The organism is Vibrio sp. Vb1337 (assembly GCF_033338715.1).
In the GTDB taxonomy this organism is placed as follows: domain Bacteria; phylum Pseudomonadota; class Gammaproteobacteria; order Enterobacterales; family Vibrionaceae; genus Vibrio; species Vibrio alginolyticus.
Window position 1 is genome coordinate 1 of the sequence record NZ_JAWOTD010000013.1, and the last position, 57,671, is coordinate 57,671.

43 protein-coding genes and 1 other annotated feature (1 of these 44 running past the window's edge) are annotated in these 57,671 nt (G+C 45.5%); of the genes, 28 read left to right on the plus strand and 15 right to left on the minus strand.

What is annotated here, in order from left to right; translation table 11 throughout:
* Positions 1-21: 21 nt before the first annotated feature.
* From rsmH to lpxC, 14 genes are all read left to right on the plus strand, one after another.
* A complete protein-coding gene (gene rsmH / locus R7E42_RS15365) occupies positions 22-972 on the plus strand; it encodes a 16S rRNA (cytosine(1402)-N(4))-methyltransferase RsmH (protein ID WP_017633610.1) in 951 nt (316 codons plus the stop codon).
* Between the two features lie 5 nt (positions 973-977).
* Complete coding sequence (gene ftsL / locus R7E42_RS15370; RefSeq protein ID WP_005372920.1) at positions 978-1,295, plus strand: cell division protein FtsL; 318 nt, start codon at positions 978-980, stop codon at positions 1,293-1,295.
* Positions 1,292-3,085 (plus strand): penicillin-binding transpeptidase domain-containing protein, encoded by a 1,794-nt coding sequence (locus tag R7E42_RS15375; protein ID WP_086046525.1) that lies wholly within the window; start codon positions 1,292-1,294, stop codon positions 3,083-3,085. Before ftsL ends, R7E42_RS15375 begins: the two co-directional genes overlap by 4 nt.
* A gap of 62 nt (positions 3,086-3,147) precedes the next feature.
* Positions 3,148-4,629, plus strand: coding sequence for a UDP-N-acetylmuramoyl-L-alanyl-D-glutamate--2,6-diaminopimelate ligase (gene murE, locus R7E42_RS15380; protein WP_318072800.1), 1,482 nt, complete (start codon positions 3,148-3,150; stop codon positions 4,627-4,629).
* On the plus strand, positions 4,626-5,990 hold the full coding sequence (locus R7E42_RS15385; RefSeq protein WP_213964145.1) for a UDP-N-acetylmuramoyl-tripeptide--D-alanyl-D-alanine ligase: 1,365 nt from the start codon (positions 4,626-4,628) through the stop codon (positions 5,988-5,990). The genes murE and R7E42_RS15385 overlap by 4 nt, the downstream gene beginning before the upstream one ends.
* Positions 5,990-7,072 (plus strand): phospho-N-acetylmuramoyl-pentapeptide-transferase, encoded by a 1,083-nt coding sequence (gene mraY, locus R7E42_RS15390; protein ID WP_005372931.1) that lies wholly within the window; start codon positions 5,990-5,992, stop codon positions 7,070-7,072. Before R7E42_RS15385 ends, mraY begins: the two co-directional genes overlap by 1 nt.
* Before the next feature lie 39 nt (positions 7,073-7,111).
* Positions 7,112-8,425, plus strand: coding sequence for a UDP-N-acetylmuramoyl-L-alanine--D-glutamate ligase (murD, locus tag R7E42_RS15395; protein ID WP_213966852.1), 1,314 nt, complete (start codon positions 7,112-7,114; stop codon positions 8,423-8,425).
* A gap of 18 nt (positions 8,426-8,443) precedes the next feature.
* A complete protein-coding gene (gene ftsW, locus R7E42_RS15400; protein ID WP_005372933.1) occupies positions 8,444-9,640 on the plus strand; it encodes a cell division protein FtsW in 1,197 nt (398 codons plus the stop codon).
* Positions 9,627-10,694, plus strand: a complete 1,068-nt coding sequence (gene murG / locus R7E42_RS15405; protein WP_158159555.1) for an undecaprenyldiphospho-muramoylpentapeptide beta-N-acetylglucosaminyltransferase — start codon at positions 9,627-9,629, stop codon at positions 10,692-10,694. Before ftsW ends, murG begins: the two co-directional genes overlap by 14 nt.
* A gap of 23 nt (positions 10,695-10,717) precedes the next feature.
* Positions 10,718-12,175, plus strand: coding sequence for a UDP-N-acetylmuramate--L-alanine ligase (murC, locus tag R7E42_RS15410; RefSeq protein WP_161441153.1), 1,458 nt, complete (start codon positions 10,718-10,720; stop codon positions 12,173-12,175).
* A gap of 192 nt (positions 12,176-12,367) precedes the next feature.
* Positions 12,368-13,150, plus strand: a complete 783-nt coding sequence (locus R7E42_RS15415; RefSeq protein ID WP_005387393.1) for a cell division protein FtsQ/DivIB — start codon at positions 12,368-12,370, stop codon at positions 13,148-13,150.
* Positions 13,143-14,405 carry a cell division protein FtsA gene (ftsA, locus tag R7E42_RS15420; RefSeq protein ID WP_005372946.1) on the plus strand — a complete coding sequence of 421 codons (1,263 nt, stop codon included), beginning with the start codon at positions 13,143-13,145 and terminating at the stop codon, positions 14,403-14,405. The genes R7E42_RS15415 and ftsA overlap by 8 nt, the downstream gene beginning before the upstream one ends.
* A 30-nt stretch (positions 14,406-14,435) precedes the next feature.
* Positions 14,436-15,674: a cell division protein FtsZ gene (gene ftsZ, locus R7E42_RS15425; protein WP_017633617.1), complete on the plus strand. Its 1,239-nt coding sequence runs from the start codon at positions 14,436-14,438 to the stop codon at positions 15,672-15,674.
* Between the two features lie 101 nt (positions 15,675-15,775).
* Positions 15,776-16,693, plus strand: coding sequence for a UDP-3-O-acyl-N-acetylglucosamine deacetylase (lpxC, locus tag R7E42_RS15430; RefSeq protein ID WP_005381871.1), 918 nt, complete (start codon positions 15,776-15,778; stop codon positions 16,691-16,693).
* 113 nt (positions 16,694-16,806) lie between these two features.
* Here lpxC and R7E42_RS15435 read toward each other — a convergent pair whose 3' ends face one another.
* The gene (locus tag R7E42_RS15435) at positions 16,807-17,265 is read right to left on the minus strand and encodes a DUF721 domain-containing protein (RefSeq protein ID WP_033906094.1); all 459 of its coding nucleotides are present in this window, start codon (positions 17,263-17,265) and stop codon (positions 16,807-16,809) included.
* A 407-nt stretch (positions 17,266-17,672) separates the two neighbouring features.
* On the opposite strand from R7E42_RS15435, the gene secA reads away from it, so the two are divergent.
* The 5 genes from secA to carB all read left to right on the plus strand — a co-directional run bounded on the left by secA (position 17,673) and on the right by carB (position 26,747).
* The gene (gene secA / locus R7E42_RS15440) at positions 17,673-20,402 is read left to right on the plus strand and encodes a preprotein translocase subunit SecA (protein WP_005387389.1); all 2,730 of its coding nucleotides are present in this window, start codon (positions 17,673-17,675) and stop codon (positions 20,400-20,402) included.
* Between the two features lie 155 nt (positions 20,403-20,557).
* Entirely contained in the window at positions 20,558-20,956 is a 399-nt protein-coding gene (gene mutT / locus R7E42_RS15445; RefSeq protein ID WP_005387387.1) for an 8-oxo-dGTP diphosphatase MutT, read from the plus strand.
* Between the two features lie 110 nt (positions 20,957-21,066).
* Entirely contained in the window at positions 21,067-21,876 is an 810-nt protein-coding gene (gene dapB / locus R7E42_RS15450; protein ID WP_005381860.1) for a 4-hydroxy-tetrahydrodipicolinate reductase, read from the plus strand.
* A gap of 481 nt (positions 21,877-22,357) precedes the next feature.
* The gene (gene carA / locus R7E42_RS15455; protein WP_017821483.1) at positions 22,358-23,497 is read left to right on the plus strand and encodes a glutamine-hydrolyzing carbamoyl-phosphate synthase small subunit; all 1,140 of its coding nucleotides are present in this window, start codon (positions 22,358-22,360) and stop codon (positions 23,495-23,497) included.
* 16 nt (positions 23,498-23,513) lie between these two features.
* The gene (gene carB, locus R7E42_RS15460) at positions 23,514-26,747 is read left to right on the plus strand and encodes a carbamoyl-phosphate synthase large subunit (RefSeq protein WP_005381854.1); all 3,234 of its coding nucleotides are present in this window, start codon (positions 23,514-23,516) and stop codon (positions 26,745-26,747) included.
* Between the two features lie 323 nt (positions 26,748-27,070).
* Here carB and R7E42_RS15465 read toward each other — a convergent pair whose 3' ends face one another.
* The gene (locus R7E42_RS15465) at positions 27,071-27,496 is read right to left on the minus strand and encodes a hypothetical protein (protein WP_017633621.1); all 426 of its coding nucleotides are present in this window, start codon (positions 27,494-27,496) and stop codon (positions 27,071-27,073) included.
* On the minus strand, positions 27,493-28,362 hold the full coding sequence (locus R7E42_RS15470) for a hypothetical protein (protein ID WP_017633622.1): 870 nt from the start codon (positions 28,360-28,362) through the stop codon (positions 27,493-27,495). Before R7E42_RS15470 ends, R7E42_RS15465 begins: the two co-directional genes overlap by 4 nt.
* A gap of 304 nt (positions 28,363-28,666) precedes the next feature.
* Here R7E42_RS15470 and R7E42_RS15475 point away from each other — a divergent pair, with 304 nt between their 5' ends.
* Positions 28,667-29,446, plus strand: coding sequence for a TSUP family transporter (locus R7E42_RS15475; RefSeq protein ID WP_138938959.1), 780 nt, complete (start codon positions 28,667-28,669; stop codon positions 29,444-29,446).
* Here R7E42_RS15475 and R7E42_RS15480 read toward each other — a convergent pair.
* From R7E42_RS15480 to gltB (R7E42_RS15525), 10 genes are all read right to left on the minus strand, one after another.
* Entirely contained in the window at positions 29,388-30,242 is an 855-nt protein-coding gene (locus tag R7E42_RS15480) for a LysR family transcriptional regulator (RefSeq protein WP_005387379.1), read from the minus strand. The genes R7E42_RS15475 and R7E42_RS15480 overlap by 59 nt on opposite strands.
* Before the next feature lie 128 nt (positions 30,243-30,370).
* A complete protein-coding gene (locus R7E42_RS15485; protein ID WP_182015950.1) occupies positions 30,371-30,991 on the minus strand; it encodes a TRIC cation channel family protein in 621 nt (206 codons plus the stop codon).
* Positions 30,992-31,060: 69 nt separating this feature from the next.
* Entirely contained in the window at positions 31,061-31,882 is an 822-nt protein-coding gene (btuF, locus tag R7E42_RS15490) for a vitamin B12 ABC transporter substrate-binding protein BtuF (protein ID WP_206959441.1), read from the minus strand.
* Positions 31,882-32,835: a cobalamin biosynthesis family protein gene (locus R7E42_RS15495; RefSeq protein ID WP_206959284.1), complete on the minus strand. Its 954-nt coding sequence runs from the start codon at positions 32,833-32,835 to the stop codon at positions 31,882-31,884. Before R7E42_RS15495 ends, btuF begins: the two co-directional genes overlap by 1 nt.
* 11 nt (positions 32,836-32,846) lie before the next feature.
* Positions 32,847-33,542: a 5'-methylthioadenosine/S-adenosylhomocysteine nucleosidase gene (mtnN, locus tag R7E42_RS15500; RefSeq protein ID WP_005381837.1), complete on the minus strand. Its 696-nt coding sequence runs from the start codon at positions 33,540-33,542 to the stop codon at positions 32,847-32,849.
* Between the two features lie 63 nt (positions 33,543-33,605).
* Positions 33,606-34,034: a DUF1499 domain-containing protein gene (locus R7E42_RS15505; protein ID WP_206959283.1), complete on the minus strand. Its 429-nt coding sequence runs from the start codon at positions 34,032-34,034 to the stop codon at positions 33,606-33,608.
* 91 nt (positions 34,035-34,125) lie between these two features.
* A complete protein-coding gene (locus R7E42_RS15510; protein ID WP_005381833.1) occupies positions 34,126-35,538 on the minus strand; it encodes an FAD-dependent oxidoreductase in 1,413 nt (470 codons plus the stop codon).
* A 20-nt stretch (positions 35,539-35,558) separates the two neighbouring features.
* Positions 35,559-40,022 (minus strand): glutamate synthase large subunit, encoded by a 4,464-nt coding sequence (gene gltB / locus R7E42_RS15515; RefSeq protein WP_318072801.1) that lies wholly within the window; start codon positions 40,020-40,022, stop codon positions 35,559-35,561.
* 448 nt (positions 40,023-40,470) lie between these two features.
* Positions 40,471-41,940 (minus strand): glutamate synthase subunit beta, encoded by a 1,470-nt coding sequence (locus R7E42_RS15520; protein ID WP_213871849.1) that lies wholly within the window; start codon positions 41,938-41,940, stop codon positions 40,471-40,473.
* Positions 41,940-46,490, minus strand: coding sequence for a glutamate synthase large subunit (gltB, locus tag R7E42_RS15525; RefSeq protein ID WP_318072802.1), 4,551 nt, complete (start codon positions 46,488-46,490; stop codon positions 41,940-41,942). Before gltB (R7E42_RS15525) ends, R7E42_RS15520 begins: the two co-directional genes overlap by 1 nt.
* 551 nt (positions 46,491-47,041) lie before the next feature.
* Here gltB (R7E42_RS15525) and R7E42_RS15530 point away from each other — a divergent pair.
* From R7E42_RS15530 to R7E42_RS15545, 4 genes are all read left to right on the plus strand, one after another.
* A complete protein-coding gene (locus tag R7E42_RS15530) occupies positions 47,042-48,001 on the plus strand; it encodes a TIGR01212 family radical SAM protein (RefSeq protein WP_017633631.1) in 960 nt (319 codons plus the stop codon).
* Between the two features lie 35 nt (positions 48,002-48,036).
* Positions 48,037-49,782, plus strand: coding sequence for a GGDEF domain-containing protein (locus R7E42_RS15535; RefSeq protein ID WP_213969655.1), 1,746 nt, complete (start codon positions 48,037-48,039; stop codon positions 49,780-49,782).
* 237 nt (positions 49,783-50,019) lie between these two features.
* Positions 50,020-52,374, plus strand: coding sequence for an aerobic respiration two-component sensor histidine kinase ArcB (gene arcB, locus R7E42_RS15540; RefSeq protein ID WP_203345683.1), 2,355 nt, complete (start codon positions 50,020-50,022; stop codon positions 52,372-52,374).
* A 1-nt stretch (position 52,375) separates the two neighbouring features.
* The gene (locus tag R7E42_RS15545; protein ID WP_005381825.1) at positions 52,376-52,825 is read left to right on the plus strand and encodes a hypothetical protein; all 450 of its coding nucleotides are present in this window, start codon (positions 52,376-52,378) and stop codon (positions 52,823-52,825) included.
* An 85-nt stretch (positions 52,826-52,910) separates the two neighbouring features.
* Here the strand turns inward: R7E42_RS15545 and arcA are convergent, their stop codons facing one another.
* Complete coding sequence (arcA, locus tag R7E42_RS15550; protein ID WP_005381824.1) at positions 52,911-53,627, minus strand: two-component system response regulator ArcA; 717 nt, start codon at positions 53,625-53,627, stop codon at positions 52,911-52,913.
* 361 nt (positions 53,628-53,988) lie between these two features.
* Between arcA and R7E42_RS15555 the strand changes: the two genes are divergently transcribed.
* A complete protein-coding gene (locus R7E42_RS15555) occupies positions 53,989-54,396 on the plus strand; it encodes a DUF3293 domain-containing protein (RefSeq protein ID WP_053306886.1) in 408 nt (135 codons plus the stop codon).
* Between the two features lie 64 nt (positions 54,397-54,460).
* Positions 54,461-54,943, plus strand: a complete 483-nt coding sequence (locus tag R7E42_RS15560; protein ID WP_318072803.1) for a putative 4-hydroxy-4-methyl-2-oxoglutarate aldolase — start codon at positions 54,461-54,463, stop codon at positions 54,941-54,943.
* On the opposite strand, the gene R7E42_RS15565 is transcribed toward R7E42_RS15560, so the two are convergent.
* Positions 54,940-55,410, minus strand: coding sequence for a hypothetical protein (locus R7E42_RS15565; protein ID WP_047102035.1), 471 nt, complete (start codon positions 55,408-55,410; stop codon positions 54,940-54,942). The genes R7E42_RS15560 and R7E42_RS15565 overlap by 4 nt on opposite strands.
* 423 nt (positions 55,411-55,833) lie before the next feature.
* Here R7E42_RS15565 and thrL point away from each other — a divergent pair, with 423 nt between their 5' ends.
* Together thrL and thrA are read left to right on the plus strand one after the other, a co-directional pair.
* Complete coding sequence (gene thrL / locus R7E42_RS15570; protein ID WP_074192076.1) at positions 55,834-55,911, plus strand: thr operon leader peptide; 78 nt, start codon at positions 55,834-55,836, stop codon at positions 55,909-55,911.
* Positions 55,847-55,966, plus strand: a sequence feature (Thr leader region). Its footprint overlaps the gene before it by 65 nt.
* 53 nt (positions 55,967-56,019) lie before the next feature.
* Positions 56,020-57,671, plus strand: the 5' portion of a protein-coding gene (gene thrA, locus R7E42_RS15575) for a bifunctional aspartate kinase/homoserine dehydrogenase I (RefSeq protein WP_053304351.1). The gene runs 808 nt beyond the window's last position; 1,652 of the gene's 2,460 nt are visible here — the first part of the coding sequence; the start codon lies at positions 56,020-56,022; the stop codon falls past the right edge of the window.

The window sequence follows — 57,671 nt, forward strand, 5'->3', positions numbered from 1 at the left end:
AGATCATTCAACGAGAAAGCTATGACCGAAACCTTCCAACATATTTCCGTGTTATTAAATGAATCCATTGATGGCTTAGCTATCAAACCAGACGGCGTCTATATTGATGGAACATTTGGCCGTGGCGGTCACAGCCGGACAATTCTATCTAAACTCGGTGAAAATGGCCGACTGTACAGTATCGACCGTGACCCTCAAGCGATCGCTGAGGCAGGCAAAATCAATGACCCTCGCTTCACCATTATTCATGGTCCATTTTCTGGTATTGCTGAGTATGCTGAAGAGTATGGACTAGTTGGAAAAGTGGATGGTGTTCTGCTGGATTTAGGCGTTTCTTCTCCTCAGTTAGACGACGCAGAGCGTGGCTTTAGCTTTATGAAAGATGGTCCGTTAGATATGCGTATGGACCCGACATCAGGTATTCCAGTATCTCAATGGTTGATGGAAGCAGACCTCGATGATATCACTTGGGTCATTCGCGAGTTCGGGGAAGATAAACATGCGCGCCGTATTGCAAAAGCGATTGTTGCCTACCGTGAAGATGAAGAAAATGAGCCAATGGTTCGCACTGGTCAGCTGGCAAAATTGATTTCAGATGCCGCACCGAAAAGTTTTAAAGAGAAAAAACACCCTGCGACTCGTGCTTTCCAGGCTTTTCGTATTTACATCAACAGTGAGTTAGAAGAAATTGATACGGCACTTAAAGGCGCGGCGAGCATTCTGGCTCCTGAAGGCCGTTTATCTGTGATTAGCTTCCACTCTCTGGAAGACCGTATGGTCAAACGTTTTATCCGTAAAGAGAGCAAAGGGCCTGAAGTGCCACACGGTATTCCAATGACGGAAGAGCAAATTCGTGCTCTTGGTAGTGCGAATATGAAAGCGGTGAGCAAAGCGATTAAGCCAAGCAAACAAGAAATTGAAATGAACCCTCGCTCGCGCAGCTCTGTGTTAAGAATTGCGGAAAAGCTTTAATTATTATGACGAAATCCACTCCTAATCTTGCTAAGTTGATTGCAACAGATCTCCTCACTGTTGGTCGCTGGCCATTACTGTTGTTGCTATTGATCGTGGCATCGGCAATGGGAGTGGTATTTGCTACCCACCATGCGCGTCAAGCGATTACCGAGAAAGACCATACGTTGGTTGAACGAGAACGATTAGATAGCGAATGGCGTAACTTAATGTTGGAAGAAACTGCCCTCGCGGAACACAGTCGTGTTCAAGACCTTGCCAAAAAAGAACTTGAAATGAAACGACCTGATGGCGATAAAGAAGTGGTTGTCACGCTCAAATGATTAGAAAAAAATCCAACACGAAACAAGCCAATAAGCGTAAACCTGTAGCAAAAGAGAAAGCGGCTACGGGGGATAAGAAAACCGATAACAAAGCAGTGAAAGTGGCGGTCGAAGAATCTTTCTTGATTCGTTGGCGCTTCCATCTATTACTGTTTTTTGTTTTTTGTGCATTTGCCCTTTTGGTGGCACGCGTAGCCTACATCCAAATCATTGAGCCAGATAACCTGATTAAACAAGGTGACCTACGTTCGGTTCGTGTTAAATCCATTCCTTCTGCTCGCGGTATTATTTCGGATCGAAATGGTGAGCCGCTTGCTGTCAGTGTACCGGTTGAGGCGGTTTGGGCAGATCCTGCCACGATATTTAAAGAAAACGCGTTAAGCCAGACCAAAAGTTGGCATGCATTAGCGGATGTTCTTGGTATTGACCGACAAGGGTTAATAGACAAAATCAAGCGCAATGAAAAACGCCGCTTTATCTACTTGCAGCGCCAGGTCAGTCCGGCCATGGCGAACTATATTCGTGAGTTAAAGCTGCCAGGTGTTGGCCTTAAGTCGGAATCTCGTCGTTATTATCCTGCAGGTGAGGTTAGTGCTCACTTAGTCGGTGTGACAGGCATTGACGGGCATGGCCTAGAAGGTGTGGAGCGTAGCTACGATGAGTGGCTCACTGGCGCGGCGGGTAAGAAAACTATTCGTAAAGACCGTTATGGTCGTGTTGTGGAAAACATTGCTTGGCAAGACAAGCAAGAAGGTAAATCACTTCAGTTAACTATCGATCAGCGTCTACAGGCGATTGCGTATCGTGCGATTAAGCAAGCCGTTGCGGACCACCGCGCCACTTCAGGTTCTGTTGTCATGTTGGATGTAAAAACGGGCGCCGTATTGGCCATGGTTAATGCTCCTTCTTACAACCCTAACAATCGTAGCGATTGGCAAAGCTATCAAATGCGTAACCGAGTGATCACGGACTCAATGGAGCCCGGTTCGACCATTAAGCCTTTCGTTATTTTAGCCGCCTTAGAAAATGGGATAGCCGATAAAGATACCATCGTAGATACCGGTAATGGTGTCCTACGTTTAGGTGGTAGTCGAGTCAGAGATGTCTCTCGCGTAGGCAAAGCGAGCTTGACCACGATCCTTAAAAAGTCGAGTAATATCGGTGTGACGAAGCTAGCAATGCAAATGCCGGTAGAGGCGCTTCTTGGGCTGTACAGTTCAGTGGGTTTTGGTGAGCTTTCTGGCCTAAACCTAGTTGGGGAAGTGACGGGTATTTTTCCTACACGAACTCGTTGGTCGCCAATTGAGCGCGCCACGATTGCGTTTGGTTACGGTCTATCAATTACACCAATCCAGCTAGCCCATGCTTATGCGACGCTTGGAAACCTTGGCAAATACGAGCCTATTCATATTATTGAAAGCAATGATCATGACATGTCACGTCAAGTGGTGAGTGCGAAGTATGCGCGTCAAGTATTAGACATGTTGGAAACCGTAACTCAAAAAGGGGGCTCGGCTCGCAGAGCGGCAGTTCCTGGTTATCGAGTGGGAGCGAAAACGGGTACATCACGTAAAGCTTCTGCTGGTGGGTACAGCGATGAGTACATCACCTACACGGCTGGGCTTGCTCCGGTTAGCGATCCGCGAATTGCTTTAGTAGTGATCGTAAATGAGCCTCAAGGCGATGACTATTATGGTGGTTCGGTAGCGTCTCCTGTCTTCTCTGAAATCATGAAAGGCGCGCTACAAATACTCAATGTTGCACCTGACGAAAACAAATTCCAACAGTAAGCCCTGTGGTTTACTGAGCAAACAAAATTAAGAAAACCTGAGCCAAAGCTCGGAGAACAAATATGACTAAAGCCATCAGTATGGACGTGCTGCTTTCCCCTTGGGTGGATTGCCCTAGCTTATCGTCCGTTCTTGTTTCTGAATTGGAGCTCGACAGCCGAAGAGTTCAACCTGGAACCACGTTTGTAGCAGTGATTGGCCATGTTGTGGATGGGCGTAAATTCATTGCCTCTGCAATTGAGCAAGGTGCAAATGCAGCCCTGGCGCAAGCCTGCGATGTCAAAACACATGGTACGGTGGAAATCATTGATGATGTTCCTGTCATTTACATTGATAGGTTGGACCGACGTTTATCCGCAATTGCTGGAAAGCTCTATGCTTACCCTGATATGGATTTGATTGGTGTCACCGGCACCAACGGCAAAACCACCATTACCCAGTTAATAGCGCAATGGCTAGAACTGCTTGACCATAAAGCGGCGGTAATGGGAACAACAGGAAATGGCTTCCTCAATAACTTGCAACAAGCTGCGAATACAACGGGGAATGCCGTTGAAATTCAGAAAACGCTCTCCTCTCTCGCAAATCAACAAGCCACATACACCGCGCTAGAAGTATCTTCCCATGGCCTGACGCAAGGTCGTGTCAAAGCACTATCATTTGCGGCGGGCGTGTTTACTAACTTAAGTCGTGACCACTTAGATTATCATGGCACGATGGAAGAGTATGCCAATGCAAAGCTTGGGTTGTTCACGCAACACCAATGTGAACGTGCCATTATCAATGCTGATGATGAAGTAGGTCATCAATGGGCGTCGCAGTTAAGTAATGCGGTCGCTGTTTCGCTCAAGCCGAACACTGAATTTGAAAGCGCAATTTGGGCGACGGAAGTCAGTTACGCGGAGTCAGGGATTACTATTAAGTTCGATGGTAAGTTTGGCTCAGGTAAATTGCACGCGCCATTGATTGGTGAGTTTAATGCAACCAACTTAATGCTCGCTTTTGCGACCTTATTAAGCTTAGGTAAAGAGAAACAAGCGTTACTCGAAACCGCAGGTCAACTGCAACCTGTACTCGGCCGAATGGAGTTATTCCAAACTGAGGATCGTGCCAAAGTCGTGGTCGATTATGCCCATACTCCTGATGCTTTAGAAAAAGCGCTGCAAGCTTTACGAGTTCATTGTGAAGGCCAGCTGTGGGCTATTTTTGGCTGTGGTGGCGATCGCGATGCAGGTAAGCGCCCAATGATGGCGGAAATTGCAGAGCGTCTAGGCGACAGAGTGGTGTTGACTGACGATAACCCACGCAGCGAAGACCCGGTTCAGATTGTGAAAGACATGTTAGCTGGGCTGTCAAAACCTGCTGAAGCGATTGTTCAGCATGACCGCTTCAAAGCACTGTCTTATGCCATTGAAAATGCTTCGCCAAACGACATTATCTTGTTAGCAGGGAAGGGCCATGAAGATTATCAGATTCGTAATGGCGAAACGATTCATTACTCCGACCGCGAGTCCGCAATGCAACTTTTAGGATTGACCTCATGATCAAAGTAACGTTATCTCAAATTGCAGACATCACTCGTGGCGAGCGATTCGGCGACGATCTACTTATCGACGCGGTTTCTACTGATACACGAACGATTGATCGTGGGGCTCTATTTGTCGCGTTAGTAGGGGAGCGCTTTGACGCGCACAACTTTTGCCAACAAGCGGTAGATGCAGGTGCCGGTGCTTTACTCGTAGAAAAACGCTTAGATGTGAATGTGCCGCAAATTGTGGTGTCGGATACCAAACTTGCATTGGGTGAGTTTGCTTCTTGGGTGCATCAAGCATGCAAAACACCTACCGTTGCCATCACCGGAAGTTGCGGTAAAACGACCGTAAAAGAAATGGTTGCGAGTATCCTGCAATTGAAAGGCAAAGTGTTATTCACTGCGGGTAACTTCAATAATGATATTGGTGTTCCGTTGACATTATTGCGCTCACAGCAGGATGATGATTATGCCGTGATTGAGCTTGGTGCTAACCATATAGGTGAAATTGCTTACACGACTCAGTTAGTAAAACCAGATATCGCGTTAGTGAACAATGTAGCCGCCGCTCACCTTGAAGGCTTTGGTTCTATTGATGGCGTGAAACAAGCCAAAGGTGAAATCTACCAAGGCCTTTCAGCTGGTGGTATTGCGATTGTTAACCTAGACAGCAATGGTGAAGCCAAGTGGGATGAAGTGTTAGCAGATAAGAAAGTCATTACTTTTTCACAAAGTAATACTGATGCAGACTTCTTCGCTTCTAACATCGTATTGAACGCCGCAGGTGAAGCAAGCTTTGACTTACATATCGCAGCAAGCTCACAAGAAATTGAACTGTCTCTGGGTATTATAGGTCAACACAACGTTGCGAATGCGATCGCTGCTTCTATTATTGCGTTACAAATGGGCGCCACATTAGAAGAGGTTCGTGCTGGCCTTAAACATTTGAACAAAGTGAAAGGTCGCGTCGAGGTTGAAGCGCTGAGCGAAAAGATAAAATTGATTGACGACAGCTACAACGCGAGCGTGCCAGCCATGAAAGCGGCAGTTGATTTATTGGCCGCTTTCCCAGGTCAACGTTGGCTGATTTTAGGTAATATGGCGGAATTGGGCGAGGAAAGTCTTGCACTTCATCGTCAAGTCGGGGAACATGCTGCCCCACAAAAATTTGAACATGTTCTCACATATGGTGCAGACGCCAAGGTGATCAGTGATCTTTGCCAAGGCATTCATTTTGAGACGCACCAAGAGATGATTGAATACATCAAGCAGCATCTAGACCAAGCCGTTCCTGAAAGCCATACGATGTTGGTGAAAGGAGCGAACGGTGCACGTATGTTTGAAGTCGCTGCTGCTTTGAAGGAGTATTATTAATGATTATTTGGCTTGCCGAGCTGCTACAGCCATACCTGTCTTTTTTCCGATTGTTTGAATACTTGTCTTTTCGAGCAATCCTAAGCGTATTAACCGCTCTAGGTCTGTCATTATGGATGGGACCAATCATGATCAAGCGTTTGCAAATGCTGCAAATTGGTCAGGTAGTGCGTAATGAAGGTCCGGAATCTCACTTTAGTAAGCGTGGTACCCCAACAATGGGCGGTATCATGATCTTAGCGGCCATCTCAATCACGATTTTGCTATGGACAGACTTATCCAACCCTTACGTATGGGCGGTACTGACAGTCTTACTTGGCTACGGTGCGGTCGGATTTGTTGATGATTATCGTAAAGTGGTACGCAAAAATACCGATGGCTTGATCGCGCGTTGGAAGTACTTCTGGCAGTCGTTGATCGCGTTTGTCGTCGCTTTCGCATTGTATGCTTACGGTAAAGACACAGCAGCAACTCAGCTAGTGGTGCCATTCTTTAAAGACATCATGCCGCAGCTTGGTTTGATGTATATCATTTTGACTTACTTTGTCATTGTAGGTACAAGTAACGCGGTTAACCTGACTGATGGTCTAGACGGTTTGGCAATCATGCCAACGGTTCTTGTTGCAGCAGGCTTCGCGGTTATTGCATGGGCGACCGGTAACGTTAACTTCTCTGAATACCTTCATATACCATACTTACCACATGCTTCTGAGTTAGTTGTCGTATGTACAGCAATCGTAGGTGCAGGCCTTGGTTTCTTGTGGTTTAACACTTACCCAGCACAAGTGTTCATGGGCGATGTAGGTTCACTAGCGCTTGGCGGGGCATTGGGCACCATTGCTGTTCTAGTTCGTCAAGAGTTGGTGTTGGTGATCATGGGTGGCGTATTTGTGATGGAAACGCTATCAGTCATCCTACAGGTAGGTTCTTACAAATTACGTGGTCAGCGCATTTTCCGTATGGCACCAATTCACCACCACTACGAATTGAAAGGTTGGCCAGAACCTCGCGTAATCGTGCGCTTCTGGATTATTTCTATGGTTCTTGTTCTGATTGGTCTTGCGACATTGAAAGTGCGTTAATCGCACTTTCCAAGAATAAGATTTACAGTGTGATCAAATATGGAACGTTGGCAAAACATACATAGTGTTGTCGTCGTAGGGCTCGGTATTACCGGGCTCTCTGTCGTTAAACACCTAAGAAAAAATCAGCCACAACTTGTGGTCAAAGTCATTGATACTCGTGTAAACCCTCCAGGTGCAGAGCGCTTGCCGGAAAGTGTTCAACTGCATAGTGGTGGTTGGAATACAGACTGGCTTTCTGACGCGGATCTTATCGTGACCAACCCTGGTATTGCGCTAGCGACACCAGAGATCCAAGCCGTATTAGCAAAAGGTACGGCAGTAGTAGGTGATATCGAGTTATTCGCTTGGGCGGTGCAGAAACCGGTGATTGCGATTACGGGCTCAAACGGTAAGAGCACAGTAACCGACCTCACAGGTGTGATGGCTGAGGCTGCAGGTTTGGATGTTGGCGTTGGTGGTAACATCGGTGTGCCTGCACTGGATTTGTTAGAACAAGACGCAGACCTATATGTACTCGAACTCTCGAGCTTCCAGTTAGAAACGACGTCAAGCTTAAAGCTCAAAGCCGCTGCGTTTCTGAATCTTTCTGAAGATCATATGGATCGTTATCAAGGCATGTTTGACTATCGACAAGCTAAGTTGCGTATTTTTAACCATGCTGCTCTTGCAGTCGTGAACCGTGATGATCAAGAAACCTTCCCAGACGCAGAGATGCCATTGGTGACATTTGGCAGCGACAATCAGGACTTTGGTCTCGAGGTGGATGGCAACCGTACTTGGCTGCTCGATCACGGTCAACGAGTTGTCGCAAGTGATGAGCTTAAGTTGGTTGGTAAGCACAACTTATCTAACGCTCTGGTTGCTTTAGCGCTATTAAAAGCTGCGGACGTAAACTATCACAACGCATTGAATGCACTTAAAAATTACACGGGACTGACACACCGATGCCAGGTGGTTGCGGATAATCAAGGCGTTAAATGGGTGAATGACTCTAAAGCAACTAATATTGCCAGCACTATGGCTGCGCTATCTGGTTTGGAATCGACAGGCAAGCTCTACTTACTCGTTGGTGGTGTTGGCAAAGGCGCTGACTTCTCGCCATTAAAACCGATCTTCGCGACGCTTAACTTGCAACTGTGTTGCTTTGGCGCTGATGGCGATGAATTTATGCCACTGCATGAATCTGCAATACGTTTCGACACTATGGAAGATGTGATTCAACAAGTATCTTCGCAGTTAAAACCAGGTGATATGGTGATGCTGTCTCCTGCATGTGCTAGCTTTGATCAATTCGACAACTTTATGGCAAGAGGTGATGCTTTCGCTGCTCTTGCTCAGAAATATGCATAATTAAAGGTTACACACTTCGTGGGTTTAGGTAACGTTAAACGCAGTATTGGCAATTGGCTCAAGCATCCAGCCCCAGAGGCGATGTTTGATCGTCAGTTAGTGTGGATTGCACTGGGTTTGATGTTGACTGGTTTGGTCATGGTAACCTCTGCATCATTTCCAATCAGCTCTCGATTAACGGAACAGCCGTTCCACTTTATGTTTCGTCATGCGACGTTTCTCGTGCTGGCGTTAGGGACCTCCGCTGTTATTTTGCAAGTGCCTTTGCAAGAGTGGTTTAAGAAGAGCCATTACTTACTTTGGGCTTCTTTCGCACTGTTGATCATCGTGCTTTTGGCGGGTAAGTCGGTTAATGGTGCGTCTCGTTGGATTCCCCTCGGGCTGTTTAACCTTCAGCCAGCGGAGGTCGCGAAGCTATCGCTGTTTATCTTCATGTCTGGTTACTTAGTTCGAAAGCAAGACGAAGTACGACAAACGTTCTTTGGTGGCTTTATGAAGCCAATCATGGTGTTTGCCTTCTTCGCAGTATTACTACTTGGTCAGCCAGACTTGGGGACGGTGGTCGTGATGCTGGTCACGCTGTTTGGCATGCTTTTTATCGCAGGTGCAAAACTAACCCAGTTTCTCGCCTTGATGGTGGCAGGTATCGGTGCTGTCGTTGGTTTGATTCTCGTCGAGCCATACCGTATGCGACGTGTAACCTCCTTCCTTGACCCGTGGGAAGACCCGTTTGGTAGTGGCTATCAGTTGACTCAGTCTTTGATGGCGTTTGGTCGTGGTGAATGGTTCGGACAAGGTCTCGGTAATTCAATTCAAAAACTGGAATATCTACCGGAAGCGCATACCGACTTTGTGTTTGCCGTACTTGCTGAAGAGCTTGGTTTCGTAGGCGTAGTGCTGGTCTTAATGCTGATTTTTAGCTTGGTGCTAAAAGCGGTTTACATCGGCAAGCGTGCATTTGAAGAAGGCGAAATGTTCGGAGGTTATCTGGCTTTCGGAATTGGTATTTGGTTTGCGTTTCAAACCTTGGTTAATGTTGGAGCTGCCGCCGGTATTGTTCCAACTAAAGGTTTAACACTTCCACTCATCAGTTATGGTGGTTCTAGTCTAATAATTATGTCCGTCGCAGTGTCCATACTACTGCGTATCGATTACGAATGCCGCTTGAAACGCGAGCAACAACAATCAGAACAACAAGCTAATGAAACAAAATAAACGTTTGATGGTGATGGCTGGTGGTACTGGCGGTCACGTATTCCCAGGTTTGGCGGTAGCAAAACAGCTTCAAGAACAAGGTTGGGAGATCCGTTGGCTAGGTACGGCGGATCGAATGGAAGCGGATTTGGTGCCAAAACATGGCATTGAAATCGACTTTATCAAAGTGAAAGGGTTACGAGGTCAAGGCGTTAAACGTCTTCTTGCAGCACCATTTCAAATTATCAATGCCATTATGCAGGCTCGTGCTCACATGAAACGCTGGCAGCCAGACGCAGTGCTTGGTATGGGCGGTTATGTTAGCGGCCCGGGTGGTATTGCCGCTTGGATGAGTGGCATTCCTGTTGTTCTGCATGAACAAAATGCAGTAGCAGGTTTAACGAACCAATGGTTATCGAAAATCGCTAAGAAGGTTTTTCAGGCTTTCCCAGGCGCTTTTCCAAATGCCGAAGTGGTTGGGAACCCAGTTCGTGAAGACGTGACTCAATTAGCAGCGCCAACTGAGCGCATGCAAGAGCGCCAAGGTCCAATTCGCATTTTGGTGATGGGTGGCAGCCAAGGCGCACGTATTCTTAACCAAACTCTGCCAGAAGTGATGTCGAAATTGGGCGAAGATTACTGTATTCGTCATCAAGCGGGTAAAGGTGCCGCCGAAGAAGTGAATGCAGCATACCAAGCTAATGGTGTGGTAAATGCAGAAGTAATGGAATTCATTGATGACGTGGCAGAAGCTTACGCATGGGCTGACCTTTTAGTTTGTCGCTCTGGAGCGTTAACCGTATCTGAAGTCTCGGCGGCAGGTGTAGGCGCTATTTTTGTTCCATTCATGCACAAAGACCGCCAGCAAGCACTTAATGCAGACCACTTGGTGGATTGCGGCGCGGCGAAAATGATTGAACAACCAGATTTAACCGTTGAGTCTCTGACTCAGCAGATCCAACAATTGGATCGCCAAGCTTTACTTACAATGGCTGAGCAAGCGCGTGGCGCTGCAAAATTGAATGCTGACCGAGTTGTCGCACAAGCCATTGTCGCTTTGACCGAAAAGCGTTAACCGAATTATTGAGAATAGAATTGATGACAATCCAACATACACAAGACTTAGCTCAGATTCGCGCAATGGTGCCAGAGATGCGCCGCGTGAAATCCATCCACTTCATCGGTATTGGTGGTGCGGGCATGAGCGGCATTGCAGAAGTGCTGTTGAACGAAGGCTACCAAATCACAGGTTCTGATCTATCAGAGAACGCTGTGACAGAGCGTTTGGTATCAAAAGGTGCGACGGTATTTATCGGTCATCAAGCCAGTAATGTAGAAAAAGCCAGTGTGGTTGTTGTGTCAACGGCGATCAACGAAGAAAACCCAGAAGTGATGGCGGCACGTGAATTACGCATCCCTATTGTACGCCGCGCAGAGATGTTGGCTGAATTGATGCGATTCCGTCACGGTATTGCCGTTGCGGGTACACACGGTAAAACCACGACGACCGCTCTTGTTACTCAAATCTATTCTGAAGCCGGTCTTGATCCAACGTTTGTGAATGGCGGTTTGGTGAAAAGCGCAGGTACAAATGCGCGTCTAGGCTCGAGTCGTATTCTAATTGCAGAGGCAGATGAAAGTGACGCGTCATTCCTGCACTTGCAACCAATGGTGAGCATTGTTACCAATATCGAAGCCGATCATATGGATACCTATGGTGGTGACTTTGAAACCTTAAAGCAAACCTTCATCGATTTCCTTCATAATCTACCGTTTTACGGCCAAGCAATTGTTTGCATTGACGATCCTGTGGTTCGAGAGTTAATCCCACGTATTAGTCGTCAAGTGATAACTTACGGTTTTTCTGAAGATGCCGACGTACGTATTGAAGATTATCGTCAAGAGGGGCAGCAAGGCAAATTTACGGTAGTACGTAAAGGGCGAGCTAACTTAGATATCACGCTGAATATTCCAGGTCGTCACAATGCATTGAATGCGTCTGCTGCGATTGCGGTTGCTACTGAAGATGACATTGAAGACGATGCGATCCTAAAGGCAATGGCTGGTACGCAAGGTACGGGAAGACGTTTTGATCACCTTGGCGAGTTTGATACTGGCAACGGCCATGCAATGCTTGTTGATGATTACGGCCATCATCCAACAGAAGTGGATGTAACCATTAATGCAGCACGCAGTGGTTGGCAAGACAAGCGTTTGGTGATGATTTTCCAACCGCACCGTTATAGCCGTACTCGTGATTTGTACGATGATTTCGCGAATGTGCTTGAACAGGTGGATGTATTGATCATGCTGGATGTTTACGCAGCGGGTGAAAAGCCGATTGCAGGTGCTGATGGGCGCGCTTTATGTCGCACAATTCGCAGCCGAGGCAAGGTAGATCCGATTTTTGTTCCAGAAATCGAGCAATTACCTTCAGTTTTAGCTAACGTTATACAAGACGGCGACCTAATCTTAACGCAAGGTGCGGGTGATATTGGTAAAGTGGCGAAACAGCTGGCAAGTCTTAAATTGAATATAAACAAGATGCTTGGCTGACACATATTGTTGACGCGAAGGACAGATAAAGACTCAGATCTCGATTTTGCGTCAATATCATTGTGATTTATTGCTATCAGTGTTTGATAGTTTACAAGAGCTCAGTATAATCCCAAGGTTAAAGTCAAGACTTTTACCTCTGCGTAATTATATGGGTAAAAAGTACACGACAAAAGTCAGGAAACGAAGACGTTGTTGAATATTGCACTGAATGACGAGCGACCAAATACGGGTAACAACCGTGGTCGCCAAGAAAAAATCTTGGGTGCGTTATTTTTCGTTGTGGTTGTGACTTTAATTAGTTCTGTTTTGTACGCGGCGATCAGTTGGATGTGGGATGACCAAAGGTTACCTCTCTCCAAAATAGTACTTCAGGGGAAACTGGAGTATGTCCAAGCTGACGATGTGCAGGCTGCATTTAGTCGAATTGATCACATCGGTACATTTATGTCCCAGGATATTGATGTATTACAGCAAAGTGTCGAAGCTCTGCCATGGGTAGCGCATGCCGCAATCCGAAAGCAGTGGCCGGATACAGTAAAAGTTTTTTTGACGGAGCATCAACCAGAAGCCATTTGGAATGGCAACGAACTGTTAGATAAAAACGGGTTCGTTTTTGATGGAGATGTTGCTCTGTTGCAAGAAGAAAAAGTGAAGCTGTACGGACCCAAAGATAGCGGGCCGGAAGTCTTACAGACTTACCGTGATTTGAGTCCTAAGTTTCAGCAATTGGGTTTAGCGATATCGTCTCTGGTATTAAACGAGCGACGAGCTTGGCAAATCATCCTTGATAACGGTATTCGATTAGAGCTCGGTAAAGAGTCTCTTCTTGAGCGTATAGAGCGCTTTTTTAAGCTCTATAACAAGCTTGGCAGTGACACGCAAAGAATCAGTTATATCGATCTTAGGTACGATACAGGAGCCGCAGTTGGTTGGTTTCCTGAACAAGAGTTAGAAGAGAGTACAGATGACTAAGGCCGCTGATGACAACATTATTGTTGGTCTTGATATAGGCACTGCAACCGTATCGGCTCTAGTGGGTGAGGTTTTACCAGACGGTCAAATTAATATTATTGGCGCAGGTAGTAGCCCCTCACGCGGCATGGATAAAGGTGGCGTGAATGATTTGGAGTCGGTTGTAAAATCAGTACAACGTGCAATTGATCAAGCTGAATTAATGGCAGAGTGCCAGATCAGCCGAGTCTTCATTTCGTTGTCTGGTAAGCATATCGCAAGCCGAATTGAAAAAGGTATGGGCACGATTTCTGATGAAGAGGTGTCTCAAGAAGACATGGATCGCGCTATCCATACCGCAAAATCGATTAAAATCGGTGATGAACAGCGAATTCTTCATGTGATCCCGCAAGAGTTCACCATTGATTACCAAGAGGGAATCAAAAATCCGCTTGGTTTATCTGGGGTAAGAATGGAAGTGAGTGTCCACCTTATCTCATGCCATAATGACATGGCACGCAACATTATTAAGGCGGTAGAACGCTGCGGCCTTAAAGTAGAACAACTCGTATTTTCTGGGCTTGCTGCTAGCAATGCAGTAATCACCGAGGATGAAAGAGAGCTTGGAGTTTGTGTGGTTGATATTGGCGCCGGCACGATGGATGTGGCCATCTGGACTGGCGGTGCGTTACGTCACACAGAAGTATTTTCGTACGCAGGAAATGCTGTAACCAGTGATATTGCTTTTGCTTTTGGCACGCCAGTGAGCGATGCTGAAGAAATAAAAGTCAAATATGGCTGTGCTTTGAGTGAACTGGTCAGTAAGGATGACACGGTTAATGTACCAAGCGTAGGTGGACGACCATCACGTAGCCTGCAACGTCAAACGTTGTCAGAAGTGATTGAGCCACGCTACTCTGAGCTTATGGGACTGGTTAACCAAACTATCGACTCTGTACAAGCAAAATTGCGCGAAGAGGGTATCAAGCACCATCTGGCTGCGGGAGTTGTACTCACTGGCGGTGCTGCGCAAATGGACGGAGTGGTAGAATGTGCGGAACGCGTATTCCGCAATCAAGTAAGGGTCGGCAAACCGCTCGAAGTCAGCGGATTAACTGACTATGTAAAAGAGCCGTACCATTCTACGGCAGTTGGATTACTTCATTACGCAAGAGACATGCAGTCTAGCGACGATAGCGATTATAATGAACCTAAACGCTCATCTGTAACTGGCTTTTTCGATAAATTGCGTAACTGGATACAAAAAGAGTTTTAACCTGAGTTGCAGGATAAACGGAGACAACACATGTTTGAACCGATGATGGAAATGTCTGACGATGCAGTAATCAAGGTCGTTGGGGTTGGTGGCGGCGGTGGTAACGCCGTTGAACACATGGTGCGTGAATCCATCGAAGGTGTGGAATTCATCAGCGTCAACACTGATGCGCAAGCACTTCGTAAGACAAGCGTTGGCAATGTTATTCAGATCGGTGGTGATATCACTAAAGGTCTGGGTGCAGGTGCTAATCCACAGGTTGGCCGTGACGCAGCTCTCGAAGACAGAGATCGAATTAAAGATTCCCTGACTGGCGCCGATATGGTGTTTATCGCAGCTGGTATGGGTGGCGGTACCGGTACTGGTGCAGCGCCTGTTATTGCTGAAGTGGCTAAAGAGCTTGGCATTCTAACAGTAGCGGTAGTAACTAAACCGTTTAGTTTTGAAGGTAAAAAGCGTTTGGCATTTGCTGAGCAAGGTATCGATGAGCTGTCTAAGCATGTTGACTCTTTGATCACGATTCCAAACGAAAAGCTACTTAAAGTACTTGGTCGTGGTGTAACACTACTAGAAGCTTTTGCAAGCGCTAACGATGTTCTTAAGAATGCCGTTCAAGGTATTGCTGAGCTAATTACTCGCCCTGGCATGATCAACGTCGACTTTGCGGACGTAAGAACTGTAATGTCTGAAATGGGTCACGCAATGATGGGTAGCGGCATCGCCAAAGGTGAAGACCGTGCTGAAGAAGCGGCTGAAATGGCAATTTCTAGCCCACTTCTGGAAGACATCGATCTAGCGGGCGCTCGTGGTGTTCTTGTCAATATTACTGCTGGTCTGGATATGCGTCTTGACGAGTTTGAGACGGTTGGTAATACAGTGAAGGCATTCGCTTCTGACAATGCGACTGTTGTTATCGGTACTTCTCTAGACCCTGATATGACTGACGAAATCCGCGTAACAGTTGTAGCGACAGGTATTGGTAATGAGAAAAAGCCAGATATCACGCTAGTTGCGGGTGGTAAAGCTAAAGTGGCACCGACGCCGCAAGCTCAACCACAGCAACAAGCAGCGGCAACGCAAGCTGAAGAAAAACCGGCACAGACCTTGCAAAATAATCAAGTGCAAGAGAAGCCACAGGTAACTCCTCAGCCGACAAACACTGCTCCTTCTTCTCCAGCTTCGTCGAGCCAAAGTTCTGCGGCTCCAAAGCAAGAAAAGGAAAGTGGTTATTTAGATATACCGGCATTTTTGCGTCGTCAGGCTGATTAATCTTTAACCCATAAATTTGACATGGCTCAAAATTATGGTAGCATTCACGGTCGACGTTACAGACGGCCGTGTTTTGTAGCAAATTTTTGAGAGGCAAGCAGATGATCAGACAACGTACTCTGAAAGAAATAGTGAAAACAACTGGTGTGGGTCTCCACTCTGGTCGTAAAGTCACACTTACTCTGCGCCCGGCTGCTGCAAATACAGGTATCATTTACCGTCGTACAGATGTAAATCCACCTGTAGATTTTCCAGCTGATCCAGCTTCGGTTCGTGACACCATGCTTTGTACTGCATTGGTAAACGATGAAGGTGTGCGTATTTCAACTGTTGAGCACTTGAATGCGGCACTTGCTGGTATGGGCATCGATAACATTGTTGTCGAAGTAGACGCACCTGAAATTCCGATCATGGATGGTAGTGCAAGCCCATTTGTATACTTGCTACAACAAGCAGGTATCGAAACGCAAAATGCGCCAAAACGCTTCATCCGCATCAAAAAGCCAGTTCGTTTTGAAGATGGTGATAAATGGGCAGAATTTGTACCATTTAACGGCTTCCGTATGGACTTCGAAATTGAGTTTAATCACCCAGCGATTGAATCAGACGAGCAACGTTTGCTGTTTGATTTCTCGTCAAAAGGCTTTGTTCGTGAGATTTCTCGAGCACGTACGTTTGGCTTTATGCGTGATATCGAATATCTACAATCTCAAAACCTAGTTTTGGGTGGTAGTTTTGACAATGCTATCGTTTTGGATGATTACCGTATTCTTAATGAAGAAGGTCTACGCTTTGAAAATGAGTTTGTGACTCACAAAGTGTTGGATGCGATTGGTGACCTTTACATGTGTGGCCACCCAATCATTGGTGAATTCCGTGCCTTTAAATCTGGCCACGGTTTAAATAACCAACTGTTACGTGCTGTTCTTGCAGATCAGGAAGCGTGGGAGTGGACTACATTCGAAGAAGAAGTCGGCTCACCAGTAGCATTCGCAGAACCAAATATGGTGCTTGCGTAAATACTTGGCATTAGAATTAATAAAAAACCAGGCTTATGCCTGGTTTTTTGCTATTTGGCTTTAATCCTGGATTTATCAATAACATTCAAGCTTTCAGCATATTGAAATAACGTTCACTTACGATCTTCCTTTTCTGCCATATCGGCTAATCGTTTTAAACGCTCTTGAATTTTCGGTGGCGCCATGTCGGCAATCGTCATTAATGACTTTGCTGCAGATTCGGTTAGTGGTGGACGCTTAGGTCTGTCGTCTTGTTGAAAGCGGTTTCGATATAGTGAAGGATTGATCCTCACTTCAACGCTCATCAGCTTGGCAAAGCCTTGAGTACGAAGTTTATTTAGGATCATGAGGCGATCGTAATCGATCTTCATTTTGATCGCGGCACTAGAGACATCGATCAATAGATGGCCGTTACGAACATTCGCTACTCGGCAATGATCGGCCGTCCCCGTGGGTAAGACCTCTTGCAAAGCTTGGTTAAGCTGTAAGATTTCTCCAGCATGTTCTTGAATCTGCTTGAACTGTGACTCAGCAATAACATCTTCAGTCGAGGTTGGACGGTGATCACGCATAGGTAAAATCTAATTTTGTTGAGATATAGCTATTCTAGAGCAGCTTTCTATCAAGGTATAGTTTACATTAACGTCTTTAGATTCAGTTTTACAATGTAGCAAGGTAAAAAGCAAAGTTTGCTCTGGATGGATTACACATATTGCGGTATGCAATATCGGCTAATCAGTCACCACTTTAAGTAAAAACTTCAGAGTGCTTCAAACAAATACGTCTATTTATGGTTGTATCGATTAAAAATCCTTACACTAAGCCACATTGTTTCAAAACTTAGCCTTGAAATATGGATGTTTGAACTCAATATCTTTGATAAATGATTTATCTCAGTATTCTTAGTTCCAAACTGGCAGAGACTGAAGGCATTATGAGTAGATCGGGAACGGTCTGAATAAAGAGAGATTCACGAAAAATGATAACTAAGCTACTGACAAAAGTGATTGGCAGTCGCAACGACCGAACACTGCGCCGCCTTAGAAAAATTGTAAAAGAAATTAATAACTATGAGCCAACATTCGAGGCTCTAAGTGATGAAGAGTTAAAAGCAAAGACGGTTGAATTCCGTGAGCGCCTAGAGAAAGGTGAAACTCTTGATAAACTACTTCCAGAAGCTTTTGCTACGGTTCGTGAAGCATCTAAGCGTGTCTACGGTATGCGCCACTTCGACGTCCAGCTTATCGGCGGTATGGTTCTAAATGCGGGTCAAATCGCTGAAATGCGTACGGGTGAAGGTAAAACGCTGACGGCAACGCTTCCTGCTTACCTAAATGCCCTGGCTGGTAAAGGCGTTCACATTGTAACAGTGAACGATTATCTAGCTAAACGTGATGCAGAGACAAACCGCCCTCTATTTGAATTTTTAGGTATGACTGTTGGCGTAAACGTGCCAAACATGCCTCCTCAAGAGAAAAAAGAAGCGTACCAAGCTGATATCTTGTACGGAACGAACAATGAATTTGGTTTTGATTACCTTCGTGACAATATGGCTTTCCGTAGCGAAGATCGCGTACAACGTGAACGCTTCTTTGCAGTTGTCGATGAGGTGGACTCAATCCTAATTGATGAAGCTCGTACCCCTTTAATCATTTCTGGTCCTGCTGAAGATAGCTCTGAGCTATACACCCGAATCAACCTTTTGATCCCGCATCTTAAAAAGCAAGACAAAGAAGACTCTGAAGAATATCGTGGTGATGGTCACTACACTGTTGATGAGAAATCAAAGCAAGTATACCTCACAGAAACGGGCCAAGAGTACGTTGAAGAACTGTTGGTGAAAAATGGTCTTATGGAAGAGGGTGACACACTTTACTCTCCGACTAACATCAGCATGTTACATCACGTGAATGCCGCTTTGCGTGCTCATGTGTTGTTTGAGCGCAACGTTGATTACATCGTTACTGACGAAGGTGAAGTAGTAATTGTTGATGAACATACTGGTCGTACAATGCCAGGTCGTCGTTGGTCTGAAGGTCTTCACCAAGCAGTAGAAGCGAAAGAAGGCGTTAAGATTCAAAACGAAAACCAAACTTTGGCTTCGATTACCTTCCAGAACTACTTCCGCTTATACGAAAAACTGTCTGGTATGACAGGTACTGCGGATACTGAAGCGTTTGAGTTCCAATCTATTTATGGCTTGGAAACGGTGGTTATCCCAACCAACAAACCAATGATTCGTAACGATATGCCGGATGTGGTGTACCGTACCGAAGCTGAGAAGTTTGCTGCAATCATTGAAGATATCAAAGAGCGCGTTGCGAAAGGTCAGCCAACATTGGTTGGTACAGTATCGATTGAAAAATCAGAACTTCTTTCTAACGCATTGAAGAAAGCGAAGATCAAACACAACGTACTGAATGCGAAATTCCATGAAAAGGAAGCGGAAATTGTTGCTGAAGCGGGTATGCCTGGTGCGGTAACTATCGCGACCAACATGGCCGGTCGTGGTACGGACATTGTGCTTGGCGGTAGTTGGCAATCAAAAGTGGAAGCTTTGGAGAACCCAACTCAAGAACAAATCGATGCGATTAAAGCAGAGTGGAAAGTGGTACATGATCAAGTACTAGATGCTGGTGGTCTACACATCATTGGTACTGAGCGCCACGAATCTCGCCGTATTGATAACCAGCTACGTGGTCGTTCTGGTCGTCAAGGTGATGCGGGTTCATCGCGCTTCTACCTATCTATGGAAGACTCTTTGTTACGTATTTTCACTTCTGATCGTATGGCGAGCCTTATTCAAAGTGGTATGGAAGAAGGTGAAGCTATTGAATCGAAAATGCTTTCTCGCTCAATTGAAAAAGCACAGCGCAAAGTGGAAGGTCGTAACTTTGATATCCGTAAGCAGCTACTAGAATACGATGATGTGGCGAACGATCAGCGTAAGGTTGTCTACGAGCTGCGCGACGAATTGATGAACGTTGAAGACATCAGCGGTATGATCGAGCAAAACCGTGAAGATGTGCTAACAGCGGTTATTGATGAGTACATCCCGCCACAATCACTAGAAGATATGTGGGACGTTGAAGGTCTGCAAGAGCGCTTGAAAGCAGACTTCGATCTTGATGCACCAGTGAAGCAATGGCTTGAAGAAGACGATAAGCTTTACGAAGAGGCGCTACGCGAGAAGATCATCAATCTAGCCGTTGAAGTGTACAAAGAGAAAGAGGAAGTGGTGGGTGCGCAAGTGCTTCGTAACTTCGAGAAATCGGTTATGCTTCAAACTCTGGATACGCTTTGGAAAGAGCACTTGGCAGCAATGGATCACTTGCGTCAGGGTATTCACTTACGCGGCTATGCGCAGAAGAACCCGAAACAGGAATACAAGCGTGAATCGTTTGAACTGTTTGAAGGTCTACTAGAAGCGCTGAAAACTGATGTGATTACTGTTCTATCTCGCGTTCGAGTTCAGCAACAAGAAGAAGTTGAACGTATGGAAGAGCAACGTCGTGCGCAAGCTGAAGAGGCCGCTCGTCGTGCTCAAGCGCAACACGCAGCAGCACAAAACCCTCTTTCTGAAGGTGAAGAATCTGAAGAAGGTTCAAGTCAGCCAATGGTACGTGATGAACGTAAAGTAGGTCGCAATGAGCCTTGCCCTTGTGGTAGTGGTAAGAAGTATAAACAGTGCCACGGCAAGATCGACTAACGTATTAGTCAGATAATTTTTTAAAGAGTCGCCTAGGCGGCTCTTTTTTTAAGCAAATTCTGTGGCTGTCGAATTTCATAAGTTTTGATAGCATCGGATAGTTTTAGAGATGCAAAGACCGTTGAAGTGTAACGGCTTGAGAGTTAGGAACCCCTATGAAAAGAATTCACATAGTCGCGGCTATTATTTTTAACCAAGACAAATCAAAAATTTTTATTACAAAGCGTCCAGACGACAAGCATAAAGGCGGGTTTTGGGAGTTTCCCGGCGGGAAAGTCGAGTCAGGAGAAAGTATTGAACATGCTCTAGCAAGAGAACTTGAAGAAGAAGTAGGAATTGAAGTTACTGAGCAAGCCCTTTTCGAGCATTTGGAATATGACTATCCAGACAAATCACTTAAGTTTGATTTTATTACGGTATCTAAGTTCAGTAATGAGCCTTACGGCCGAGAAGGTCAAGAAGGTCGCTGGGTTGAGATAAGAGAATTGGGTAACTATGCCTTTCCTGAAGCGAACGTGCCTATCTTGGAGCGTGTCGTAAAAGAGTTCGCTTAAGCCTGATGAACTTGCTTGTGGTAACCACGGTATGTTGTTAGTTTAAATAGATTAAGCGAAACGAGAGAACGAGAGCAAACCTCGTTATCCAGAGAAGGAGAGAAAGCGCAATGGTTCGTATTGCAATCGCAGGAGCAGCAGGCCGAATGGGCCGTAATTTGGTTAAAGCTTCACACCTTAACCCAGAGGCGACAGTGAGCGCGGGATCAGAACGACCTGAGTCCTCACTTGTCGGTGTCGATATCGGTGAACTTTGTGGTGAAGGCAAATTCGATGTGTTCTTAACGGATGATCTTGCTAAAGACGTCGATAATTTTGATGTAATCATCGATTTTACTGCCCCAGTAAGTACGTTGGCGAATCTTGAACTGTGTAAGAAGCATGGAAAGAGTATTGTGATTGGGACGACTGGTTTCAGTGATGCAGAGCGTGAACTGATTGACGAAGCCGCTAAGCAAGTGCCTGTTGTTATGGCTCCTAACTACTCTGTTGGTGTGAACCTAGTATTTAAGCTTCTTGAGAAAGCAGCCAAAGTGATGGGCGACTACTGTGATGTTGAGATTGTCGAAGCACATCATCGTCATAAAGTTGATGCTCCTTCTGGTACCGCTATCGGGATGGGCGAAGCCATTGCTGGTGCGATGGGCAACAAGCTGAATGATGTAGCTGTCTATGCGCGAGAAGGTATCACAGGTGAACGTACTAAAGATGAGATCGGCTTTGCTACAATTCGCGCTGGCGATATTGTCGGTGAGCACACAGCCATGTTTGCTGATATCGGGGAACGAGTGGAGATAACGCACAAAGCGACCGATCGTATGACGTTTGCTAATGGCGCCGTCAAGGCCGCTGTTTGGTTGAGTGCCAAACCAGCGGGCTTTTATACCATGACAGATGTTTTGGGATTGAATGAACTCTAAATACATAATTATTCGCCGGCGGTAGCCGGCTTTTTTATATCTATAGAATTAGTTGTAAATGAAATGATTCTAACAGAAAGTATTTTGGTGCTTACTTTTGTTGTTGTTTTGGTTGTTTTGTGGGTGTTTTGGGTTTTGATGTCTAAAAACTAATGTCTTTTTTGTTGGGTGAACGTTTGCGTGAAAAACTCATACTTTTTTGTGAACTCTAAAAAGTTCAAATTTGTAAAATTCATTAAACCTCTATGCCTCTCTATGTAATAGCATGTAAAAGTTATCTTTTTGGGCCTTACTGATTCAAAATGACCTTACTCGCTAGAAATTAATCATTTATTTTTGATTGTAGGTTGACAGGTTTCGAGTCCAACTTTAGAATACCGCCAATTTGTCTGAAATACCTATTTATGTAGATTTTATAGGTAAAGGAAGGCATGTTTGCAGTTTGATTTATTTTTTTTGCATTTTTATTCTGGAGGTTGTCTTGGGTAAATTAGCACTGTTGGTCCTAGAAGATGGGACAGTGTTCCGCGGAGTGTCCATAGGGGCAGATGGTCTTTCCGTTGGTGAAGTCGTTTTTAATACCTCGATGACGGGGTATCAAGAAATCCTCACTGATCCTTCCTATTCTCAGCAAATCGTCACTCTCACTTATCCTCATATTGGCAATACCGGAACCACTTCCGAAGATGAAGAATCCTCTTCCATTCATGCACAAGGCCTTGTGATTCGCGATCTTCCTCTAATCGCTTCTAACTTCCGTAACGAACAATCCCTCTCTGATTATCTTAAGTCTCAAAATATCGTTGGCATCGCTGATATCGATACTCGTAAGCTCACTCGTATCCTGCGTGAAAAAGGTGCTCAAAACGGCTGTATTGTTGCGGGCAACAACCTAGACGAAGCTTTGGCACTAGCGAAAGCAAAAGAATTCCCAGGCTTAAAAGGAATGGACCTTGCGAAAGAAGTTACAACAAAAGAAGCGTATCAATGGAAGCAAGGTTCGTGGACGCTTGAAGGTGGACTTCCAGAGGCGAAAGATGACAGCGAGCTGCCATACCACGTTGTCGCTTACGACTTTGGCGCAAAACGCAACATCTTACGAATGTTGGTTGACCGCGGCTGCCGCTTAACGGTTGTACCTGCAGAAACGTCAGCGGAAGAAGTTCTGGCACTAAATCCAGATGGCGTATTCTTATCGAACGGCCCTGGTGACCCAGAACCATGTACTTACGCGATTGAAGCAACCAAAGTGTTCCTAGAAAAAGGCCTGCCAATTTTTGGTATTTGTCTAGGTCACCAAATTCTGGCGCTAGCATCAGGTGCGCAAACGGTGAAAATGAAGTTTGGTCACCACGGTGCAAACCACCCAGTAAAAGATTTAGAGCGTAACGTTGTGATGATCACTTCGCAAAACCACGGCTTTGCGGCAGATGAAGCAACATTACCGGAAAACTTACGTGCTACTCACGTATCGCTATTTGATGGCTCTTTGCAAGGTATCCACCGCACAGACAAGCCAGCATTTAGCTTCCAAGGTCACCCAGAAGCGAGCCCTGGTCCACATGACGCGGCACCGCTATTTGACCACTTTATCGAACTAATCAAAAAACACAGCGCTTAATTCGGAGTAGTAGATAATGCCAAAACGTACTGACATTCAAAGTATTCTAATTCTTGGTGCTGGTCCGATTGTTATCGGTCAGGCATGTGAGTTTGACTACTCTGGCGCACAAGCGTGTAAAGCTCTTCGCGAAGAAGGCTACCGAGTTATCCTGGTTAACTCTAACCCAGCAACCATCATGACTGACCCAGAGATGGCAGATGCGACTTACATCGAGCCGATTCAGTGGGAAGTTGTACGCAAGATCATCGAGAAAGAACGTCCTGATGCAGTTCTGCCAACTATGGGTGGTCAGACAGCACTTAACTGTGCGTTAGATTTAGAGAAGCACGGCGTTCTCGCAGAGTTTGGCGTAGAGATGATTGGTGCAACGGCTGATGCAATCGACAAAGCGGAAGACCGTTCTCGTTTTGATAAAGCGATGAAGTCTATCGGCCTTGAGTGTCCTCGCGCAGATACAGCGAAGAGCATGGAAGAAGCTTACAAAGTTTTAGATATGGTTGGCTTCCCTTGTATCATTCGTCCATCGTTCACCATGGGTGGCACTGGTGGTGGTATCGCGTACAACAAAGAAGAGTTCGAAGAAATCTGTCGTCGCGGTCTGGACTTATCTCCGACCAACGAACTTCTTATCGATGAGTCACTAATCGGTTGGAAAGAGTACGAAATGGAAGTCGTTCGTGACAAAGCGGACAACTGTATCATCGTATGTTCAATCGAGAACTTTGACCCAATGGGCATCCATACAGGTGACTCAATCACGGTTGCTCCAGCACAAACACTGACTGACAAAGAATACCAGCTTATGCGTAATGCATCGCTAGCCGTTCTACGTGAGATTGGTGTTGAAACAGGTGGTTCAAACGTACAGTTTGGTATCAACCCGAAAGATGGTCGTATGGTCATCATCGAGATGAACCCGCGTGTATCTCGCTCTTCTGCGCTAGCATCAAAAGCAACAGGCTTCCCAATCGCGAAAATTGCCGCGAAACTGGCTGTTGGCTTTACGCTAGACGAACTACAAAACGACATCACAGGTGGTGCAACACCTGCGTCATTTGAACCAACTATCGACTACGTCGTAACTAAGATCCCTCGCTTTAACTTCGAGAAATTTGCTGGTGCAAACGATCGTCTGACAACTCAGATGAAATCGGTTGGTGAGGTAATGGCGATTGGTCGTAACCAACAAGAATCTCTTCACAAAGCACTGCGTGGCCTAGAAGTTGGCGCAACTGGTTTTGATGAGATGGTCGATCTGGAAGCGCCAGATGCACTGACTAAGATTCGTCACGAACTTAAAGAAGCAGGTGCAGAGCGTATCTGGTACATCGCCGATGCATTCCGAGCGGGTATGTCAGTCGACGGTGTGTTCAACTTGACTCAAATCGACCGCTGGTTCCTGGTTCAAATCGAAGAAATTGTAAAACTCGAAGAACAAGTCAAGGCGGGCGGCTACGCAGGTTTGACCAAAGAAGTGCTTCGTCAGATGAAACGCAAAGGCTTCTCTGATGCTCGCTTGTCTAAGTTGCTTGGTGTCGCTGAAAGTGAAATTCGCCGTGCTCGTGAGCAGTTTGATATTCATCCGGTTTACAAACGTGTGGATACATGTGCAGCAGAGTTTTCTTCTGACACGGCTTACATGTACTCATCTTACGATGAAGAATGTGAAGCAAACCCAACAGACAAAGATAAGATCATGGTTCTTGGTGGCGGTCCAAACCGTATCGGCCAAGGTATCGAATTCGATTACTGTTGTGTCCATGCATCACTTGCGCTGCGTGAAGACGGTTACGAAACCATTATGGTTAACTGTAACCCAGAAACGGTATCTACTGACTACGATACGTCTGATCGTCTGTACTTCGAGCCAGTAACTCTGGAAGATGTACTGTCTATCGCTCGCGTTGAAAAACCAAAAGGTGTGATTGTTCAGTACGGTGGTCAAACGCCACTTAAACTGGCTCGTGCTCTAGAAGCGGCTGGTGTGCCAATCATTGGTACTAGCCCAGATGCTATCGACCGTGCGGAAGACCGTGAACGCTTCCAAGCCGCTGTTGACCGTTTAGGTCTACTTCAGCCAGAAAACGCGACAGTAACAACGATGGAGCAAGCGGTTGAGAAATCGAAAGAAATTGGCTTCCCATTAGTTGTTCGTCCATCTTATGTACTCGGTGGTCGTGCGATGGAAATCGTGTACGACGAGCAAGACCTGCGTCGCTACTTCAACGAAGCAGTAAGCGTATCGAACGAGTCTCCAGTTCTGCTAGACCGTTTCTTGGATGATGCAACCGAAGTTGATATTGATGCTATCTGTGACGGTGAACGCGTCGTTATCGGCGGTATCATGGAGCACATCGAACAAGCGGGTGTTCACTCTGGTGACTCTGCATGTTCACTGCCTGCATACACGCTAAGTCAGGAAATTCAAGACAAGATGCGTGAGCAAGTTGAGAAGTTAGCATTCGAACTCGGTGTGCGCGGTTTGATGAACACGCAGTTTGCTGTGAAAGATAACGACGTTTATCTAATTGAAGTGAACCCTCGTGCTGCTCGTACGGTACCATTCGTATCGAAAGCGACAGGCGCTCCTCTAGCGAAAATCGCTGCACGTGTAATGGCGGGTCAATCTCTAGAGTCACAAGGCTTTACTAAAGAGATTATCCCTCCTTACTACTCAGTGAAAGAAGTGGTTCTGCCGTTCAACAAATTCCCTGGTGTTGACCCTCTATTGGGCCCTGAAATGCGCTCAACAGGTGAAGTAATGGGTGTGGGTGCAACGTTCGCAGAAGCTTACGCTAAAGCAGAGCTAGGTTGTGGTGCGGTTTATCCTGAAGGTGGTCGTGCGCTACTGTCTGTACGTGAAGGTGATAAAGAGCGTGTTGTTGACCTAGCTTCTAAGTTAGTGAAACTGGGTTACCAGTTGGATGCGACACACGGTACTGCTGTAATTCTGGGCGAAGCGGGTATTAACCCACGTTTGGTAAACAAAGTACACGAAGGTCGTCCACACATTCTTGACCGCATCAAGAACAACGAATACACCTACATCGTAAACACGGCTGCTGGTCGTCAAGCGATTGAAGATTCGAAAGTTCTACGACGTGGTGCACTGGCAGAAAAAGTGAACTACACAACGACACTGAATGCAGCGTTCGCTACATGTATGTCTCATACTGCAGACGCAAAAGCGTCAGTAACTTCGGTTCAAGAGTTACACGCTAAAGTGAAAGCGAGTCTAGACGCGTAACAGATAAAAATCAGTAAGCTCATTAATCAGGGCTTACATGACAACCTCATTGCCCGCTCATTTGAGCGGGCTTTTTTATATCGAGGTTTTTCTAAAATGAAGAGCATTAAAGTGTGCTAGGAACGATTGGTATGCTTCGCTTTTGAAGATCATCAAGCTAATGATGGCAAGCGATGTACCCAAAGATGAAGAAATAGTACTACCACTTGCTGCAACAAAATTAATGCTGTAGGACTGAGGTATTAAGCCGACCATAACTCTTTAAGCAGATAGGTAATTAGAAAAAGTTAAAATAAGCAGTGTCGAGCTTAAAAACATACTAACTATGGAGTGCTTCGATAGGTTCTTTTTTCTAAGACTAAGTTATAAGTTGATTCTTCAGTATCAAGAGAGTATCCGTTACTTTTTGCAAAAACATCTGCTGCTAGTAGCGAGGGATAAAGAAGAAAAAAACTAGTTACCGATATAGTTAGGAATATCTTACTAGAGCTTTTAAACTCACTTTTAGTTAGGAAATTATTTGATTTTAATGTTTTTACGGACATTCTAGAGCATTCAAATAAGATCAAACTAGAGCCTATAATCAAAATATCAGCCTGATCAAAAGATGAATAACTTTCATTATTATAGATGTTAAGATAAAAGTCTGACAATCCATCAAAACCATATATTAACAGTGATATTGCTGATGCTAATAAAATTATTAAATAAAAAAACACTTGCGTTCGGTCGTAACTCCCTTTTTTCATCGTAACAAACCTCGCTGTATTTCTTGCGAGAAAATCATACTTTGAGTTTTACGTTGAATCTCATTATATTCTTCTTTTGCTCTTCTCTTTGCTTCTATATCTCTTTGCTTTAAGTAAATATCTATAGAGGCTATTAACTTCTGTGTTAAACCTCGTTTATCATTTTCTCTATTCAATAAAAGACCTACAGCCGAGCTTATCAAAATAGCCCCTAATAATGGGCCAGCACTTAAAGTTACAACACTGCCACCCACTGCTGCGGCAAAGTTTACAAATATAGCTGCTGCAGCTGACGATAACCCGATAGTGATTATATCACTAGCTAAAGTACCAAATAGTTTGGCTAAGGTTTGACGGTCATTGAGGAAAAAGTCAATCACTCTGTATGTGGATATTAAGATAATTGTTATTATGCCCCCACTTCTAATGGATTGTAATGCCCCTTCTGGTCCAACAGCGAACTTTGCCACAGTTGGAGTGGGAAGAAATTTTCCTAATCCAGAAAGCTTTGAGTGCATAGCAGGGGAGCCTGTGAGTATGATATGTGGAGCTCCAGAATAATTTTTAACGATAACAGAGCTATTATTTCCGTACAAATAGTTTGATAAGTTGGTTATAAAAACTAAGTCCTGTCCTGTAGCATAATAGTTTGCTGTATTTTCAAACATTCCCTTTATCTTTTCCCAACGTTCTAATTTCGCTTTATCTTTTACATTGTTCTTGACAACGATATCGAAGCTCTCGATAGATAAGATAATGGTTTCTTGATTTCGATGTTGATGATTTGATTTATAAAGTGGGTAGGTGCTTATACTACCACTATTTTTTGAGGATTGATGTCGTGATAAAGGGTAGTTGCTAGTCATGTATTTTCCTCAGATATCGGGCCTTGAGCGCTGACAATGTAAACTCTACATGCTGAACAGATCTTTCATATTCGTCTAGTTTTATATTTAAAGGTAAGCGTTTGATCTCATTATCAGGAATAGATTTGTGACAGTGATTCAATTCTTTCTGACAACTAAATTTTATATAAAAGTTTGGAGTCAAGTTTAAGCATTAATTCTATGAAAATTAGGAATAGATTGGTGTCTTGACTTTCCATTGGTAGTTTTGTGAATAAGTGCTACCGTTTCTTCCTCTTTGATACCTCTTCAAAAAGGAAGTGTAGTGGAAATCACGGTTGAAATTTTGTTGGTCTTATTTTTGGTTGCGACTGCCGCAGGCTTTATTGATGCGATGGCTGGTGGGGGAGGGCTCATTACGCTCCCTGCGCTTTTGGCTGCGGGGTTGAGTCCGACTCAAGCTCTAGCAACCAATAAGTTACAAAGTTCGTTTGGCAGTTTCTCTGCTAGCTGGTATTTCGTGCGTAACGGTATTGTCAGCTTAAAGGAAATGCGTTTTGCGATACTCTGCACTTTTATAGGTGCTGCAATCGGTGCCGAGGCTGTGCAGTTTATTGATGCTAGCGTACTCACCAGTTTGATCCCTGTTCTTTTGATAGCCATTTCCCTCTATTTTTTACTCGCGCCAAGTACGCGAAAAATCGATGGAGAACCAAAGTTATCTGAAGCGATGTTTGCGCTATGCATTGGTGGCGGGATCGGCTTCTATGATGGCTTTTTTGGCCCTGGGACTGGATCTATTTTTACTGTTTGTTTTGTTGCACTAGGTCACTTTTCTTTGGTCGAAGCCACAGCTAGAACCAAAATCCTCAATTTCACGTCAAACATAGCGGCACTACTCTTTTTTATCTTAGCTGGGTTGCCCGTGTGGAAGCTTGGCTTAACTATGGCTGTTGGCGGTTTTCTTGGTGCTCAGTTAGGGGCGAAGGTCGTGGTAAGTAAAGGGCAAAAATGGATTCGTCCTCTAGTTATAGTGATGTCGATGCTTATGGCAACGAAACTTCTTTGGCAACAACATCAGCAATGGATTCTGTCAGTGCTTTAACTCGCTCGCTACGATATGTGCTGTGACGTAAGCAGATATGTATTGGCCGAACTAACTGATCTAGCTCTTCAAAGTCATAGCAGAACTTAGGTGTGATATTAAGTGTCGTTAGGATAGATTTAGGGATTAAAGCGGGAGCCATACCTCCCAAAGCCAGTTGTGCTGCCGCAGTATACGAATCCATTTCCATCAAAGGTTCGATTCCGTGTTTGGATAAAATAGCTTGTTGATATGTGTTGGCAGGGTTAGTTAGGTCATTGGTCAAAATAGCTTTAGGTAGTTGTGAAAGTGAATGTCGACTGACAATTGAGAAAGGTTCATCGGCGAGGTGAAGGCTCATTAATCCATGATGAGGTGGTAGATAGCCAGCGCAAAATCCCAATGTAGCTTTGCCTGATTTCACATTCTCAATAATGCGTGGCGTATGATTGGTCGATATTCGTATGTACTGATCATGGGCAAAGTGTTCTGCCATGATCATGCTGAGGTATCCAGCGACTAAGGTTTCAGAGCAGTCTATCTTGATCAAAGAAGTATCTTCTATTTGTTGTTGATCATAGATCTGACCTCTTAACTCATTGAACGTTGGCTCGATCGTGTTGATGAGCGCAAGGCCATCGGAGGTCAGCTTTATGTGCCGACCATTTGGCTCTATTAATTTTTTTCCTAACTTCTTCTCTAGATTTGAAATACGTTTACTCACGGCAGATTGACTAATATAGAGTTGACTGCCCGTGCGGCTCATGGTTTTTTCTTTACTGAGGACAAGTAACGTTTCAATACCTTCAAGCAACATAATGATTAATGAAAGTTAGGAATGGTTGAGATAATTTAGCGAATTGCCCAAGAATTGGCGACTCAAATGAGCATAAATGAGAGGAGCCGACACTTGGTCGACTCCATGATGAGTGATGTTGTTGGTGTTTAACGGTTAATGGCGAAAGTTGGCAGGGATAGATGCCAACGAATCGCACCGAGACGTATAATGAGCGTTGAGGTTACACCAGCGAGTAAAGCCGTTGAGTGGTCATAACCCATGTTTACCGCCATCGTATGGAAGATGCCGCCAATAATACATGCCGTAGCATAGACTTCACTTCTTAATACCATAGGAACTTCGCGAGCCAGCACGTCTCGTATAATGCCACCGCCACAGCCAGTAATAACCCCCATTATCACCGCGACCATCCCAGATGCATTGTAGGCGAGTGCCTTTTCTACTCCTATTCCCACAAACACAGCGAGACCGATGGCATCACAAACGGGTAATACCCACCATGAGAGTCGCTTGGGTCTTCGAATAACAAGCATGGTTAGTAGACACGTAACAAATATCACCCATAAGTAAGTCGTATCTGTTATCCAAAATACGGGAGTGGCACCAAGCGCCATGTCTCGGATTGTTCCGCCACCTATAGCAGTCACACTGCCGAGCACGATAACGCCGAATGGATCCATTTTTAAACGGCCCGCCAGTAATACGCCAGAGATAGCGAAAACAGCGGTACCGAACAAATCGATCATATAAAGCAGCATGGAGTCCATGTTACTTAGTACCTTTAAATAGTGTGAGAAAAAATGGGCGGAAATTGTACGGTATTTGCCACGAAATCGTTAGCGTTTTTGACGAACGCTTTTAAAGTGCTCACACACTTCTTTGATCGCGTTCAATGTGCGTGGTGTCGGACGGTTAATCCAATCAGAGTTTAGGGACCAGATGTGTTTGTTTTTAAGGGCAAGAAGCTCATTACTCCACTCAGCCCACATACCATCGTTACTCATTGCGTGACGAGAAGTAAAAATAACCTCTGGCTGGCGAGTAATGACTTGCTCGATGCTAACTTGAGGATAAGGCGCGCTAGATGCGGCGAAAATGTTCTCACCACCGCAAAAAGTAAAGACTTCACTTGGCCAGTTCTTTCCAGCGACAGTGATGATAGGCTTTTCACTCAACTGATAAAAGTAACTAACTTTCTCGTTCGTGTTGTACTGTTCTTTTAGTGTACTCAGCTGCGTTCTAAAATCTTCAGCGGCCTTTTTTCCTACTTGTGGAGTTTCGCTGTATTGGCTGAGTTGCTCGATATTATTGGCGATATCTTCTAATGAACCTGTAGTGGAGTAATAGATAGGAATACCGAACTGTTTAATTTTCTCCAACTCTTTAGCGGGGTTTCCGGCTGGCCAAGCAATCACTAAGTCCGGTTGAATAGCAATAATGCGCTCTAATTTAATTCCTTGATAATTTGAGACTCTTTCTAGCTGCTTTGCCTGTTCTGGATAATCGCTCATTTCGCTGACAGCAACAAGCTGGTCTCCTAGCCCTGCTGCAAAGGCAATTTCGGTGGCATGTGGAGCTAAACTTATAATGCGTTGAGCGGGTTGAGCGAAGGTCGCTGTCGAAACAAACAGCGTTAATGCGAAGCATAATTTATTCATCATAATCCTTGATAAATTATTCCTAAAAGCAAACTTTGGATTGCGATCCAAGCCAGGACGCGCCAAACGAGCAGCGTATGTATTTGTGAAAGGTGAATCGCCGATGGCGCAATGCGCCCACCGATTTTTGCGCGCTCTGCACGCACACCTTGATAGATAGCAGGGCCGCATAAAGACAGTTGTAGTTTGTGTCCGATAGTACATAACACCCAGCCAGGTCCTGGTAAGGACCAAGATTTCGCTTGCTGTTGTATTCCAGAGAGCACATTACTTGTATTCTTTCCGGCAGCTAAAAGTATGGCAAAGAGACGAAGTGGAATAATATCCAGAGTAGCAACCAGTTGAATCACAGGTTTACCAAACGGCAAATATTGGCGTCGGCTAGGGGACCACACTCGCGCTAATTCTGTTGTGAGTCGATACATTAGCGCACCAATACCACCTGTTAGTGCGTACCAAAATAGTACGCCGATCACGTTGCGGCTGTATCCCATAATCAGGGTTTCTGAGCCAGCTTTACCTATGCCAACGATCGAGAGGTTACCAGTGTCGCGATTAAGATATGGTTGCAGTAATGCTCGACATTGGGCTTTGTCTTCCGAAGAGATACTTGTGACGAGCTGTTTCGTTAACGTTTCGCTGTTGCGCCAGTCTAGCGCAAGGATCAATAGAACCAGTTCATATAAAGGGATTTGCCAAACAAATGGCTTTACTGCAATCAGTAATATCAAGCAAGGAAATAGCATCAAGCCTAATGCAAGACTGCCTGAGATTACACTCTGTGAGTAATTGTGATTATTGTTCACTTTGTTGGCTAGCTGTTCTGCTAGCTTTCGCCATAAAGTGATAGGGTGCGCTGAATGGGGGATTGGCACTAGAAGGTGCAAGATCAGTGCACCCCACATAATGAGGAGCGCACCGTTGGCATAAAATGACTGAAAAACTTCTTCCATGAATGAGTCGTTTACTTAATGAGTTCCAGCATTTTGAATACCATTTCGGAAGAGCTTTTTGCTGCTAGAGGCAGGAACTCATCAAAGCTCATTGGTGATTCTTTATCAGCGACATCAGAGATTGCACGCACAACAACAAACGGAGTGTTGAATTGATGACAAGTTTGAGCGATAGCAGATGCTTCCATTTCTACAGCGATAACTGACGGGAAGTGTTTACGAATAAACTCTTGACGCTCAGCAGTACAAACAAACGCATCGCCAGTACAAATTAGGCCGCGAACCGCATGAGTGTTTTCCATTTGTGCTAGGGCTTTTTCGGCTAAGTCCATTAGCTTGTCATCCGCTTTGAATGCAGCTGGTTGACCGGCCATTTGGCCAATCTCATAACCAAAAGCGGTTACGTCTGCATCGTGATGACGAACTTCTGTAGAGATAACTACATCGCCAAGGTTTAAGCTTGAATCGAAACCGCCAGCAGACCCTGTGTTAATCACAACGTCTGGTTGGTATTCATCAAGAAGGATTGTCGTGCCCACTGCCGCTGCAACTTTACCGATGCCCGATTGTAGTACGACGACTTCAACATCGTTGATTTGACCAGAGAAAAACGTACAACCTGCTTTATTTACAGTTTTGCAGTTTGTAATTGCTTGCTTCAGGATGGTCACTTCTTGTTCCATCGCACCGATGATACCAACTTTCATAACACTCTCTTTAAGTAAATATTTTAGTTGGCCGAGAGTATAGCACTCCCCGTTGGCAGTTTTCTATTTGATGAGCTTTGCTTGAGTGAGCTTTTCTCGTAATTGATCGGCGCGCTTTCTGTTTACGCCAAAGTCAGAGTAGCCCACACGAGATTCTGAGCGCACAATCAGTTGGTCTCCTGCTATTTTTAGTTCGAGGTCATCCACGAAGCGCATGATTTTAGATGTGCACTCGATACGAAGGTAGTTGCTTTCTTTCACCGCGGTTTTCGCGCCTGGCAGTTCAAGCGCAACTTGCTCAATAGCGTCGATGTTCGCTGAATCAACTAAGATGAATGGCGTTAGGTTGTATTTTTCTCGCGAGTCTTGGGTGGAGGCGCAGTTTGGTTTGTCACCACAAGGTGATTGAGAACGATCCGTCATGGTTGTGACGCCTTGGCTACAAGCGGTTAAGCCGAGCAAAGTAATGGAAAGGAGAGCGGCTTTTTTCATTGTATTTACTCTTATAATTTTGCTTCTAATTATATGGATAAAAAAGAAAAAGGATCCAATAATAGGACCCTTTTTGTGAGGTTAACTGAGATTAAACTTCGAGGTAATCGAGAATGCCTTCTGCCGCTTTTCGTCCTTCATCAATTGCGGTTACGACAAGATCAGAACCTCGTACCGCATCGCCACCCGCGAAGATCTTTTCATTGCTGGTCTGGAACTGGAACTCTTGCTTCGCTGGGGCTTTGATACGACCCCATTGATCCAAATCGACATCAAACGGTGCTAACCAGTCCATTTTGTGCGGCTGGAAACCAAACGCCATGATAACAACGTCTGCTGGTAGAACGTGCTCGCTGCCTTCAACGGGCTCTGGACGTCGACGACCTGCTTCATCAGGTTCACCAAGTGCGGTTTTCACCACTTTGACCCCCGAGACTTTGCCTGACGCATCCACTTCCACTCCCAAAGGCTGAAGGTTGAACATGAACTTCACGCCTTCTTCCTTTGCGTTTTTTACCTCGCGACGAGAGCCTGGCATGTTGGCCTCATCACGACGATAAGCACAAACTACGTTGGAGGCACCTTGGCGAATTGAGGTACGAACGCAGTCCATTGCGGTATCACCACCACCCAGTACGACGACTTTCTTTCCTGCCATATCGATAAAGGGTTGGTTACTCTCAAGATCCATGACTTTGTAGGTGTTCGAAACTAAAAATGGCAGCGCGTCATACACACCCGGCGCATCTTCATTATCTAGACCTGCACGCATGTATTTATAGGTGCCAACGCCCAAGAAAACAGCATCGTATTCATCAAGCAGTTCTTGCATTTGCACATCTTTGCCTACTTCCATGTTCATGCGGAACTCGACGCCCATTTCAGTGAACACACGGCGGCGGTTTTCCATCACGCCTTTTTCAAGCTTGAAGGAAGGAATACCGAAGGTCAGAAGGCCTCCAATTTCAGGGTAGCGGTCAAACACGACTGGCTTAACGCCATTGCGCACTAGGATATCCGCGGCAGCCAAGCCTGCTGGGCCAGCTCCAATGATTGCAACCTTTTTGTCGGTCCATTCCACCTTGGACATATCTGGCTTCCAGCCCATTTCAAACGCTTTGTCGGTAATGTACTTTTCTATGTTGCCGATGGTGACGGCACCAAAGTCATCATTAAGCGTGCATGAACCTTCACATAGGCGGTCTTGAGGACAAACGCGCCCACATACTTCCGGTAGGCTATTGGTTTGATGCGATAGTTCAACCGCTTCAAGAATACGACCTTCATTGGCAAGTTTTAACCATTGAGGGATGTAGTTGTGGACTGGGCATTTCCATTCACAATATGGGTTGCCACAATCTAAGCAGCGATCCGCTTGTGCAGTCGCCTGTTGTTTAGTGAACGGTTCATAGATTTCAACGAACTCGATCTTACGAACTTTGATAGGCTTTTTCGCAGGATCTACACGCTGCACATCGATAAATTGATAAACGTTCTGGCTCATGATTCAAACATCCTCCATGATTACTGTGCTTGAACACGCAGCTCTGCGGCACTGCGGCTCTGGTGACCAAGTAGCGTGCGAAGATCTGCCGCTTGTGGTTTCACCAAATAGAACTTTGGAATCCATTCATCAAAGTTCGCCAAAATATTTTCTGCATGACTCGACCCTGTTTCTTCAAGGTGTTCCGCAATTAGGCCACGCAAATGTTCTTGGTGGATGTAAAGATCGGACAATGAGATGGCTTCGACAGACTCAGTATTAACTCGACCTTCAAAGCTTTGGTTCTCATCCAGAACATAGGCAAAGCCTCCAGTCATACCCGCGCCAAAGTTCACACCTGTCGCACCAAGAATGGCAACAATACCGCCAGTCATGTACTCACAAGCGTTATCGCCAGCACCTTCAATGACGGCTATCGTACCTGAGTTTCGTACGCCGAAACGCTCACCTGCTTTACCGGCTGCAAATAGTTTACCGCCGGTCGCGCCGTACAGGCAGGTGTTACCAATGATAGTTGCTTCATTGCATTTAAATGCGGTGCCAAGGTGAGGTTTGATAACCACTTTACCACCCGCCATGCCTTTGCCCACGTAGTCGTTCGCATCGCCCGTGAGGTAAAGCTCTACACCACCTGCGTTCCAAACACCAAAGGACTGACCTGCGGTGCCGTCAAGATAGATTTTGATAGGGGAAGCCGCCAATCCTTGGTTGCCATAGCGTTTTGCTATTTCGCCAGATAAGCGTGCACCAACAGAACGATCAGTGTTGATGACATTGTAGAAGAAACTTGCCGATTGACCGTTTTCGACCGCATGCATGGCATCATCAATGATCTTTTGGTTGAGCTCAGCTTTATCAAACGGTTTGTTTGGCTCTGTCCAAAATAGCGGATGACCCTCAGGTGATACTGGAGCTTCTAGAATATTGGATAGATCCAGCTTGGTCTGTTTCGCTGTAAATCCCTCTACCGCCTCAAGTAAATCGGTACGACCAATCAAGTCCGTCAGCTTTTCAACGCCAAGTTCGGCGAGTAATCCGCGCACTTCGTCTGCCAAGCCGATGAAGTAATTCATCACCATTTCTGGTAGACCTTTGAAGTATTCTTTACGCAGTGTCTCGTCTTGAGTCGCAACCCCAGTTGCACAGTTGTTGAGGTGACAAATTCGTAGGAACTTACAACCCATAGCGACCATCGGCGCAGTACCAAAACCGAAGCTTTCTGCACCTAAAATTGCGGCTTTAACTACGTCTAAACCAGTCTTTAGACCACCGTCTACCTGTAAGCGGATCTTATGACGCAGACCATTAGCAACCAGAGCTTGTTGTGTCTCTGCCAACCCCAACTCCCAAGGGCTACCAGCGTATTTTACCGAAGTTAATGGGCTTGCTGCGGTACCACCGTCGTAACCCGAAATGGTAATAAGATCAGCGTAAGCCTTGGCTACGCCCGTTGCGATGGTGCCGACACCTGGCTCGGAGACGAGTTTTACCGAAACCAGCGCATTTGGGTTGACTTGTTTAAGGTCGAAGATCAGCTGGGCCAAATCTTCAATCGAATAGATATCGTGGTGCGGAGGAGGGGAGATCAGAGTCACGCCTTGTACCGAATAACGCAGTTTTGCGATTTCTGCGGTGACTTTGTGTCCTGGTAGCTGTCCACCTTCACCCGGTTTCGCACCTTGTGCCACCTTGATTTGCAGTACATCCGCATTAGTCAGGTAATGAGGCGTTACACCAAATCGGCCAGAAGCAATCTGTTTGATACGTGAGTTACGCTCAGTACCGAAGCGGCGAGGATCTTCACCGCCTTCACCCGAGTTAGAGTAACCACCAAGACGGTTCATCGCCGTTGCAAGTGCTTCATGCGCTTCTGGGCTAAGTGCGCCAATGGACATTGCCGCAGAGTCAAAGCGTTTGAACAGTTCAGTGCGTGGTTCTATTTGCTCAAGTGGCAGCGGTGAGTCTGATTTTTTCAGCGACATTAAGTCACGCAGCATGGCAACAGGGCGTTGATTTACCTGCTTAGCAAAGCTCTGATAGTCGTTACTTTCGCCAGATTTAACGGCCTGTTGCAGCGTGCCGACAACATCCGGGTTGTACGCATGATACTCACCTCCATGGACGTACTTTAACAAGCCGCCATGATCAATCGATTTGCGTTTCGCCCATGCTTTACGAGATAAGTTTGTAAGATCTTGCTGGAAGTCGTCAAAATTCGCGCCTTCAATTCGAGTTGTGACGCCTTTAAAACACAGATCGACCACATCTTGGCTCAAGCCAACTGCTTCAAACAGTTGTGAGCAGCGGTAAGAGGCGATGGTTGAGATCCCCATTTTCGACATGATCTTGTACAGGCCTTTGTTGATGCCGTATTGGTAGTTTTGCATCACATCGCGGTAGTCTTTCTCTAGTGCTTTATCATCAATCAGTTTACCTAAAGCTTCATAAGCAAGGTATGGGTAAACCGCAGTAGCACCAAAGCCAAGCAAGACAGCAAATTGGTGTGGGTCACGAGCTGTTGCGGTCTCAACAACAATGTTGGCATCACAACGTAAGTTGGCATCGATCAAGCGAGTTTGAACCGCACCGACCGCCATTGCTGCAGGAATTGGCAGCTTGCCTTTGACTAAAGTGCGATCTGAAAGCACGACTAGAACCGTGCCTTCACGCACCACTTGTTCTGCTTGCTCACACAGATCATCAATGGCTTGTTTAAGATCTTTTTGTTGTGGGTCGTAGTTGATATCGAGAATGGTATTACGGTAATGATCGTCACTCAGCTCTAGTAGTTGCTGCATGTCTGAATAGAGCAGTACTGGAGAATCAAAGGTTACACGATGCGCGTGGCCATCGGTTTCACAGAAGACGTTCATCTCCTGGCCGATGCTGGTCGCTAGCGACATGACGTGTTTCTCACGCAGCGGATCGATTGGTGGGTTGGTGACCTGCGCGAACTTCTGACGGAAGTAATCAGTCACCAAGCGCTCTTTCGAAGAAAGAACCGCCATCGGGGTGTCATCACCCATCGAACCGACGGCTTCTTGCCCCATATCACCGAGGACACGCAATACTTGATCGACTTCTTCATTGCTCATGGCAAACTGCTTTTGATAAGTCTTAAGCAAGTCTTCATCAAAGCTGCGCTCACCTACTTGATCTTCAGGTAGCTGAGAGAACGGTGTTAGTTTGCGAACGTTGTTCTCCATCCATTCGCGATAAGGGTGACGAGATTTCAGGTCATTATCGATCTCGCTAGACTGCCAAAGCTTACCTTTACGAGTGTCGATGACGAGCAATTCCCCCGGACCTACACGACCTTTTTTGGCAACTTCATCTGGGGCGTAATTCCAAATCCCTACCTCAGATGCCAGAGTGATCAGCTTGTCTTTGGTAATTACATAACGCGCAGGACGTAGACCGTTTCGGTCTAGGTTACAAGCAGCATAACGACCATCGGACAGTACGATACCTGCTGGGCCATCCCATGGTTCCATGTGTTTGGAGTTGAAATCGTAAAACGCACGCAAATCCGGATCCATATCCGGGTGGTTTTGCCATGCTGGCGGTACGAGCATACGCATGGCACGGAAGATATCCATGCCGCCAGCTAAAAAGAGATCTAGCATATTATCTAAGCTAGACGAGTCTGAGCCTGTCTCGTTCACAAACGGTGCTGCAGTTTGTAGGTCAGGCAGCAGTGGTGACGAGAACTTGTAAGCACGAGCGCGTGCCCATTGTCGGTTACCTTCAATGGTATTGATCTCACCATTATGAGCAAGGTAGCGGAACGGTTGAGCTAATGGCCAACGCGGTTGAGTGTTGGTAGAAAAACGCTGGTGGAACAGACAGATAGCAGATTCCATACGTAGATCGGCAAGATCAAGATAAAAGCGCGGTAAGTCCGCAGGCATGCATAGGCCTTTGTACACCAAAACTTGAGTCGATAAGCTACAGATGTAGAAATCCGGATCTTCGGTGATTTGTTTCTCGATGCGACGGCGTGCGATGTAGAGACGACGTTCAATGTCGCGTTCGCGCCAACCTGCCGGTGCAGAGACAAAGACTTGCTGAATATTTGGAAGCGAGTTGGCCGCAATTGGACCGAGTACTTCTGAATTAGTTGGTACTTCACGCCAACCAGCCACAGTTAGCGTCTCTTGCGCCAGTTCTTTGTTGACGATGTCTTTAGCGAGTTGAGCTTTGACTGGATCTTGGTTGAAGAAAATCATCCCTACGGCGTATTGCTTGCCAAGGTTGAAACCATTTTCTTCGGCAATAAGACGTAAATAGGAATCGGGCTTTTGTAATAGAAGACCACAACCATCACCAGTTTTACCATCGGCGGCGATACCACCACGGTGAGTCATGCGGTCAAGTGCAGAAATTGCTGTACGTACCAGCTTGTGGCTTTGTTCGCCTTCCATATGCGCGATCAAGCCAAATCCACAGTTGTCTTTCTCAAGACTTGGATCATAAAGAGCCATTGCAATTCTCCCTTTGCTTATCCGTCATCCCGACAGATATATCAACACTGCTTACGTTGATATCGATGACTAACTATGCGTCATCTTTATAGCTTTGTGTATAATTATTCAGTAAAAGTTGTGAAATATTTAACATTTTTTGAGTGTTTTATTTTCATCAACTTCACAAGCTATAGCTTATTGTAAAAAAGGTCAAGTTATTAGTGGATCATCACGTGAATATACGATTTACCATTTAATAAGCTAAAATAGTTTAATAATTTCAAATAGATAGAAAATTGATTGTTACAAAAAAGTAACATTTGATTCTGTGGGAGATAAAAAAGACCAGCATAAAATGCTGGTCAAAATAGAAAGATTGGAAGGAATTGTTTTCTTTCTTCACCGATAGCCATCGATATTGCTGATGGCTATTAGGCAATTGAAAGAGAGAAGCATGACTGCTTCGTTAAGCAGAAAGCATCAGTGAATCTGCTTTTGCTTCTAGGTTTGTGCTACCCATTAGATAATCATCGATAGCACGGGCACATTCGCGGCCTTCATTGATACAACGAACCACCAAAGATTGGCCTGTTCGCATATCACCAGCAGCAAATACGCCTTCTTGGTTAGTAGCAAAATCTTGAGTTGCTACGTTACCGCGATCGTCTAGTGCGATATCCAGTTGAGCAAGTACGCCTGTTGGTTCAGGGTGTAGGAAGCCCATCGCTAGAAATGCCATATCACATGGAATCACACGCTCGCTGCCTTCTACTTCTTTGAAGCTTGGGCGCTCGCCTGGTTTTGCATCTTGCCAAACGATATCAGCAAGACGAAGGCCTGTGACTTCACCTTTGTCATTGCCGATGAACTCTTTGGTCAGGATGTTCCAGTGACGATCGACACCTTCTTCATGAGAGGTCGAAGTACGTAGGATCATTGGGTATTGAGGCCAAGGCATATTGGCTGGGCGCTTCTCTGGTGGAATCGGCATGATTTCCACTTGAGTTACGCTTGCTGCGCCGTGACGGTTTGATGTTCCCACACAGTCTGAACCCGTATCACCACCACCGATAACCACAACATGTTTACCCGCAGCGTGAATTTCTTCCGTTTTCAGGTCCATGTTATTGGCGCGACGGTTGTTTTGACCTAGGAATTCCATTGCGAAGTGAACGCCTTTTAGTTCACGACCCGGAACGGGCAAATCACGTGGAACCGTTGAGCCACCGGTTAGTAGAACCACATCGAACTCTTGACGCAATTGCTGAGCATTTACATCAACACCGACGTGTTGGTTTACTTTAAACTCAATGCCAGCTTCTGCCATTAGATTGATCTTGCGATCAATGACTTCCATGCTCAGTTTAAAGTCTGGGATACCAAAACGCAGCAGACCGCCCACTTTCTCGTCTCGCTCGAATACCGTCACAGTATGGCCTGCACTGTTTAGCTGCTCTGCTGCCGCAAGGCCAGCAGGACCTGAACCGATGATCGCAACGGTTTTGCCTGTGCGAGAACGTGGTGTTTTTGGTTTGGCGTACCCTTCACGATACGCCGTTTCTACGATGGTTTTCTCGATGTTACAGATAGTGATTGGGTCTTGGTTGATGCCAAGTACACAAGCACTTTCACACGGAGCAGGGCAAACACGACCAGTGAACTCTGGGAAGTTATTGGTTGAGCTTAGAATGTTCCAAGCTTCTTCCCAGCTATCACGATAAACCGCATCGTTAAACTCTGGGACGATGTTACCGATAGGGCAGCCGTTATGACAAAACGGCACACCACAATCCATACAACGAGAAGCCTGAGTATTGATCTTGTCACCAAACTCCTCGTTTAGAACGAACTCTTTGTTGTTCTTGATGCGTTCAGCTGGGTCGATTTTCTGTGGTAGTTCACGACCATGCTCTAAAAATCCAGTAGGCTTACCCATTATACGGCCTCCACTTGAGTTTCGTTTCCTTGAGACTGTGCTTCAGCTTTACGCTTTTGAAGAACCGCTTTGTAGTCACGCGGCATTACCTTAACCATAGAGGCTAGGCTTGCTTCAAAGTTGTCTAGGAAAGACTGAGCGACTTCACTTCCTGTGAATTGAACATGCTTAGTTAGCATGTCGAGTAATAGATCTCTGTCTTCTTGCTCGATTGGATCTAGGTCTACTAATTCTGGGTTCAGTTTTGACTCAAAGTCACCTGATTTATCCCATACGTAAGCCACGCCGCCACTCATACCTGCGGCAAAGTTACGACCTGTTGAACCAAGGATAATTGCTGCACCGCCAGTCATGTATTCACAACCGTGGTCACCGACGCCTTCTACTACTACTTTCGCGCCTGAGTTACGAACACAGAAACGTTCACCAGCCATACCGCGAATGAAAGACTCACCCGAAGTTGCACCGTAGAAACACACGTTACCAACCACGATGTTGTCTTCCGCGACAATACTTGATTTTGCATCTGGGTAAAGTACTAAGGTACCGCCAGATAAGCCTTTACCCCAGTAGTCGTTCGCGTCGCCTTCTACTTCGAACTTCACGCCCTTAGCGAGGAATGCGCCGAATGACTGACCCGCAGAACCTTTGAACTTCACGTTCATTGGCTGAGGTAGACCGGCATCTTTGTACACTTTCGAGATTTCGTTCGACAACATGGTACCTGCAGAGCGGTCCGTGTTAACGATAGGGAACTCGGCATTCACCGCTTCGCCTTTCTCGAGTGCAGGAATCGCTGCTTGAATCAGCTTACGGTCTAGCACTTCTTCTAAGTTGTGGTTCTGCTGAGCTTGGTTGAATACACTATCAGCTTCACGTGGTTGCTCAACGTGAAGAACAGGAGACAGATCTAGGTTCTTGTATTTCCAGTGAGAAACGTCTTGGCGAATCTTCAGTTTCTGACCTTGACCGACCATCTCATCGATAGTGCGGAAGCCAAGTTCAGCCATGATTTCACGTAGACCTTGTGCCATGTATTGGAAGAAGGTTACGACGTCTTCTACGCGGCCATCAAAGCGCTCGCGAAGTGTCTTGTTTTGAGTCGCGATGCCGACAGGACAGGTGTTCTTATGGCACTTACGCATCATGATACAACCTTCAACCACCAATGCTGCGGTTGCCACGCCCCATTCTTCTGCACCAAGTAGTGTTGCCACTGCAAGGTCACGAGGTGTCTTCATCTGACCATCCGCTTGAACCACGATACGGTTACGCAGACCGTTCTTCAGTAGCGTTTGGTGCGTTTCTGCCAAACCAAGTTCCCAAGGAAGACCAGTATGACGGATTGAAGACATTGGGGATGCACCAGTACCACCGTCAAAACCTGCGATAAGTACAACGTCCGCTTTCGCTTTCGCTACACCAGAAGCGATCGTACCTACGCCAGCTTCCGATACCAGCTTCACGTTTACACGACCCGCGCGGTTCGCATTCTTCAAGTCGTAGATCAGCTGAGCCAAATCTTCGATTGAGTAGATATCGTGGTGTGGCGGTGGCGAGATAAGGCCAACGCCCGGAGTAGAGTGACGTGTTGCACCGATCCAGTCATCTACTTTATCGCCTGGTAGCTGACCACCTTCACCTGGCTTCGCACCTTGAGCCATTTTGATTTGCAGCTCATCAGCGTTAGTTAGGTAGTAAGAGGTTACGCCGAAACGACCAGAAGCCACCTGCTTGATTGCAGAGCGTTCCCAATCGCCGTTCTCTTTGCGCTCGAAACGCATTGGGTCTTCACCACCTTCACCAGAGTTCGATTTCGCGCCAAGACGGTTCATCGCAACAGCTAGTGTGGAGTGTGCTTCGTAAGAAATAGAACCGAATGACATAGCACCCGTCGCGAAGCGTTTCACGATGCTTTCAATTGGCTCGACTTCGTCGATAGAGATAGAACCGGCTGGGTTCTTAATGAACTCAAGTTGGCTACGCAGGGTTACCGCGTTGTCGCCTTGCTTATCTACTGCTGTTGCGTACTGCTTGAACTGATCGTAGTTCTTGTTGCGCGTAGACTCTTGCAGTAGAGAAATGGTTTCTGGGTTGAATAGGTGCTTCTCACCACGCTGTTTCCATTGGTAAACACCACCAACATCCAGCATTTGAATTGGGATTTCGCGTTGTGGGTAACCGATGCGGTGACGAATAAGTACTTCTTTAGCGATATCATCAAGGGTTAGACCTTGGATACGAGAAACTGTACCTGTGAAGTATTTGTCGACCACTGATTTGTGGATGCCCAACGCTTCGAAGATTTGTGCACCGTGGTACGACTGTAGCGTTGAGATACCCATCTTCGAGAAGATCTTCAGAAGACCGCCATTGATCGCTTTACGGTAGTTGTTGAACAGATCGCGAGGGTTCGCTTCTGGATCCAACTTCTTGGTACGTTGAAGTTCAATGATGGTTTCAATCACTAGGTAAGGGTTAACCGCATTCGCACCGTAACCAAGTAGTGTTGCAAAGTGGTGCGTTTCACGCGCGTCACCGGTTTCAACTACGATGTCACACTTCGCGCGTAGACCTTTACGGATCAAGTGGTGGTGCACTGCGCCAACTGCCAGCATTGCTGGGATCGCTGCGTGGTTTGAGTTCACTGCACGGTCAGTTAGTAGGATGATTGAGTAACCATCGATAACCGCGTCTTCTGCGTATTGGCAGATACGTTTTAGTGCACGCTCAAGCTTGCCTTGATCTTCATTAGCTTGGAATACGATATCCAACGTCTTCGCTTGTAGGTGCTCGTTATCGATCGCACGCAGCTTTTCAAGCTCAGAGTTCGCCAGAACAGGCGATTCCAATTCTACTTTCTGACAGTGAAGTGGTGTTTCAGTCAGAAGGTTTTGGTCTTTACCCAAGTAAGTGTTCAGCGACATAACCATACGCTCACGGATCGGGTCGATCGGTGGGTTAGTTACCTGTGCAAACAGCTGCTTGAAGTAGTTTGAAAGATGTTGAGATTGATGAGATAGAACCGCAAGAGGCCAGTCGGCACCCATTGCTGATAATGGCTCTTTTGCGTCATTCGCCATTGGAACGATAATTTCGTTCACTTCTTCAGTGCTCACACCGAAAGCTTGCTGACGATGCAGCAAACGCTCAGGAGAAGGTTGGCTGAACTGGTTGCTCGCATCTGGCAGCTTCTTCAAGCTCAGTAGGTTTTCTTCTACCCACTTCTCGTAAGGCTGCGCTGTTGCGATGGTGTCTTTCACTTCTTCATCAGAGATGATGCGACCTTGCTCTAGGTCTGCAACGAAGATACGACCTGGCTGTAGACGACCACGGAACTCTACGTTTTCTGGTTCAATATCCACAACACCAGATTCAGATGCCATCACTAGGAAGTTATCTTTGGTCACTGTGTAGCGAGAAGGGCGCAAACCGTTACGGTCTAGTGTCGCACCAACTTGAACACCATCAGTAAAACATACTGAAGCAGGACCATCCCATGGTTCCATGATGTTCGCGTGGTACTGATAGAACGCGCGACGTTTAGGATCCATGTTTTTGTTTTCTTGCCATGCTTCCGGGATCATCATCATCAATGCGTGTGGCAGGCTGCGACCAGAAAGAACTAGGAGCTCAAGTGCCATATCGAAGTTAGATGAATCCGAGCTGCCTTCCTGACAGATTGGAAGAAGCATCTCGATTTCAGCCTGAGTAAACAGATCTGATTCTAGGATTGCTTCACGGGCTTTCATCCAGTTCAAGTTACCGCGAACTGTATTGATTTCACCGTTGTGGGCAATGTAACGGAAAGGCTGTGCAAGACGCCATTTCGGGAAGGTGTTGGTAGAGAAACGAGAGTGTACCAGTGCCAGTGCAGTCACCATGGTCGGGTTTTGTAGATCGAGGAAGTACTGAGGTACTTGCTCGGTCGTTAACTGACCTTTGTACACCAATGTCTTGTAAGACATGGAGTTAATGTAGAAGTCGTCACCAATGTTCGAAACGCTTTCTAGGCAAACACGTACAGTGTAGTTACGAAGCACGTACAGTTTGCGTTCTAGCTCTTCAGGTGTGATGCCAGGACCACCAGAGATAAACACATGTTCAAACTGAGGCTCTGTGCTTAGTGGGTCTGCACCGATCATTGAGTTATCGGTTGGCAATACGCGGTAGCCGATAACTTCAAGGTCTAGACGTTGTGCGTTACGTTCTAGAATGTCACGGCATTGCTCGCGTTTGTATTCGTCTTTCGGGAAAAGAACGACACCAACACCATACTTTTCAAACGAAGGCAGTTTAATGCCTAGCTTAACGGCTTCTTCTAATAGGAATTCATGAGGTTTTTGTAGCAAGATACCCGCACCGTCACCGCTGCATGGGTCACAACCTTGACCACCACGGTGTTCCATGCGAGCCAGCATATCCAATGCTTGAGTCACTACTTCATGAGATTTACGGTTTTTAAGGTGAGCAACAAAACCGATACCACAAGCGTCATGCTCCAGTTCCGGAGTGTACAGACCCTGTGGATTTTGCTCTCTATCTACCATAGATACATCCTTCCAGTTCAATGTCGACGCAAAAGTACCGGGCAGCAAATACTACCTAGACTATTGATTACGTCTTGTCCTTTATATTTATTATCGCCACCGATCTAGGTTGACCGGTCTTGATTCCTTTCCGTATCTCGCAGGAAAAGTTTTGCGAGAAAAACAATCCTTGGTGGTATCCCTTTATTTATTATCACTATCTAGTGATTTATATAGGTAGGAGTGGGATAACACCGACAAATCCCGCAGTGTGCTTTGTAATAAAAGTCACAAAAATAACGGGGTTGTGTAAGTATCCTACTATTTTGTCACTTCAGAATGCAATGAAAAAGTCGGCGTTGTGACCCAATTTTTTCGTTTAATTATGCATTTTTAGTTTAACATTTACGCAACATGAACGATTTTTGTCTTTAATTATGCAAGTTTATTGATTTTGACCCGCATGATGGGTGTTTGAATTGATTAATATTGTGTGTTTTTTCTTGCAGGGATGTAATTTATTTACACAGATCGTAGTGAGATTGATTACGATTTATTGTTGGTGAGAATTTATGCAGTTACATGAGTTGGTCAATACAATCGGCCAAGATCTTCAGCGTCGATACGGTGAAAAGGTTCATAAGTTAACATTACACGGTGGATTTAGTTGCCCTAACCGCGATGGCACGATTGGGCGGGGAGGATGTACGTTTTGCAATGTGGCTTCGTTTGCAGATGAAGAAGTCCAGATAAAAAGCATTCACGAACAGTTAAAAGATCGCGCAGGTGAAATTCACAGAGCGAAGAAGTATCTCGCTTATTTTCAGGCCTACACCAGTACCTATGCAGAAGTACAAGTTCTCAAAAACATGTATGAGGAAGCACTAAAGGCTGCAGACATGGTTGGTCTTTGTGTGGGGACGCGTCCTGATTGCGTCCCTGATGCGGTATTGGATTTACTGTCGGGCTATGTACAGCAAGGTTATGAAATTTGGCTAGAACTAGGTCTTCAAACCGCCAACAATGACACCCTAAAACGTATCAATCGTGGTCATGACTTTGAGTGTTATGCCGAAATCACTAAGCGTGCGCGAACACTCGGAATCAAGGTTTGTACTCACTTAATTGTGGGTTTACCCAAAGAAACCCGCGCCGAAAATATTGAAACGCTGCAAAAAGTGTTGGCCGTGGGAACGGATGGCATCAAGTTACATGGCTTGCATATTGTCGAAGGTAGCACCATGGCGAAAGCTTGGCGTGCTGGAAAGCTAGAAGCCCCTGAATTAGAAGAATATGTTGCGATCGCCAGTGAAATGATTCGTATGACACCACCAGATGTGATTTATCATCGCGTTTCATCAGCAGCCAGGAGGCCCACGTTATTATCGCCTCTGTGGTGTGAAAACCGTTGGCTAGCGATGACGGAAATTGGTCGAGATCTCAGTGCTCATGGTGCTCAAGGGAGTCTTACGGGGAATACCTTTATCTATACTAAACCGGAATTAATAGCAGATCGCTCAATAAATAACTGATATATTTTAACCAGTGTTCTTTGAAGGTTTAAACGATGGATCAGTTACTCAATTGGCTTTGGGGTGGTCAAGGCGGTTATGGCTATGTCGTCTTGTTGTTAATCGCAGGCGTGTGCGCGTTAGCACTGATCTATTTGCACTTTCAGACGTCACTTAAGCAACTAGTAACGGATTCTCCCTATCCAGTCATAGTGGTGGACACTAGCCATGCTCAGCTCTTGCTATCTAACCGGGCTGCGATGCAGTTATTAGGCATTCGCTCTTTGGGAACGGGGTATTTGTATCCTGCTTTATTCGATATTCATGAGCTTGAGCAGTTTCTCGATCGCTTCTCTAGTCGTCATTTTCGTCAGCAGGCTTTTGACTGGCGACTATCTGATAGTGAATCTATTAAAGTGGAGCTGTCAGGCAGAAAGAGTTTATTGCGCAATCATCGAGTTTGGATTCTTTATGCTCAGCCATATCAAGCCACTCACCAAGAGCAGCAACAAGAACTTGCCCAATTAATCATCGCACGTTCGGCATTAGACTCACTTTCAGAGCTGATTTGTACCCAAGACCGCCAAGGCAATCTATTAACGACCAATCGAGCATTTGATCAATTCTGGCAAGGGCGAAGGGAAGAAGCTTGCGCATCCAAGGCCTTGGGTGAGATGACCAGAAAAAGCGAACGTAAATGGACAACGGATCCACAAGGTCGAAGTTGCTTATTGGAAGTCAATCAAAACTCTCTTGTTTCGCCGAGTGGTGAGCTTATCGGTACGCTGTCTATTAGTCATGACGTGACTGAATGGCACAAGATGCAACAGAATCTGCGAGATGAAATGGAGCGTCGCAAAGATACAGAGGTGGCGCTAGCGCAAAGAGATACTATCTTACAAACGATTCTGGATGCCAGTCCGGACTCTATTGGTATTTTCAATGAGAACATGGTCTATCAAGCGTGTAATCAGCCTTTTGTTAAGGCGTTAGGCATTTCAAAAATTTCTGATTTGATAGGTAAGCGCCTCCAAGACGTGATTCCTAAAGAGATGTACGCGCGCTTAGCAGATAGTGACTTAGAAGCATTACGCCAGTTAGAGCCAGTTCGATACATAGATAAAGTCGTGAGTAGTGATGGTAAAAGTACGTGGTTTGATGTGGTGAAATCGCCTTTTAAAGATAAAGCATCAGGAACGAATGGTGTGCTGATCATGGCGCGTGATATTTCTGAGCGTTATCTTGCAGAACAAAAGTTGGAAAAAGCCAACCTAGAGTTAGAAAAATTGAGCTTTATGGATAGCTTAACTCAAGTATCGAACCGACGCCGTTTCGACGAACAACTGCAGGTATTGTGGTACCACCACGCTCGAGAAAAGCTGCCGCTCACCATCATGTTATGTGACATCGACTTTTTCAAAGATTACAACGACTGTTACGGTCACCAACAAGGTGATGAAGCGTTAGTCAGTGTCGCTACCGTGTTTACACAAGTCATCAATCGTTCTTCGGATTGTGTTGCGCGTTATGGTGGCGAGGAGTTTGGTTTTATCTTGCCAAATACCACCACGGAAGGTGCGCGCAACGTAGCACAGCGTATTCATGAGAAAATTCTACAGCTTGATATGGAACACGACAGTTCAGAAGCATCTGAACGCCTTACCGTCAGTATCGGTCTGGTCTCTTACATTCCTCAGCATGGTGATGAACCCGAAATGGGCATCGCTATGGCTGACAGTGCGTTATACCAAGCTAAAGCTGATGGACGTAATCGCACCTGTATTCACCCCAGTTCTTGCTAACGCTTTGTGACCGCTTGCTCTAAGTTGATAGCTGATTGTTTAAATCACCGTATTAAACACGTTAAACTTACAGAAGCCTGTGCGCTCGTTGGTTTATCTTTCTATCTCGTGTCACAAGCGCAGATCGCACCGTGTGTTTTTCACTAATCAAACAGACCTAAATTGCGTTAGGTCGAGTGCATTTACCTGTTTTTCATCATCGAATGGCGCTATCTAGCCACCACCATGGAGTAGTTAATGAAACCCATGAAAAACCTCGCCCAGTATTATGTCGACTTGCTAGTCAAACTGGGGATTGTTCGCTTCTCTATTTTGCTAGCCCTTGCGCTGGTGGCATTAGCTGTTGTGGTGCAGGTAGGGATTACTTTAGCTCTCAAAGGGCGAGTAGATGATATCGACATTGTCCGTTCGGTGTTTTTTGGTCTATTGATCACCCCTTGGGCGGTTTACTTCCTCTCTGTGGTTGTCGATCAACTAGAAGAGTCTCGCCAGCGTTTAACTAAGCTGGTGTCCAAACTGAAGGACATGCGTTCGCGAGATCAAGAGCTGAATTACCAACTTCAACAAAACATTGAAAAGCTTAACCAAGAAATTGAAGAGCGTATTAAAGCGGAAGAAGCACGTGAAGAGGCGATGCAAGACCTCGAAAATGAGGTGTTCCAACGCGAACGTACTCAATTAGAGTTGGCAGAACGTACCGCATTACTGCGTTCATTTATTGATGCCTCACCAGACTTAATTTACTACCGCAATGCGGATGGTGTTTTCTCTGGCTGTAACCGCGCGATGGAAGAGCTAACGGGCAAGAAAGAGCACCAGTTAGTCGGATTAAGCCCTTGGGATGTGTATAGCAAAGAAATCGCCGAGCATATCGTTGATACTGACCAAAAGGTTTTTGCCGATAATCAAGCGATTACTTACGAGCAATGGCTCGAATACCCAGATGGTCGCAAGCATTACTTTGAGCTGCGTAAAGTGCCATTTTACAGCAAAGATGGCCGCCACCTTGGTCTCGTTGGGTTCGGTCGTGATATCACTGAACGTAAGCGCCATGAAGAGTCGTTAGAGAAAGCAAGCCGCGACAAAACTACCTTCATCTCAACCATCAGTCATGAGCTGCGAACGCCGCTGAATGGCATTGTAGGCTTAAGTCGTATGCTTCTAGATAGTCCGTTGACAGAAGAGCAGCGTAAACACATGCAGACCATCAATGTGAGTGCGATTACGCTAGGTAACATCTTCAACGATATTATCGATATGGATAAATTTGATCGCCGTAAGTTAGAACTATTACCTGCGCCACTTAACTTCGAAGACTTCGTCGCAGAGATTGAGAGTATCTCTGCTCTGATGGCGGAACAAAAAGGGTTACGCTTTGACTTAGAACGTTTAAGCGACTTGCCAAAAGCAATTGAAGTGGATGCAACCCGTCTACGTCAGGTGATTTGGAACTTGGTCAGCAACGCAATGAAGTTCACCAAAGAAGGTGGCGTTGTGATGACAGTGAGCGCGGATGTCGAAGACGATTTTGCGACCATTATTATGGAAGTGGAAGACACTGGTATTGGTATCCCAGACGAAGAGCTAGATAAGATCTTTGCGATGTACTACCAAGTGAAATCAGGCAAGGACAACCTGCATGCGGTCGGTACAGGTATTGGTTTAGCGGTATCTAAGCAACTGATCAATATGATGGATGGTGATATTACGGTTACCAGTGAGGAAGGCTTTGGTAGCACTTTTACTGTATCGATCCACGTTCCGATTGTTGAACTAGCTGAGCCAGTCATTGATGCGAAACGCGACAATGTGCGCCTCAACATATTTATGGTCGAAGACATCGAGCTTAACGTAACTGTGGCTAAATCGTTACTTGAGAGCCTAGGGCACTCTGTCACCGTGGCAATGACGGGCCAAGAAGCGTTAGTGAACTTTGTGCCAGAAAAATACGACTTAGCGTTGTTGGATATCCAACTGCCTGATATGACGGGCTTTGATGTCGCCAATTATTACCGCGAGCATTATAACAATCTTCCTCCATTGGTCGCCTTAACTGCTAATGTAATGAAAGATCGTCGTGAATACTTAGATAACGGCATGGATGATGCGATCAGTAAGCCGCTGGCAGTGAATGCCATTCAGTCAGTGATTGATAAATTCTTCGCTCACCAGTTAGAACAACCTAAGGAAGTAGTGAGCGGTCCCGAAACAGTGGAAGAGCCAGTGCCTTCTCCTGTGATTGAGACACATTTGCTCGATATGGATATGTTAGAGTCTTACGTCGACATTGTTGGTGCAAAACCTGTCTACGACAGCATAAAAATGTTTGAAGATATGATGCCAGACTATATCGATGTCTTAGATTCGAACATGACAGCGAAAGATCAAGATGGGATTGTTTCTGAAGCGCATAAAATCAAAGGTGCTGCAGGTTCAATTGGCCTGAAACGTATCCAAAGTGTGGCGCAAAAAGCGCAATCGCCCGATATGCCAGCATGGTGGGAAAACATTTCAGACTGGGTTGAAGAGATCAAAAATGAATACCAAAACGATATTCAAGTCCTCAAAAGTTGGTTGGAACAAAGGAAATAACATGAAAAGAATCGCACCATTGGCATTAGCCATGGCATTGATGGCAGGCTGTAGTTCCGTTCCAAATGTGAATTGGCAACAAAACAGTCAGATTACGATTAATGAGGTTAATGTTGAGCTCAAAAGTAATTTATGGGTGAACCTCATGCCGAATATTGGGGACGTGGAAGAGCAAAGTATTCAAGGTGCACTTTACCTCGAAGGAGATCAGTTACTTCCTGCAAATCTAACGGCAGAAGCTCTTATTATTAAACAGGGGCAAAAAGAGTGGTTGGTGGACAGTGCGTCTTTAGATACTCGAACGCACAGTGAAAGCCGATGGGAGGTGGCGTTCTCGTCTCACATTGATGTGAACACAGAAAAATCGGTTGATATCGCAGTGCTTCTAGACGATGCGGGTAAACAGCGTTGGTTAGTCGAAAAGTACGTGAAGATTAACAAGGTTTATTAACCGCAATGATGTTGCATTAGTCGTTAGACCTAAAACAAAAAGGGCTTGCTCAATGAGCAAGCCCTTCGGATATTAGCGGTTAAATCTAGTCTTCTAGATCGCCACAGAAGCGGTAACCTTCGCCGTGGATAGTGGCGATGATTTCTGGCGTGCCTGAAACAGACTCAAAGTGCTTACGGATACGACGAATCGTTACGTCTACAGTACGGTCGTGTGGCTTAAGTTCACGACCAGTCATCTTCTTAAGAAGATCTGCACGAGTTTGAATCTTACCCGGGTTCTCACAGAAGTGCAGTAGTGCGCGGAACTCAGAGCGAGGTAGCTTGTAGCTATCACCAGCAGGGCTTACTAGAGAGCGGCTGTTGATGTCTAGTACCCAACCGTTGAATTCATACTTTTCTACCGAGCGCTTCTCTTCTTGCACCGCGTTAGAGCTCATTGAGCGACTAAGTAGGTTACGTGCACGAATAGTTAGTTCACGTGGGTTGAATGGTTTAGTGATGTAGTCATCTGCACCAATCTCAAGACCTAGGATCTTGTCTACTTCATTGTCACGGCCTGTCAGGAACATTAAAGCAATGTTCGCTTGCTCGCGTAATTCACGCGCTAGTAGAAGGCCATTCTTGCCTGGAAGATTAATGTCCATAATAACCAGGTTGACTGAGTTATCAGACAACACTTGGTGCATCTCTTCACCGTCACTGGCTTCAAAAACAGCGTATCCCTCTGCTTCAAAAATACTCTTAAGAGTGTTACGAGTTACTTGCTCATCTTCAACGATAAGAATCTGCGGGGTTTGCATTGGCGGTACCTAAATTTGTGACAAAATTGTGCTAATAGAATAAATTCTAGGCAAAAATATAACATACAGGTAATGTGATTTTGATAATAAATCAAGTTGATCAAAAAAACACTTCTTTCAGTTATCCGCCCTCCATGGAATTTTGCCAACTCACCAGTATCCAATGGCGACGTTTATTCTAAAGGGCTTGTTTACCTTTCATTTCCTGCTTTCAGTGGGGCCTGAAACGTAAACACCCTAAGATATTGAGCGGATTTTATATTGTTAACAGCATGCTAACAATGCTCAAATGTTAATTCCATTCAGTTTGTTGATTTATATCAATTGATGAAATGTAACTGTTATTAATCGTTTAAGACTTATGATAGAAAAAAGTAATACGAACATAGACGCATCGTTATGGAATGCTTATTCAGAATCTTTTTTCAGATTCGAAGCCGAGTGGCGTGTTTCAAACTATGCTGTGATAACCGCTTGGAACCCATACAGTAACTTGAGGTCCAAAGAAGAGAACAGCATAAACAATCACGCGTTAGAAAAACAGCTACAGCACGTTAATTACGCGCCTGTCACGGTAGGTGATAGCGCTTTTACATGGTATGAGGAAAGCTTTGCCGTCGAGTTGTCGCCAGAGGTAGCCGTTGAATTGGCGAATGACTTTCAACAAAACGCGATTTATTACGTCATTAATGACCAACTTTATCTTATTGCGTGCTCGCAGCCGAAAGTTTTTCATACGTTAGGCTCCATTAAACCTCGGCTCGTATAGAAGGTATAGAAAAGGATACTGCTCACTGAAGCATCGCTTGGGTGAGAAAATTCACGGAGGAAATATGAGAGACATTACACCCGATATTTGTGACCAATTTGAAGACCAAGTGAACTTGCTTACTTTACCATTGCAGAACTTTGGTCAACGTAGCGCTTTTTACGGTGAAATCGTTACGGTGCGCTGCTATCACGATAACTCGAAAGTGCGTGAAGTACTGGGCGAAGATGGAACGGGTAAAGTATTGATTGTTGACGGGCATGGATCGTGTCAGAGAGCATTACTCGGCGATCAATTAGCGATACTCGGAATAGAAAATGGGTGGGAAGGCATCATTGTCTATGGTGCAATACGCGACGTAGCACAAATATCTCAAATGGACATTGGCGTTCAAGCTCTTGGAACTAACCCGTTTAAAACAGAGAAACGCGGGATAGGAGAGGTAAACGTAACCTTAACGATGCAAAACCAAATCGTTCAACCTAAGCACTACGTTTACGCGGACTGGAACGGTGTATTGATTTCTAAGCAAAAGCTGGACTTCTAAAAACGAAAGCCTAAACCAACCTCAAAGCCTTGTTGCCAATCTTGGTAATCAAGAGTCGCGTGAAGATCCAGTTTATCGGTAATTTTTACGCGACTTGATACTTCAGCCGCGAGGCTGCTGTCGTCTTGGCGAATACCTTCCGCTGTTTCGTTCTTGTAAGAGCGAACTGTACTTTTCAGCGTGACACGATCATTAAAGTGATAGCTGATCCCACTCAAAAAACCACTTTGATTTTGGGTAGGAGAGTTATTGACTCGCGCACCGACATAAACATCTACCGAATCAAAAAGTTCGTAAGCGTAACCCGTATCGATATTCCAAACATCAAAACTGTCAGACTGATAACTGTCGCTGGAAATGAATAGTTTATGAGGAGAAGGGGATGTTTTACCTGGAAGCGGCGGAAGCTCGTTGGCTAGACAAACACCAGGCACAAAAAACAGCAACAGAAAAAGCCATCTTTTCATGTACACCACTCCTTGTGTCAACTTTTTTATTAGTATGCGCCCAAAGCTTCTCACTATTAAAGCATAGAATATGAAAGCTAGCTCACCTATTTTCTAAATAATTCGATCCTATGAACATAAGTCACAGTTAAGTTGTTGTTATGTGTCACAACCCTCTCGAATTATTTGATCGTACGTTTTATGGCAAAGATTAGACTAGTTATTAGATAAAAAACCGAACTGGTGATGATAGTTAAGTCCTTTACAAAAACTAACTGTAGATTTCCAAATGATCAATAATGTGTAATTAACTATAAATATCAATGACATTGCTTAGCAGAAATCTCTGAAAGATGGAAAAACAAACAATTTTTTGTTGACTATGTATCAGAAACTCGGTAAACGTAGAGTTAAGCAAACACAATTAACGTTGAATATTTATTTATGCCATCTAACAGCCTAGTAGTAATGACCACGACCATTATTATTACCGACACGACACATGTTGGGGCAGGCTGCTGAGCGAAAGAAATTCACAAAAAAGGCCTGTATCCAACAAGATACAGGCCTTTTTTTATGCTTTTTTATCCAGAATTTAGACAAATTTAAGAAGATATACCGGAGGAAGGGATGCGAGTATTGAAGTTTGGCGGATCATCACTAGCTGATGCAGATCGCTTTTTGAGAGCGGCAGACATTATTGCCAATAACGCTCAACAAGAAGAAGTAGCGGTTGTTCTTTCCGCTCCTGGTAAAACAACAAACAAATTGGTTGCGGTCATTGAAGGCGCATTGCGCAATGGTGAAGCAGAACTACAAATCAAAGAGTTGGAGGAGTCGTTTAAAACGCTCTTCACTCAAATCCAAGCAGTACTACCCAATATCGATGGTTCAGCTTTCGATAACCAAGTGAAAACTTCTCTCTCTCAATTACGCCAGTTCGTTCATGGCATCAACCTTCTTGGCATGTGCCCAAATAACGTCAATGCACGCATCATCAGCAAAGGCGAACGCGTTTCAATTCAATTGATGAAGGCAGTGCTTGAAGCGAAAGGCCAACCTGCGCATCTTATCGACCCAGTCGAGTATCTATACGCAAAAGGCGATCACCTAGAAGCCATGGTCGATGTTGAAGTTTCGACTCAGAACTTCCGCCAGAATCCTCTTCCTCAAGGTCATGTGAACATCATGCCTGGTTTTACTGCCGGTAACGAGAAAGGTGAACTAGTTACACTAGGTCGTAATGGTTCAGACTACTCAGCGGCGGTTCTTGCGGCGTGTCTGCGCGCAGATTGCTGTGAGATCTGGACAGACGTAGATGGTGTGTACAACTGTGACCCTCGCTTAGTCGAAGATGCTCGCCTACTTAAATCTCTTAGCTATCAAGAAGCGATGGAGCTTTCTTACTTCGGTGCTTCCGTTCTGCACCCGAAAACCATCGCCCCAATCGCACAGTTCCACATCCCATGTCTGATCAAAAACAGCTTTAACCCACAAGGTGCAGGAACTCTGATTGGGCAAGACACTGGTGAAGACAATCTGGCGATCAAAGGTATCACGACGCTAAACGACCTAACCATGGTTAACGTCTCCGGCCCAGGTATGAAGGGTATGGTTGGCATGGCAAGCCGCGTGTTTGGCGCAATGTCTTCCGCTGGTGTGTCTATTGTTCTTATTACTCAGTCTTCTTCTGAGTACAGCATTAGCTTCTGTATTGAGGCAGAAGATAAAGCAAAAGCGCAACAAGTACTGGCCGATGCGTTTGAGTTGGAACTGAAAGATAGCTTATTAGAGCCGGTCGAGTTTATTGATAATGTTTCAATCATAACGTTGGTTGGTGACGGCATGCGTACATCGCGCGGTGTTGCATCTCGCTTCTTCTCATCTCTTGCTGAAGTGAACGTAAACATTGTAGCCATCGCACAGGGCTCATCTGAGCGTGCTATCTCAGCCGTGATTCCTGAAGATAAAATCTCTGAAGCGATCAAAGCGTGTCACGAAAACCTATTCAACTCTAAGCACTTCTTAGACGTATTCGTGGTTGGTATTGGTGGCGTTGGTGGTGAGCTGGTGGATCAGATCGAGCGTCAACAGGCGAAGCTTGCGGAAAAAGGCATCGTTATTCGCGTGTGTGGCTTGGCAAACAGCAAAGGTCTTCTGCTTGATAGTGAAGGTCTGCCACTCGATCATTGGCGTGATCGTATGTCGGCAGCGACAGAAGAGTTCAGCCTAGCGCGTTTGATTTCTTTGGTTCAACGTAACCACATCATCAACCCAGTATT

Coding starts and splice junctions, on each gene's coding strand:
- arcB (WP_203345683.1), top strand. CDS start 50,020: ATGAAACCCATGAAAAACCTCGCCCAGTATTATGTCGACTTGCTAGTC.
- R7E42_RS15480 (WP_005387379.1), bottom strand. CDS start 30,242: ATGTTGCTTGAAGGTATTGAAACGTTACTTGTCCTCAGTAAAGAAAAA.
- R7E42_RS15385 (WP_213964145.1), top strand. CDS start 4,626: ATGATCAAAGTAACGTTATCTCAAATTGCAGACATCACTCGTGGCGAG.
- R7E42_RS15505 (WP_206959283.1), bottom strand. CDS start 34,034: ATGAAAAAAGCCGCTCTCCTTTCCATTACTTTGCTCGGCTTAACCGCT.
- arcA (WP_005381824.1), bottom strand. CDS start 53,627: ATGCAAACCCCGCAGATTCTTATCGTTGAAGATGAGCAAGTAACTCGT.
- lpxC (WP_005381871.1), top strand. CDS start 15,776: ATGATCAGACAACGTACTCTGAAAGAAATAGTGAAAACAACTGGTGTG.
- secA (WP_005387389.1), top strand. CDS start 17,673: ATGATAACTAAGCTACTGACAAAAGTGATTGGCAGTCGCAACGACCGA.
- R7E42_RS15560 (WP_318072803.1), top strand. CDS start 54,461: ATGAGAGACATTACACCCGATATTTGTGACCAATTTGAAGACCAAGTG.
- gltB (WP_318072802.1), bottom strand. CDS start 46,490: ATGGTAGATAGAGAGCAAAATCCACAGGGTCTGTACACTCCGGAACTG.
- carB (WP_005381854.1), top strand. CDS start 23,514: ATGCCAAAACGTACTGACATTCAAAGTATTCTAATTCTTGGTGCTGGT.
- mutT (WP_005387387.1), top strand. CDS start 20,558: ATGAAAAGAATTCACATAGTCGCGGCTATTATTTTTAACCAAGACAAA.
- R7E42_RS15510 (WP_005381833.1), bottom strand. CDS start 35,538: ATGAGCCAGAACGTTTATCAATTTATCGATGTGCAGCGTGTAGATCCT.
- R7E42_RS15485 (WP_182015950.1), bottom strand. CDS start 30,991: ATGGACTCCATGCTGCTTTATATGATCGATTTGTTCGGTACCGCTGTT.
- R7E42_RS15465 (WP_017633621.1), bottom strand. CDS start 27,496: ATGAAAAAAGGGAGTTACGACCGAACGCAAGTGTTTTTTTATTTAATA.
- R7E42_RS15530 (WP_017633631.1), top strand. CDS start 47,042: ATGCAGTTACATGAGTTGGTCAATACAATCGGCCAAGATCTTCAGCGT.
- R7E42_RS15520 (WP_213871849.1), bottom strand. CDS start 41,940: ATGGGTAAGCCTACTGGATTTTTAGAGCATGGTCGTGAACTACCACAG.
- ftsA (WP_005372946.1), top strand. CDS start 13,143: ATGACTAAGGCCGCTGATGACAACATTATTGTTGGTCTTGATATAGGC.
- murD (WP_213966852.1), top strand. CDS start 7,112: ATGGAACGTTGGCAAAACATACATAGTGTTGTCGTCGTAGGGCTCGGT.
- ftsZ (WP_017633617.1), top strand. CDS start 14,436: ATGTTTGAACCGATGATGGAAATGTCTGACGATGCAGTAATCAAGGTC.
- R7E42_RS15545 (WP_005381825.1), top strand. CDS start 52,376: ATGAAAAGAATCGCACCATTGGCATTAGCCATGGCATTGATGGCAGGC.
- R7E42_RS15470 (WP_017633622.1), bottom strand. CDS start 28,362: ATGACTAGCAACTACCCTTTATCACGACATCAATCCTCAAAAAATAGT.
- R7E42_RS15555 (WP_053306886.1), top strand. CDS start 53,989: ATGATAGAAAAAAGTAATACGAACATAGACGCATCGTTATGGAATGCT.
- R7E42_RS15495 (WP_206959284.1), bottom strand. CDS start 32,835: ATGGAAGAAGTTTTTCAGTCATTTTATGCCAACGGTGCGCTCCTCATT.
- mraY (WP_005372931.1), top strand. CDS start 5,990: ATGATTATTTGGCTTGCCGAGCTGCTACAGCCATACCTGTCTTTTTTC.
- murG (WP_158159555.1), top strand. CDS start 9,627: ATGAAACAAAATAAACGTTTGATGGTGATGGCTGGTGGTACTGGCGGT.
- ftsL (WP_005372920.1), top strand. CDS start 978: ATGACGAAATCCACTCCTAATCTTGCTAAGTTGATTGCAACAGATCTC.
- thrL (WP_074192076.1), top strand. CDS start 55,834: ATGCCATCTAACAGCCTAGTAGTAATGACCACGACCATTATTATTACC.
- gltB (WP_318072801.1), bottom strand. CDS start 40,022: ATGGCTCTTTATGATCCAAGTCTTGAGAAAGACAACTGTGGATTTGGC.
- rsmH (WP_017633610.1), top strand. CDS start 22: ATGACCGAAACCTTCCAACATATTTCCGTGTTATTAAATGAATCCATT.
- btuF (WP_206959441.1), bottom strand. CDS start 31,882: ATGAATAAATTATGCTTCGCATTAACGCTGTTTGTTTCGACAGCGACC.
- mtnN (WP_005381837.1), bottom strand. CDS start 33,542: ATGAAAGTTGGTATCATCGGTGCGATGGAACAAGAAGTGACCATCCTG.
- R7E42_RS15435 (WP_033906094.1), bottom strand. CDS start 17,265: ATGCGTGATCACCGTCCAACCTCGACTGAAGATGTTATTGCTGAGTCA.
- dapB (WP_005381860.1), top strand. CDS start 21,067: ATGGTTCGTATTGCAATCGCAGGAGCAGCAGGCCGAATGGGCCGTAAT.
- R7E42_RS15565 (WP_047102035.1), bottom strand. CDS start 55,410: ATGAAAAGATGGCTTTTTCTGTTGCTGTTTTTTGTGCCTGGTGTTTGT.
- R7E42_RS15535 (WP_213969655.1), top strand. CDS start 48,037: ATGGATCAGTTACTCAATTGGCTTTGGGGTGGTCAAGGCGGTTATGGC.
- murE (WP_318072800.1), top strand. CDS start 3,148: ATGACTAAAGCCATCAGTATGGACGTGCTGCTTTCCCCTTGGGTGGAT.
- R7E42_RS15375 (WP_086046525.1), top strand. CDS start 1,292: ATGATTAGAAAAAAATCCAACACGAAACAAGCCAATAAGCGTAAACCT.
- murC (WP_161441153.1), top strand. CDS start 10,718: ATGACAATCCAACATACACAAGACTTAGCTCAGATTCGCGCAATGGTG.